The following is a 54,416-nucleotide window of genomic DNA, read 5'->3' on the forward strand; positions in this document are numbered from 1 at the left end:
ACCGAGCAGCAGGGCAAAACCGTGGCGCCCATGGGAGCCCACGACGATCAAATCGACCCCGTGGTCGCCCGCGAAGCGGTGAATTTCCGTATCCGGCATACCCACGACCACGTGCTGGTCTTCCGGCTGGACGTGGGGCATCGCGATCTCGGCGAGGCGCTTTTTGGCGTGATCGTCCAGTTGATCCTGAATGCTGGTCAGATCCATGGGAATATCGCCGCCGTAGGCGAACCCCAACGGCTCCAGGGTGTGCATGATCGAGATTTTGGCGTGCTCGTTACGCTGAGATACGGCAATCGCGCGCTCGAGCACCTTGTGGGAATCCTTGGTCAAATCGACCGCGACCAGAATATGGTGATAGCTCATGGCCCATCTCCTTCGCAATAAGCAACAAAGGGCACCTTTGTTGGGTAATGTTTACTTTAAGCGCTGCGCCAAGGCTTAACAACGATCTGAATCAAGGTTTTTTAACGCACACAGCGACGCCGGGTTAAAGCGTTTGCAGGAGAATGGCCGAATGGCATGGTTAATCGTGGTGGCGGTTTTGATGTTTATTGTCTCGCCGGTCATGTGGCTAAAGCCCAGCCCGCGTCAAAAACGCCAGGTCAAGCTAAGGGCCTATGCCCGCCAGCAGAAAGTGGGCGTTAAAATGGCCTCCCCACCGCTGCACGGATTCAAAGGGACCATGCCCGCTTATCGCTGGGCTTACGCGCAAAACGCGCCGGGCCCGGATTTCGTGCTGCTGCGGGAAAGTCATGCAAGCGAAGCACTGGACGCGTTTCACGCCGGCTGGCGCTGGCGCATCGCACCTCTTAGGCCGCTACCCGAAGAGGCCGAGGCCGCGCTAAAAGCGTTGCTGGAGCGTCTGCCCAAGGACGCTTTGGTGATCGAGTCCAACGCGCAGACGCTCACGCTCTGGTGGTGGGAGTCTCAGGATGCCGCGCGTTTTGAAAGCTATCTGACGGCGTTCAGGGCGATCACTCACTCGCTTGGCGGCCAGGCCGACCATTTGGCTTTATCGAGCCACGGCCGCTAGGTCGTTAGCTCTGTCTTTAAGCTCTCTGTCTTTAAGCCCCGCCTCTACACCCCGGGGCCTTCCTGGTCCCGGGCCTGAATGGCCAGTGCGTTGGCCTCGATGATCGCCAGCCCCTCATTGAGCTTTTCGACTTCCTCGTCGCTCAACCCTTCGAAAATCTCTTCCCGCGCCTGTTTGGCAACGTTATCGATTTTTTCGAGTAGCGGCATCGCCTCTGGCGTCAGGTAGATGCGCTTGCTGCGGCGATCGTTATCGCAGGCGCGGCGCTCGATCAGCCCTTGGGATTCCAACTGTCCCAGGGTACGCACCAGCGATGGCGCCTCGACCCCGATGACCTTGGCCAGATCGCACTGGGGGTGGCCTTCGCCCAGGCGCCACAAGTGATAAAGGGTGACCCAGCGGGTCTGGGTCAGGCCAAGCGGCGCCAGTCTTCGATCCAGAATAGAGCGCCATAGGTGCGGTAAACGCGCAATTCGAAAACCAATTGATGAAGCCATAAGTCGCTGCCCATAAGTGTGTTAAGTAAATTGTCATAACCTGGAACGCTGAATGCAAGCACCTGGCGCAATACTACTTCGCCTCGTCCTCCGGGCCTTCGCTACGCCCGGGGATAAAACGCCCTAAATTCAACCGGCTTAGCCCGCTTGCACGTATTCGACCGTCGGCCAGACTCGCCTGGTCGGGCTCTTCGGCCACCACGAAACGGATCAATCCCAATCGCTGGCCGCCCGCGGTCATGATATCGATTCGCCAGTCGCCGGTGGGTTCGGCAGGGAAGTTGAGCTTGTGGCTCCAGGCCCGGTACCCTTGCTCGCGCCCGCCGCTGATATCGAGCTCGACGCTATCCATTCGTTGGCCGTTGTGATGCCAGACGTGGTGGATGGTTTCGCTCAACCCCCGAGGGGCGCGAATGGCGGTGTAAACGTAGAGCCCGTTACCGGCAAGGGCGTCGGGCGTTAGCGCCATCTCCCCTAAAGGGCTTCGCTGCTGGATATCGAAATCGGGCGAGAGCGCGCTGCTGGTCATCCAAAGCGTGGCCGGCGGCACCCACACCCGGCCCAGCCAGCCGGCAAAGGCCAGCGTCAGCAGCAGCGATAAAAACAGGCACCAGCGCAGAAGCGAGCGCTTTTTCACCAGATGCCAGAAGCTTGGCAGCGCGATCAGCACGGTCAACCCCAGGGCGAGCACCAGACTCTGCCCGGTGGTCAGGTGTAGCATGATCGGCAGTATCACCAGCACGACCAGAAAAACGCACTGGGCGTGGAATAGAAAGTAGAGACTTCGCGAGTGGCCGGCTAACTTGTAGTAGAGCGGGTCGACGATCGAGAGAACCGCCATCGCCACGACCAGCAGCGCAAACAGCAGTTGGCCGCTGTTCCACACCGTGGTAATCAAAATGAAGGGCAGGGTGAAAAAAAGCGTTTCCTGGTGAATCATCTGGGCAACGAAGGTGGTCACCATGCGCGGCAGTCCTTCCTGGCCGCGCTTTCTCAGTACGCGGGAAAGCACGCTTTCCGAGAGCATCAGTGCCCAGGCGAACAAAAGTCCAAGCGCCAGTGCCGCACCTAGCCACTGCTGGCGGTCCACCAGAAAGAAACTGCCAAGGCCCGCGGCAAAAGCAATCGGCGGCCAGAGAAACGTCCAGGGCTTGACGAGCACAACGATACGTTCAGCGCGCCTTTGTAAGGCGGCCACGCGGGAGGGGGTTAAAAAAGCGCCCATGGAGGTCAACTCAAATGGTAAACGTCTATAATCTCCGGGTTTGCAACGAAAGTCGATAGTGCTTCGCTGACCCTTGCGCTGCAAGGCCCGGACTCTTGAACATCGCTTTATATGCGCAGTCACAGCGTCATACCCGCCTTTGGAAGGCTTGACGTTACATGGCAAGTCAACCAAGCTTAAGCGATCAAACGACCGTATGAAATACGCGGCAGGCCGCCTGCGGGGTAGCCTGCCCGAATCTGTAGAGCCCGTACCTGTGGAGATAGCGCGGATGATCTATCAAGGCAACGCCATCACGGTGGAGCGTCGTGACACCCAAGGTGGCAATAGCATCGCAGTGCTCACTTTCGATTTGAAAGATGAGTCCATCAACAAGCTTTCGAGCGCCGTCATTGCACAACTGGGTGAGGCGGTCAGCGCGATCGAGTCCGAAACCGGCTTGAAAGGGTTGATGATCAAAAGCGCCAAGGACGTCTTCATCGTCGGGGCGGATATCACCGAGTTCCATTCGCTGTTCGACAAGGGCGAAGAGTATCTGGTCGAGATGAACCAGAAGGTTCACACGATTTTTAACGCCATCGAAGACCTGCCGTTTCCCACCGTGGCCGCGATCAACGGCTTGGCGCTGGGCGGCGGGTGCGAAGTGCTCCTGACCTGCGATTTTCGCGTCATGAGTGAGAAGGGCAAGATGGGGCTTCCCGAAACCAAACTGGGCATTTTGCCGGGTTGGGGTGGCTGTGTGCGCCTACCGCGCATCATCGGCGCGGATAACGCCATCGAGTGGATCGCCGGCGGCACCGAAAACCGCCCCGAGGCCGCCCTCAAAATGGGCGCCGTCGACGCCGTGGTCGCTCATGATCAGCTCGACGCCGCCGCTCTCGATATGCTCGATCGCGCCAGCACCGGCGAGCTCGATTACCAAAGCCGCCGCGACGAGAAAAAAGGCCCGCTTAAGCTCAACGCCATCGAGCAGATGATGGCGTTCGAGACTGCCAAGGGGTATGTGGCCGGCAAGGCGGGCCCGCACTATCCCGCGCCGATCGAGGCCATCAAGGTGATCCAGAAAGGCGCCGGTGAAGAGCGCGACCGTGCCCAGGCCATTGAAGCCAAGGCGTTTGGCAAGCTCGCCATGAGTCCGGTGGCGTTCAACCTGGTGGGGCTGTTCCTGAACGACCAGGTCGTCAAGAAAAAGGCCGGTCAGTACGAGAAGAAGGCCCAGCCGGTCAAGCAGACCGCGGTACTGGGGGCAGGCATTATGGGCGGCGGCATCGCCTACCAGAGCGCCTCCAAGGGCACGCCGATCATCATGAAAGACATCAAGCCGGAAGCGATCGAGCTTGGTTTGAAAGAGGCGCGCAAGCTTTTCGGCAAGCAGGTCGAGCGTAAAAAGTTCACCACTGAAGAGATGGCCGAGAAGCTCACCAACATTCGCCCCACGCTCTCCTATGGGGATTTCGAGAACGTCGATCTCGTCGTCGAGGCGGTGGTCGAGAACCCGAAGGTGAAAGAAGGCGTGCTCACCGAGGTCGAAAAGAACGTCGGTGAGAACACCATTTTGACCTCGAACACCTCGACGATCTCCATCAACCGCCTGGCGCAGAACCTGCAACGCCCGCAAAACTTCTGCGGCATGCACTTTTTCAACCCGGTGCATCGCATGCCCCTGGTCGAAGTCATTCGCGGTGAGAAAACCTCGGATGAAGCCGTCGCCGCTACCGTGGCCTATGCCCGCGCCATGGGCAAAACGCCGATCGTGGTCAACGATTGCCCCGGCTTTTTGGTCAACCGCGTGCTCTTTCCCTACTTCGGCGGTTTCAGCTTTTTGGTCGAGCAGGGCGCGGACTTCCAGCACGTCGACAAGGTCATGGAGAAGTTCGGCTGGCCGATGGGGCCTGCGTACCTGCTGGACGTGGTCGGCATGGACACCGCGGTGCACGCCAACGACGTCATGGCGGAAGGCTTCCCGGACCGTATGGCCCGCGAAAGCAAGACCGCGATTCAGGTGATGTATGAAAACGACCGCTTGGGCCAGAAAAACGACAAGGGCTTCTACGCCTACGAGGAAGACAAAAAGGGCAAGCCCAAGAAGGTCAGCGACGATCAGGCCTACGCCCTGATCAAGGAAGTAGCCGGCGAGCAAAAAGAGTTCTCCGATGACGATATCATCGCGCGCATGATGACGCCGCTTTGCCTTGAAACCGTGCGCTGCCTGGAAGACGGCATCGTCGACTCGCCCGCCGAGGCGGACATGGCGCTGATCTACGGCATCGGCTTCCCTCCCTTCCGCGGTGGGGCACTGCGCTACATCGACGCCATGGGCGTGGACAAATTCGTCGCCCAGGCCGAAGAGCTCGCAGCCGAGCTCGGCCCGCTTTACGCGCCGACCGAAAAGCTCAAGCAGATGGCGCAAAACGGCGAGTTTTTCTATCAGGGCAAGGCCTAAGTCACCGCGTACAGGAGCATTGTAATGAGTTTGAATCCGAGAGATATCGTGGTGGTCGACGGTGTTCGTACTGCCATGGCCAAGGCCAAGAACGGCGCTTTTCGTAACGTCCGCGCCGAGAACCTTTCTGCGGCGGTGATGCAGGCGCTGTTCGAGCGACACCCCAACATGGATCCTTCTGAGGTCGACGACGTGATCTGGGGCTGCGTCAACCAGACCCTCGAGCAGTCGATGAACATTGCGCGTAACGCGGCGATCATGACCGGAATCCCGCGTACCGTGCCGGCGCAAACTGTCAATCGCCTTTGCGGCTCGTCGATGACCGCGCTGCATATCGCCGCGGCCAACATCAAGGCCAACATGGGCGACATGTACATCATCGGTGGCGTGGAGCACATGGAGCACGTACCCATGGCCCACGGCGTCGACGTCAACCCGGCGGCCAGCAAGTACGCCGCCAAAGCCGCCATGATGATGGGCCTGACCGCCGAGCTTTTGGGCAAGATGCACGGCGTCACCCGCGAAGAGCAGGACGCCTTCGGCGTGCGCTCGCACCAACGCGCCAAGGCCGCCAACGAGAACGGCTATTTCGATAACGAGATCATCGGCGTCGAAGGCCACGACAGCGAAGGGCGCCTGGTTAACTTCAAACACGACGAAGTCGTGCGTGGCGACGCGAGCATGGAGTCGATGGCCGGGCTCAAACCGGTGTTCGATCCGCGCAACGGCACCGTCACCGCCGGTACCTCCTCGGCGCTGTCGGTGGGGGCTTCCGCCATGGCGGTAATGAGCTACGAGCGCGCTCAGGCGCTGGGCCTCGAGCCGATCGCCCGGGTGCTTTCCACCGGTGTGGCGGGCTGCGATGCGTCCATCATGGGCTACGGCCCGGTACCGGCGTCCAAAAAGGCGCTGAAAGCGGCAGGGCTTTCCGCAAGCGACATCGAAACCGTGGAGCTCAATGAAGCATTTGCCGCCCAGGGCATTCCAGTGTTGAAGGATCTGGGCTTTTTGGACGACCTGGACAAGAAGGTCAACCTGAACGGCGGCGCGATCGCCCTGGGCCACCCGCTGGGCTGCTCCGGCTCGCGCATCTGCACCACGCTTTTGAACGTGATGCGCCAGCAAGACACGACGCTGGGCCTGGCCACCATGTGTATCGGCATGGGCCAGGGCGTGGCAACGGTGTTCGAGCGACTTAAGTAGCACTGCGCTTATCAAAACGGCACCTTCGGGTGCCGTTTTGCGTTGTACGCTAGAAAAGTCCGTTGTCGAGACTCGCCGCCATATAAAGACCAAGCTCCCGGGTTTGCTCGATAAACGCCTCTTGCCATTCGCCCTTCAGGATCAGCGGGTCCTGAACAAAACGCCATCCCAGCCCCTTGCAGATACTTTCGACCGCTCGGCGGGTGCCGGTGCCGTCCAGCCCGGCACGCACGTAGAGTGCGCAGGGCAGGCCGCGTTTGTCATCGCTTATGCCATAGTAGCTGCGGTCGAAAAAATCCTTTAACGCGCCGCTCATGTAGCCCAGGTTTTCCGGGGTGCCCAGAAGGATGGCGTCGCAGGCGTTGACGTCGTCGGCGCCGGCCTCGAAGGGCGATTTCACTACGCACTCCACCGCGTCGATGGCGCTATCGCGGGCGCCTTTAGCCGCCGCATCGCGAAGGGCCTGGGTATTGGGGGAGGGCGTGTGGGCGACGATCAGTAAACGCTTCATCGGCATGGACCTTTCATATTGCGTGTGCCGGGGGACGTGCCACACTGAGGGGCAGTCACTCAAGAGAGCCTATATGTCCTCTGCCCGCAAGATCAACGTCTATTACGACGGCCAATGCCCCCTTTGCCGCCGGGAGCGGCGCCGGTTCGAGCGCCTCGCCGGGAAGCGCGGGCGTGATGTCGTCTGGTGTGACGTCGCCGAATACGAGCAGACGCTCGCAAAGCACGGCATCGCCCGGGAGACCGCGCTTCGCTCGCTGCATATCGAACTCGAGGATGGGCGCATCATCGAAGGCATCGACGCTTACCGGCTGCTCATGAAACGTATTCCCTGGCTCTCGCCCGGGGCGTATATTATCGGCCTGCCCGGCATCAAGCAGGGCCTGCGCCGCTACTACGACCATTGGGTCGAGAAGCGGTTGAAGCGTCAGGGGCGCTGGTCTTAGCCGCCGGCGTACGGCAAGTGAAGGCGGCCGATTTCGAGCGGTCGCCCAACGGATAACGGCATAGGGAATCGTGATGAACAAGGGAAACTGTTGGGCTTTACCGGGCGTAGTGGCACTAACGTTACTCATCGCTGGCTGCGCGGGGCGAACCCCGCCGCCCGCCGCGCCACCACAAAGCGAGCCCCAACCCACGCCGGTAACACCGGCCTACGTTGCCACGCCCCGCTATGGCACGACGGATGTCTACTGGACGCCCCCACTGATCACAAGCCCCGAAGAGAAAGCCGCCTATTACGTTAGCCGCCTTGCCGATCAGCGGTTTGTCGCACCCGGCGCCAGCGGTGTACGCTACGTCGCCGCCGAGCAGCTTGGCGAGATCGGCCTGCCCGCCGTACCGCTGCTGTTTGCTCGGCTGGATACAAACGATGCGTTCGAGCTGATGCTGGCGCTTTACGCTCTCGAGTTGGCCACCCAGGACCCGCTGATAACGAGCCGGACCCAGGGCGATTATATCGAGCTTACCGGCGCGTTGAATCCGCAAACCAACGCCGAGAACGTAGTCAAGGCCCGCCAGTGGCATCAGCGCCATCCCGGCGCGCTCGAACCCTATTAACCCGGTAGCCGGCGAAGACGTTTGCCGCCGGGCTGTCATTCTCAGTCATAGTTGCAACGAAGGAGCCGATCATGGCGTTTGCACTCTCTTCGATGAAAGTAACCAGTTCCGCATTTACCGACCATCAGCCGGTTCCCGCGCAGTATACCGGTGAAGGCGATGACCTCTCGCCGCCGCTCGCCTGGCAGGATGCACCGGAAGGCACCCGCGGGTACGCGGTGGTCTGTCACGACCCGGACGCGCCGCTGGTCAAAAACGGTGCCTACGGCTTCGTACACTGGCTGGTCTACAACCTGCCCGACGATATCACCGAGCTCTCGGAAGATGCCACGGTGGGAACGTTCGGTAATAACGACTTCGACAAGCCCGGCTACGCGGGCCCCATGCCCCCGGAAAATCACGGTAAGCACCTTTATTATTTCTGGGTGCTGGCGCTGGATCGTCAAACGTCGCTGCCGGAAGGCCTGACACTGGGTGAGCTTCTTAAGGAAGTCGAGCCGCACCTTCTGGGCATGAACCGCCTGGTGGGTACCTATCAGCGCTAAGCCTGCTTAAGGCTGGTGAAAAACGCCTAATCGGTGTAGGCTCCATCGCTTTATTTGTCCGCGATGGAGCCTTCGATGAGCGATCTGCCCAGCTGTCCCGCCTGTAATTCCGCTTTCACCTACGATGATGGCCTACAGTTCGTCTGCCCCGAGTGCGGCAACGAGTGGTCAAAAGAGGGCGAGGTAGCCGCGGAGGCCAAAAACGTCATTCGCGATGCCAACGGCAACCCGCTGGTCGATGGCGACACCGTCACGGTCATCAAGGACCTGAAGGTCAAGGGTAGCTCGACGGTGGTCAAGGTCGGTACCCGAGTGAAAAACATCCGTTTGGTCGACGGCGACCACGATATCGATTGCAAGGTCGACGGTATCGGCCCCATGAAGCTGAAGTCGCAGTTCGTCAAAAAAGCCTGATTGCATCTTGAAGCCCGCCGCTAACCCGGCGGGCTTTTTCGTGGCCGTCCAATAGTATCTATAAATGAGAATGATTGGCTTTTATGATTCAAAAAGCGTCGATCATGCAAAGAAATAGCGCTTTTTGCTCAATCATGGTGTCCGGGGCTTCACATCATTTTCATACAGGACTAAAATGGTCCTCAATTGAAAGCGACACCCACCGGGAGTCCCCATGCTCAAGCTTTCTAGGCTAACCGACTACGCGGCGGTGGTCATGGCGCAAATTGCCCGCTATCCCGAAGTGTCCCACGCGGGCGCGGATCTGGCTCAGGTCGTCAATTTGCCCCACCCAACGGTCAGCAAGACGCTCAAGATGCTGGTCAAGGCGGGTCTTTTGACCTCGCAGCGTGGCGCCCAGGGCGGCTACCAGCTGGCGCGGCCCGCATCGAAAATCACCGTGGCGGATATCATCACCGCGATCGAAGGGCCGGTGGCGATGACCGAGTGCAGCCACGCCGAAGGTGAGTGTGAGCTGGCCGCCACCTGCGGCGTCGCGGACAACTGGCAGCGCGTTTCCATGGCGCTGCGCACCCTATTGGAAAGCGTCACGCTTTCGCACCTGGCGGACACCACGCCGATCAAGCTGCCTATACAGCTACCGATTCAAACGATCAGCCTGTCGGCGGCGTCTGCTTAGCAGGCTCGCAAAGGCGCTAACTTTATGGACGGCGAGCAGGCTCGCCACCCAATTGCCTGGAGGGTACGACCATGGCTACCGAAGAAATGGAACAGTTGGTTCGTCGTGAATACAAGGACGGCTTTGTCACCGACATCGAAAGCGATACGCTGCCACCTGGCCTGGACGAAAACACCATCGCCTTTATCTCCAAGAAGAAGGGCGAGCCGGAGTGGATGCTCGAGTGGCGTTTGGACGCCTATCGCCAGTGGCTGAAAATGGAAGAGCCCTCCTGGGCGCATCTGGACTACCCGCCGATCGACTACCAGGAGATTTCCTACTTCAGCGCACCCAAGCGCCCGGAAGACATGCCGCAGAGCCTTGACGAAGTCGACCCCAAGCTTCTGGAAACCTACGAGAAGCTCGGCATTCCGCTCCACGAGCGCGCCGCCCTTGCCGGTGTCGCCGTCGATGCGGTGTTCGACTCGGTGTCGGTGGCCACGACCTTCAAAAAGGAGCTGGCCGAGGCGGGCGTGATTTTCTGCTCGATTTCCGAGGCGATTCGCGACTACCCGGAACTGATCAAACAGTACCTGGGCACCGTGGTGCCGAAGGCGGACAACTACTTCGCCGCGCTCAACTCGGCGGTGTTTACCGACGGCTCCTTCGTGTTCGTACCGGAAGGCGTGACCTGCCCGATGGAGCTCTCCACCTATTTCCGCATCAACGCGGCCAATACCGGCCAGTTCGAGCGTACGCTGATCATCTGCGAAAGCCGCGCCGAGGTTTCTTATCTCGAAGGCTGCACCGCGCCGATGCGCGACGAGAACCAGCTCCACGCCGCGGTGGTCGAGCTGGTGGCACTCGATGACGCCTACATCAAATACTCGACGGTGCAGAACTGGTACCCGGGCGACGAGAACGGTAAGGGCGGTATCTATAACTTCGTCACCAAGCGCGGCGAGTGCCGCGGCGACCGTGCGCGCATCAGCTGGACCCAGGTCGAAACCGGCTCGGCGATCACCTGGAAGTACCCCTCCTGTGTGCTGCGCGGCAAGGACAGTATCGGTGAGTTCTACTCCGTGGCCGTGACCAACGGGCGCCAGCAGGCGGACACCGGCACCAAGATGATCCACGTCGGCGAGGGCACACGCTCTTATATCGTCGCCAAGGGTATCTCCGCCGGGCGCAGCGATCAGTCCTACCGCGGCCTTGTGAAGATTGGCCCGCGGGCGAAGGGCGCGCGTAACTTTACCCAGTGCGATTCGCTTCTTATCGGCGATACCTGCGGCGCGCATACCTTCCCGTACCAGGAAATCGGCAACAGCACCGCCAAGATCGAGCACGAGGCGACGACCTCCAAGATCGGCGAAGACCAGCTGTTCTACTGCCAGAGCCGGGGTATCAGCGAAGAAGATGCGGTCAGCATGATCGTCAACGGTTTCTGCAAGGACGTTTTCCAGGAGCTCCCCATGGAGTTCGCCGTCGAAGCCGAAGCGCTTTTGAACGTGACCCTGGAAGGCGCGGTCGGCTAAGCGCCTGCGCCACCATTTACTGTCAAGCGTCGCCGCGGCGACCCGCAAGATTTTGAAGGGCTAATACTATGTTGGAAGTTAACGATTTACACGTCACCGTCGAAGGCAACGAAATCCTCAAGGGCCTGACGCTGACCATCAACGCCGGCGAAGTCCACGCCATCATGGGCCCCAACGGCGCGGGCAAATCGACCCTTTCCGCTGTCATCGCGGGCAAGGACGGCTACGAAGTCACCCAGGGCAGTATCACGTTCGAAGGCAAGGACGTGCTCGAGATGGAGATCGAAGAGCGCGCCCAGGCGGGTCTGCTGCTCGGCTTCCAATACCCGGTCGAGATTCCGGGGGTGAAGAACATCTACCTTTTGAAATCGGCGCTCAACGCCCAGCGTGCGGCCCGCGGTGAAGGCGAAATGCCGGCCCCGGAATTCATGAAGCTAATCAAAGAGAAGCTTGGTTTCATGAAAATGGACGCAAGCTTTTTGCAGCGCGCGGTCAACGAAGGCTTTTCCGGCGGCGAGAAAAAGCGCAACGAGATCCTGCAGATGCTCGTGCTGCAGCCCAAGCTTGCCATGCTCGACGAAATCGACTCAGGGCTCGATATCGACGCCATGAAGGTCGTGGCCGACGGCGTGAACAGTCTGCGCGCTCAGGAGCGCGCCATTTTGCTGGTGACGCACTACCAGCGCCTGCTCGACTACATCGTGCCGGATAAAGTGCACGTACTGGTCGATGGCCGCATCGTTAAAACCGGCGATGCCGAACTTGCTAAAGAGCTCGAGGCGAACGGGTACGAAGGTATCGAGGAGTCCGTGGCATGAGCGACACCCAAACGTTTTTGGACACCCTGAAAACGCGCAGCACGCACTACAGCGGCGAGCCGAGCTGGATCGCCGCGCGCCGCCAGGCGGGTGCCGCGCGCTTCGAGGCGGTGGGCTTTCCCACCCGCCGTGACGAAGAGTGGAAATACACCGACGTGCGCGCCATCGCTCAAAGCAACTTCGCTTTGGCCGACAGCGCCGAGTTCTCCCAGGCCCAGGCGGCGGCGCTGACGTTACCAATCGAAGCGTATCGGTTGAGCTTCGTCGACGGTGTTTTTTCCAAAGCGCTTTCTGACGCCGACTCGCTGCCGGAAGGCGTGCAGGTAATCACGCTCTCCAAAGCGCTCGAAGAGAATCACGAAGCGGTCGGCGGCCCCCTGGGTCGGCTGACCAGCGTCGACTTTTCCGCCTTTGCCGCGCTCAACACCGCCTTTATGGAAGAGGGCGCTGTGGTGCGCATCGCACCTAATACCGTGGTGGAAAAGCCGATTATCCTGCAGTTTCTCTCCCGCGAGGGCGAGGCGGTAATGAGCCACCCGCGCATTCTGGTCGAGGCCGGTGGGCGTAGTGAGGCGACCGTCATCGAGCATTACGCTGGTGAGACGAATGCCACCAACTTCACCAACGTGGTCGCCGAGCTGATGCTCGACCGTGGCGCCATCCTGAACCACTACAAGCTTCAGGAAGCGCCGCTGGGGGATTTCCACGTCGCCAGCATTCACGTCGAGCAGAGCCGCGACAGCGTCTACACCTCGTATAATCTGAACCTGGGCGGGGCGCTGGCGCGTAACGACATCATCGCTGATCTCAACGGCGAAAACGCCTATACCAACCTGTACGGGCTGTTCTTCGGTCAGGGCCGCCAGCACGTGGATAACCACACCAAGGTGAACCACAACGCGCCGCTGACGTTCTCCAACGAGAACTACAAGGGCATCCTGGGCGACCGCGCCCACGGCGTGTTCAACGGCCGGGTTTATGTCAAGCGTGACAGCCAGAAGATCGAAGGCTTTCAGAGCAACCAGAACCTGCTGCTCTCGGACCGCGCGCACATCGACGCCAAGCCCGAACTCGAAATCTACGCCGATGACGTCAAGTGCTCCCACGGCACGACCACCGGCCAGCTCGACGAAGAGGCGGTCTACGCGCTGCGTACCCGGGGTATCGACGAAGCCACCGCGCGTGGACTTTTGACCCTGGCCTTCGCCGGCGAAGTGCTCGAGCAGGTCACCCTCGATGCGATTGCCGAGCGGGTCGAACTGGCCGTGGCCGGCAAGCTACCCGAGCGCTTCAACCTGGCGGGTCTGGTTGAAATTGCCGCCGCGCTTAACGAGTAAGCGTTTAACCAGTGAGAGGAGCGAGCCATGTTCGACACCGCGATTGAGACGCGCTCGGCGTTTGATGCGCTTTTTGATGTGAAGGCGCTGCGCGAACAGTTCCCGGTACTGCACCGGGAAGTTCACGGCAAGCCCCTGGTGTATCTGGATAACGCCGCGACGAGCCAGACGCCTCAACGAGTGATCGACGTGTTCGACGATTACTATTCGCGGTTCAATGCCAACATTCACCGTGGCCTGCATACGCTGGCCGATGAAGCGACCGCGGCCTTCGAGGGCACCCGCGCCAGGGTCAAGGCGTTTTTGAACGCCGAAGACACGCGCCAGATCATCTTCACCCGAGGCACCACCGAGGCGATCAACCTGGTGGCGCAGAGCTGGGGCCGCCAAAACCTCGCCAAGGGTGACGAAGTGTTGATCTCGATGCTGGAGCACCACTCCAACATCGTGCCTTGGCAGATGCTGGCCGCCGAGCGAGGGTTTACCCTGAAGGTGATTCCGGTAGACGCGGATGGGGCGCTCGATATGGACGCCTACCAGGCGCTTTTGAGCGAGCGCACGAAACTGGTCGCGGTGAACCACGTCTCCAACGCCTTGGGTACCATCAACCCGGTGAAGGAGCTGGCGCGCCTGGCCCACCAGCACGGCGCCTTGATACTGGTCGATGGCGCCCAGGCCGCCCCCCACCAGAAGATCGATGTTCAGGATCTGGACGCGGATTTCTACGCGTTCTCCGGCCATAAAGTGTACGGGCCCACCGGGGCCGGCGCGCTTTACGGCAAGAAGGCGCTATTGGATGCCATGCCGCCCTGGCAGGGGGGCGGCGAGATGATCAAGACCGTCTCTTTCGACGCGGGTACCGTGTTTGCCGAGACCCCGCACAAGTTCGAGGCGGGCACCCCGGCGATTGCCGAGGTCATCGCCATGGGGCAGGCGCTCGAGTGGGTCGAGGGCGTCGGCGTGAGCAAGATCGGCCAGTGGGAAGCCACGCTTTTGGATCACGCCACCCAGGGCGTTAGCGAGATCGACGGGCTCAGGATCATCGGTACCGCGCCGCACAAGGCCGGGGTATTGTCCTTCGTGGTCGACGGCGCCCACTCCCAGGATATCGGGCTTTTGATCGACCAGTTGGGTGTGGCCATTCGTACCGGCCACCACTGCGCCCAGCCGCTTTTACACCATTTTGGTGTCGAAGCCACGTGTCGCGCGTCGTTTGCCGCGTATAATACGCTGGAAGAGATCGACATTTTCGTCGCCGCGCTTAAACGGGTCATTGGAATGGTGAGATAGCGTTTATGGATATCGAGCAGGTGGCAAGTCTCACCCGCGGCCAGCAACTGCCGCTTCAGCGCGACGTCGAGGCGATCGCGATTCCGTTTGGTAGCACAGAAACGCTGGCCGAGGACAGCGTGGTCAGCATCATGCAGGCCAAGGGCAGTACCGTTAGCGTGGGCTTCGAGGGGCGCCTTTATCTGATCGAAGGCCGTCACCTGGACGCGCTGGGGCTCGAGTCGCTACCTACCCCGACGCTTCCCGAGTCCGCCAGCGAAGCGGACATCGAGGCCTTCGTGTGGGAGCAGCTCAGGACCTGTTTTGATCCGGAAATCCCGGTCAACATCGTCGATTTGGGCCTGGTGTACGGCTGTCGAATCGACCAGCTGATCAGCGGCGAGCGCATGGTGACGATTCGCATGACATTGACCGCACCTGGCTGCGGTATGGGCGATGTGATCGCCGCCGACGCGCGCAACAAGATTCTAGGCGCGCCGCAGATCGGCAAGGTACATACGGAAATCGTGTTTAGCCCGCCCTGGAGTCGGGACATGATGAGTGACGAGGCCAAGCTTGAGCTCGGCATGTTCTAACCCGGCCGAGGCGCTGGATGTTTAGTATTTTGATTCGGGCGATTCGATGGGTGTTGGTGTCGCTGGTGGCCTTTGCGCTGCTGGCGGCATTGGTGTTTTTAGCCGGTAACGTTTGGGTGCTGGCAAGCACCGCCCGCTTTATCGACCGGCCTTTGGAGCAGTGCCGGCCCGATGAGGTCGCCATCGTATTCGGCACCTCCCACTGGACCCGCAGCGGGCTGCGAAACCCGCACTTCCACGCGCGCATGCGGACCTCCGCCGAGCTAATCGAGCGGGCGACGGTGAACCATCTGCTGCTCTCCGGCGATAACCGCACCCAGGCGTATAACGAGCCCCGCGCCATGTGGCGCGAGCTGCACCGCCGCGGCGTAGCCTCTACCCGCATGACGCTGGACTTTGCCGGTTTCAGCACCTACGACACCCTGGTGCGCGCCCGCGATGTGTTCGAGCTCGACCAGGCGCTGCTGGTGACCCAGAGCTGGCACCTTCCGCGCGCCATTTATATCGGCCGCTCCCTGGGGATGGACGTGACCGGTTGCGTGGCCGAGCAGCAGCCGGCGGCGGGCGAGTGGCGCTTGCACCTGCGTGAAGTGGCGGCGCGGGTGGCAACGCTTGGGGATCTCTATCTCTGGGGGCGCGAGCCCTATTTTCTCGGGCCGACCGAGCCGATCGAGACCCAACGGGATGCGCCTGCCTCAAATGCCGTCTTACCGCTCATTTACCATCTTCCCGCCGAGCTCACGCCGGTCTCGCCGTCGCCACTTGGCGAGGGCAGCGAATAGCGGCGGCGCTTAGCGCTTGGCGCGCTGTTTTTGCAGGTTATAGAGTTCGCGGATCAGCTGACGGCATGCCTTCATGGCCTCATCGATCACTGGTTCGATTGCTTCGGGCAGCGGATGAGTAAACAGCGTCGAGAGCGCCTGCATCAGCACGCGCTCCTGCTCCAGAAGCTCGTTGATCAGCACCTGGCTGTCGTTACCCACAAAGCTTTTCAAGCGGCTCCAGAGCCACAGGAAATCGTCGCGCTCGACATCGGCGTCCCGGGGGAGCATTTTAAGCTGGCTACGCGCCAAAGACTGCAAAGAACGCATCTGCTTGAGTCGGGCGGCGTAGTAGGGCTTCAAAGCGTCGCGCAGCGAGGGGCGCAGGCGCTCAAGGTTATCCTGGAAATAGTCAATACTGTCGGCCAGCGCTTCGAGCACGCTGTCCATCGCCACCTGGCGATTATCAAGAAACATGAGCGTCTACCTCCTTCGGTGACGCAAATTGTGGCGGGGGCGGCCGGGTTTTGCCACCCCTCAAACGGATTATTTTTAGCGCGGGGCCCAGGGCCTCGACCCCTAGCCTTTAGGCTTGGGGGGCGCTTTGCGCGGCGGCGTCGCGTTTTTCTCGATGTGCTCGATGATCATGCCGGCAATGTCCTTGCCCGTGGCGGTTTCGATCCCCTGAAGGCCGGGGGATGAGTTGACTTCCATGATCACCGGGCCGTGGTTGGCGCGCAGAAGGTCTACGCCGGCCACGTGAAGGCCCATCGCCTTGGCGGCGCGAATCGCCGTCGAGCGCTCTTCCGGGGTGATACGAATGACGCTGGCCGTACCGCCCCGGTGTAGATTGGAGCGAAACTCGCCTTCGGCGGCCTGGCGCTTCATGGTGGCCACGACCTTATCGCCGATGACAAAGCAGCGGATATCCGCGCCCCTGGCCTCTTTGATGTACTCCTGAACCATGATATTGGCTTTCATGCCCATGAAGGCCTGAATCACCGACTCCGCGGCCTGGTTGGTCTCGGCCAGTACCACGCCGATGCCCTGGGTGCCCTCGAGCAGTTTGATCACCAGCGGCGCGCCTTTGACCATGGTGATCAAATCGGGGATGTCGTCCGGCGAGTGGGCGAAGCCGGTGATCGGCAGGCCCAGCCCCTTGCGCGAGAGCAGCTGCAGCGAGCGCAGCTTGTCGCGGGAGCGGGTGATCGCCACCGAGTCGTTGATCACGTAGGTGCCCATCATCTCGAACTGGCGCAGTACCGCACAGCCGTAGAAGGTGACCGACGCACCGATACGCGGAATGACCGCGTCGAAGCGCTCGATCTCGGCGCCCTTGTAGTGAATCGACGGGTGGTGGGCGGCGATGCTCATGTAGCAGCGCAGCGTGTCGACGACGCGAGCGGAGTGGCCGCGCGCTTCGGCGGCTTCGACCAGGCGGCGGGTCGAGTAGAGATTGCGATTACGCGAAAGCAGAGCAATATGCATAGGGTACTCCGGATCAGGATAGGTACGTTTGCAGGTTCAGGGTTCGCCGTGCAAAAAGGCAGCGCCTGGGGCGACCAGCAGGCGCCGCATGGCCCGACGGCCCAGCAGCATGGGGTGGCGCATATTGCTTCGGTCGGTCAGCGTGAGCTCGACGGTAAAGTCGAGATCGCCAAGCAAAACGGGGGTGCGAATCACGTAGCGCCATTCGCTGTGCCCGTTGGAGCTGGTCACGCGCCGCCGGTCGTGCAGGTGAAGCTTATAGCGGTGCCCCGGGGTGTTGGGGCCGCTACTATGGGTAATGAAGCTGATCCAGAGTTGGCCTTCGGCGTCCTCTTCGGTGGCGATCTCTTCGGCATGAAGCGCCGAGGTGCGCGCGCCGGTATCGGCTTTACAGCAAAGATGAAGCCCAAGCTCAGGAAGCGTCACCATTTCCCGACGCCCGATGACGGCTTTGGCCTGATAGGGTAGTTCCTTCACGGCTGCTCCTTAACACGCGCCCGAGGGCCGCGATCCAAGCCGGGCGTTGAGCGACCCAACGCCTCGGTATCTATACGAAAATCTCTGTCTGTTCTTAACGTTAGTGGCGAGAGGTGATATTCGCCAGCCGCGATTGAATGGCGCTGTCTGCCGGGGCGTCGCGCAGCGTCATCACGACCAAAAGTCTTAGCCTGGGGATCAGCGCGATATCGCGCACCGCAGCGGTAAAATTAGTATTGGGGTGCTCGGCCAGGCGCTCTAGAAAGAGCGGCAAGCGCTCGGCGTCTTCAAGCCATGCCCAGCCGCGCCCGGCGATGGCGGCCAGTAGATCCGGCCCGCAGGCGGCGCTATCTTCGAGCAGCGCCTTGTACCATTCGCCCACGGCTTGGCTTTCGCTACCGCCCACGGCTCGCACGCAGGCGCACAGGGTTTCGACGTCGCCTGCGTTGGCCGCCTGCTCGCCTTTAGCGGCCAGCGCCTTGACCAGTGCGTCGTCGGGCGCGCAGTGCTCGAGGCAAAGACACAGCGCACGAATGACTTCGTCTTCCAGGCGCTGCTCGCCGATGGCCCGTGCCAGAAGGTGGCGGGCTTCGCTGTCGCTTCGCACAGTGTAGTCGGCAATGCCCTGTAGACCTAACGCTTGCCAATCAATTGTTTGCTGACCGCTCAAGTAGGCTTCTACGGGCTCCAGGTGCTGGCTCGCGGCAAACCCCAGTGCACAGCGTGCCTGGGCGTTGAGCACCGCCTGAAAGGGCAGGCTCGGGGTGAACGCGAGCGGGTTATCCTTCATGAAATGCTCGCCGCTCGGGTCCTCTTGGCCGAGGGTGCTTACGTTGCGCCCCAGCGTTTCTACGAGCCGGTTCAAAAAGCCATCGCGAGAGGCGGGAGAGAGCAAGCCTTGTTCGTCGAGCGGTAGTGCCAAAAACCAGATCGCGGGTTCGACCATATCGCCGATGCGAAACACGACGCCAATGCGCGCCTGGCCTTGCCAGGGCTCCGGCCAGGGCGTTTCGCCGCGTTCGAAGCTCGCCAGTGTTTGCCTGGCGCAGGGCACTACGCGCCGGCCCATATGGTAAAACGATACGTCGGCACCGCTTCGCTCAAAGAACTCGTCGAGTGTATGGAGTGCTTGCATTTATTCCTTCCCTTGTGCAGGCCTGCACTCTACCTCGACCGGCGCGCAGTGTCAGCCCGAGTTTACCGGTTAAAAATTAAGCAACATTGCCAGAGGCCCATGGGGGGTGGCTCTGCGTCACCTTTCCATAGTTTATCCACAGTCTCTTGCAGGTTTTCTGTGAATCTGTGAGTAACTCGATTGGTGCGGCGCAGGGCGCTCGGGTCATGGCAAGTTGTCCCCATAAAAGGGATAATGCGCTATCCATGCACCGACTCCCCAGGAGCTTATGAGCGTTCATCAGTCGCTACACCAGGCGCTGCGTGAGCTCGAAGCCGCGATGAAAGCGGCCGAGCTTTGGCGTATGCCCACCCCCGATGCGAAGGCCTTTGAAAGCCAACAGCCTTTTTGCGTCGATACCATGTCGCTGGCCCAGTGGCTGCGCTTCGTGTTTATTCCCAAGCTCGATACGATGATCGAGGCCAAGGCGGCGATGCCTGCCAAGTGCGAGGTTGCCCCGGCGGTCGCCGCTTATTTGCAGCAGGAAAAAACCCGCGCCAGCGACCAGTTGCTGGTGGTTCGAGCCGTCGAACGTGTGGATAAACTGGTCACCGAAGGCTGATCTTGAAGATGCGGCATGTAAAAGGCCCGGGCTCGCAAGAGCACCGGGCCTTTTTATGCATACATGTTATATGCACCAAGCGGCGGTTTAGAAACGGTAGCCAATACCGGCCATGACCACCACCGGGTCGATCTCGACGCTGCCCGCGGAACTGCCGGCCACGGTCGCGTCGCTGTCGATATCCAGGTACCAGACCGCGGCATTCAGCGACCAGTGGTCGTCGACCAGCAGGTCGATGCCTGCCTGACCTGCCGCGCCCCAGGTGTTGTCCAGGTCCAGGCTAACGCCGTCGATATCGACCTGCTCACTGGAGAAGCGGGTGTAGTTGACGCCGGCGCCTACGTAGGGCTGAACCGGTGACTCCGTGCCGCCCAGCGGGTAGTACTGAAGCGTCAGCGTCGGGGGCAGGTGCTTGGTAGAGGCGATGTTGTCGCCGTTCAAGCGGATATCATGCTTGAAGGGCAGCGCGGCGAGTAGCTCCACGCCAAACTTGTCGTGAAAGCGATACCCCAGGGTGAAAGCGAAATCTGACTTGTCTTCGACATCGACCTTGAGATCGCCAAGGGCGGTGTCAAGCGTACCGTTGCCGCTTTTGGGCGATACTTTGGCGATACCGGCGCGGGTGAAGAAGTCACCCTGGCCATAAGCGAAAGCCTGACCGCTGGCGGCGAAAGTGGCCGCCGCGAGGCCAGCGGTGACGAGAGTAGTAAAAGTGAGACGACCCATGGCGCTGCTCCTTGTGGATAACGTGACGCTCGGCTTTGAGAAAGTAACCTTGAAACCGTTAGCAGAGCGTATCGCGTTGGCGCGGGCGGGTTTTTGACTCAGCGCAAGAGTATTGAAAACGCGCATAAAAAAGGCCACCCGAAGGTGGCCTTGGAACGATCAGGCAACGCTTACCGGTCGATATGACGGTATTCACCGGCATCCGCGGTCATGCTGCTCACCACCATGATGGCGATGAACGAGGCAATGAAGCCGGGAATGATCTCGTAAATGCCGGGACCACCCAAAAATTCGCCGTTAAAGCCCAGGCTGATCCAGAGCATGACGGTGAGCGCACCGACCACCATACCGGCAATGGCACCGGCGCCGTTGGTGCGCGACCACATCAGCGAAAGCAAAATCAACGGGCCGAACGCCGCGCCGAAACCGGCCCAGGCATTACTGACGAGCCCCAGCACCTGGGATTCCGGATTGGAGGCGATGATGGCGGCCACGATCCCCACCAGGGCCACGCTTATACGGCCCACGGTGACGGTCTGCTTCTCCGAGGCGTTGCGGTTCAGGAACAGCCGGTAGAAGTCCTCGGTCAGCGACGACGAGGCGACCAGCAGCTGGCTGGAGATGGTACTCATCACCGCCGCCAATAGCGCGGCATACAAAAAGCCGGTAATCAGCGGGTGGAACAAAAGCTCCGAGAGGATGATGAAGATCGTCTCGGGGTTTTCGACCTCCAGGCCATTACGGATCGCGAAGGCGCGGCCGAAAATACCCAGTGAAACGGCCCCGATCATGGAGACCAGCATCCAGCTCATGCCGATATTGCGCGCGATGGGCACGTCCTTGAGGCTGCGAATCGCCATGAAGCGTACGATGATGTGCGGCTGACCGAAGTAGCCAAGCCCCCAGGTCACCGCCGAAAGCCAACCAATGAAGGTCAACCCGTCGGTCCAGGAGAGCAAAGTGGGGTCCACCTCGTTCAGGGTTTGCGAGGCCTGGGTGAAGCCGCCGCCGCCTTCGCCGAAAAGTACCACCGCCGGCATGATGATCAGTGCCAGCATCATGATGCAGCCCTGAACGAAATCGGTCAGGCTGACCGCCAAAAAGCCGCCGACCACGGTATAGACCAGCACCACGCCGAGGGTGATGATGATGCCGGTGCCGTAGTCGCTGAACCCGCCAAACTCGATGACCCCGGCGAAAGCGCTTTCGAAAAGCCGCCCGCCCGCGACCAAACCGGACGCTGTGTACACCGCAAAGAAGATCACGATGACGATGGCCGACACGGTTCTTAGCGACAATGCCCGGGTGGGAAAGCGGTTGGCCAGAAAGGCCGGAATGGTAATGGCGTTGCCGTAATGCACCGTCTGTTCACGCAGGCGCGGGGCGACCAGCAGCCAGTTGAAAAAGGCCCCCACTAGAAGGCCGATACCGATCCAGGCCGACGCCAACCCGGACACGAACATGGCCCCGGGCAGGCCCAGTAGCAGCCAGCCGCTCATGTCCGAGGCGCCGGCGGAAAGGGCGGCCACCTTGGGGCTCAAGGTTCGCCCGCCCAGTACGTAATCCTCCGAGGTGGAGGTCGAGGTGCGCATGGCATAGACCCCTATGCCGACCATCAGCGCAAAGTACGCGAAAAGACTGATCCAAACGCCAGTATCCATAGAATTTCCCCTGTTGATCCAATCGGAAGGCTCCGACACTGCTCGTTATTGTTGGTGGTACGTGAGCTTGAGTTTACTTCACCCCCAAAAGGGGGTGAGCGTCAAGGTTACCCGGCCCTTGTAAAAAAGCCGTAGTGGGTTTCAAAGAAGCCGAGCTTCAGTCGTCCCCTAGTGCCAGCAGCGAGGCGTTACCGCCCAGAGCCGCGGTGTTGTTGGTGACGGTTTTTTCGGTGACGAAGCGTTGCAGGTAGTGCGGTCCACCGGCCTTGGGGCCGGTACCGGAGAACCCCTGTCCGCCAAAGGGCTGCACGCCGACCACGGCGCCAATGATATTACGGTTGATGTACACATTGCCCACCCGAATTTTCTGCGCGATGTCCGTGGCGAAGGATTCGTTACGGCTGTGCACGCCAAAGGTGAGCCCGTAGCCCCGCGCGTTGATCGTCTCGATCACCTTGTCGATGTCCCGGGCCTTGTAGCGCACGATGTGTAGCACCGGGCCGAACTGCTCGCGGGTGAGCGCATCGATGCTGTCGATGACGAAGGCGACCGGCGCCACGAAGGTGCCGTGTTGCGTGTGCTCGGCGGCCATGGGCGTCTCGGCGACCAGGCGATTTTCGTCTTTGAGCGTCTGGATATGCGCCATTAGGCCACTACGCGCATCCTCATCGATCACCGGGCCCACATCGGTGCCCAGTTCCCGCGGGTCGCCTATCCTTAGCTCGCTCATCGCACCCTTGAGAATCTCGATCACCCGGTCGGCGACATCGTCTTGCAGGTAGAGCACTCTAAGCGCCGAACAGCGCTGGCCGGCGCTTTGAAAGGCCGACTGGATCACATCGACCACGACCTGCTCGGGCAGGGCGGTGGAATCCACGATCATCGCGTTCAGTCCGCCGGTTTCGGCAATCAGGGTCGGCAGCGGGGCGTTTTCCCGCGCGGCCAGAGAGCGGTTGATCGACTGCGCGGTGTCCGTGCCGCCGGTAAACACCACGCCGGTCACGCGCGGGTCCGAGGTCAGCACGCTGCCCACGGTAGGGCCGTCGCCGGGCAGCAGTTGGACCACGTCGCGAGGCATGCCGGCTTCATAAAGCAGCTCGATCACGCGGTGGGCGATAATCGAGGTCTGCTCGGCGGGCTTGGCCAATACCGTGTTGCCCGCAACCGCCGTCGCGACGATCTGGCCGCAGAAGATCGCCACCGGGAAGTTCCAGGGGCTGATAGCGGCGAATACGCCCTTGCCGCCCATGGTCAAACGGTTGGATTCGCCGGTCGGCCCGGGCAGTTCGATCACATCGCCAAACGACTCTTCGGCACGCATCGCGTAGTAGCGGCAGAAGTCCACCGCCTCCTTGATCTCGTCGACGCCGTCGGTCAGAAGCTTGCCGCCTTCACGGCAACAAAGCGTCATGAGCTCCGGCATGTGCGCTTCCATGAGATCCGCCAGGCGGCGCAGAATCGCGGCGCGCTCGGCCACCGGTGTGTCATCCCAGCGGGGGAAGGCCGCCCAGGCGGCGTCGAGCGCTTTCGTGGCCTGTTCGCTAGTGGTCCACTGAACCGTGCCCACGCTCAGGTTGTGATCGAACGGCGCGGCGACCTTGTGCGTATTGGCCGCGTCGTCTTCGATGTCGAAGGCCAGCAGCGGCTTGACCGGGTACTGGGTCTCCATGAAGGCGGCCATGTTCTCCATCAGCGGTTCGAAATGGCTGCGGATATTCAGGTTCACGCCCCGGGAGTTCTTGCGCTTGGGCCCGTAAATGTCCCGCGGCGCGGGAATACGCGTATTGGTCAGGGTGTTGTACTGCTTCAGCGTTTCGACCGGGTGCTGGCAAAGCCACTCCACCGGCACGTCCGGGTCGACCAATTGGTGAACGAAGGACGAGTTGGCGCCGTTTTCGAGCAGGCGGCGCACAAGGTAGGGGAGCAAGTCCTTGTGTGCGCCGACCGGCGCGTAGATGCGACAGTAAGTGCCCTCGGGGGCGCGCTTCAAGGCGGCCTCGTAAAGGGCCTCGCCCATGCCGTGCAGGCGCTGGAATTCGAAGGCTCGGCTGGCGCTGTTGGCAAGCTCGACGATGGTGGTCACGGTATGCGCGTTATGGGTGGCGAACTGCGGGAAAATGCGCCCGCGGGTGTCCTCGGAAAGCAGGAACTGCGCGCAGGCCAGATACGCCACGTCGGTACATGCCTTGCGGGTATACACCGGGTAGCCGTCTACGCCAAGCTGCTGGGACTCCTTGATTTCGCTGTCCCAATAGGCGCCCTTGACCAGGCGAAGCGGAATCTCGTCGCCTTGCTGTTCGGCCAGCCGGTTGATGTAGTAAAGCACCGGCAGCGCGCGCTTGGAGTAAGCCTGCACCACCAGGCCGAAGTGGCCCCAGCCCTTGGCGGCGCTGCTCTCGAATACGGCGCGGAAAACCTCGAGTGAAAGCTCGAGACGGTCGACCTCTTCGGCATCGATGGTCACCGCGACGTCCAGCTCCCGAGCCCGCGTGACAAGCGCGATGACGCTATCGACGAGCTCGGCGAGCACCTGCTCGCGGCGGCCGAATTCGTAGCGGGGGTGAAGGGCGGAAAGCTTGATCGAGACCGACGGCTTGGGCGTGCGCTCGTTCAAACGCTGCGACGTCTTGCCGACCTGCTCGATGGCTTTGGCGTAGTCGTCGAAGTAGCGCTTGGCGTCGTCACGGGTGCGCGCCGCCTCGCCCAGCATGTCGTAGGAGTAGGTGTAGCCCTTGTTGAAAAGCGGCTTCGAACGCTTGAGCGCCTCGTCGATATCCCGCCCTAACACGAACTGCTTGCCCATGATCTTCATCGCCTCGAACATGGCGCGGCGAATCACCGGCTCGCCCATCCGATTGACCATGCGGTTGATGAAGTTCGCGGGTTGGCCTTCGCGCGGCTCGTCGAGCTTGAGCACCCGGCCGGTCATCAAAAGGCCCCAGGTGGAGGCGTTGACCATCCAGGATTCGCTTTTGCCGACGTGGGACTGCCAGTCCGCCGGGCCCAGTTTGTCTTCGATCAGCGCGTCCGCCGTCGCTTTATCGGGGATGCGCAACATCGCCTCGGCCAGGCACATCAGCATCAGGCCTTCGTGGGTGTCCAGGCTGTACTGCTGCAAAAGCTCGTCGATGGTATCGACGGCGGTATCCATCTTGCGCACGTCGCGCACAAGCTCGGCGGTCTTTTCGCCAATGCGGTCGAAGTCCTCGCGCCCGGCGTCGAGCACCTTGATCAGTTCAGCCACGTAGGCGTCTTCATCGACGATATAGTGGTCGCTGACGGTTTTCAAAAGCGCATCGAGATCGGTTTGCCAGACGTTGGAGTCGCGCATTTTTTTGGCGTTGAGCATTGTGGCCCCCGTGTTCCAAGAGAACGAAAGATGGCACGGCGCGTGCCTGATAGCGCTCGAATGTAGAGCGCCTAACGAATGGGTGTATGTCGGTATCGCGGTAAAACGTGTCAATTTCGCGGTAAGCGCGGCTTTTTGTCACTTTCCAAACGTTACTTAAAGGCGAGCTCGCCCGGCGCCGCCTCGATCCCCCGCGGCGGTGTCGTACCCCAGCGCGTTTTCACGCACCTGCCTGAACGCGCGGGGTGATTGCCCGTAGCGGCGCCGGAAGGCGTGAGAGAGCGCGCTTTGGTTGGCAAAGCCGGTTTGCACGGCGATATCGGTTAGCGGCAGACGGCTTTGAGCGATCAGCTCGCGCGCCGCGCTCAGCCGCTTACGCCGCACGTACTGCCAAGGGGAAAGCCCGGTCTGGGCGCGAAAGCGCGCGGAGAAGTGCGCCTCGCTAAGGCAGGCCAGGCGGGCAAGATCCGCAACGCGCAGCTCGTCGGCCAGGCGGATGGCGATATAGCGGTCGATGGGTTCCAGGTCGAGCTGGCGCTTGGGCGAGGGCAGCGGCGAGGAGAGGCGTGCTTTCAAGGCGCCCAGCAGGGTGGCGGCCAGCCGGTCGGGCTGGTGGTCGGCGCCGCCGTGCTCGAAGCCCAGGCGCAGCTCGCTCTCGACGAAGCTTAGGTAGTGGCGCAGCGAGTCGTCGAGGGCGAAAAAGCGCGGCGCATCGAAAAGCGCGATCAGCTCGCGATGCTCGCCGGTCAACGCCGGGGCGTTCTCCGGTAGATCGAAAATGAGCTGGCGGTTGTAGCCGTGGCCGGAATAGTAGTGCTCGTGGTTAGCCGGGACGATACAGCCGGAGAACGCGTTGACCCGGCCCCCCAGCCCTTCGATTTCGAAGTCCGATGCGCCGCACAGCGTAATCACGATCTGGTGGAAGTCGTGGGCGTGATGCTTGACCGCGCTCTCCAGAGGAATCTGGCGGATGGTGCTCAGCATGGGCGGCTCCTCTTAAAAGGCGCTTTGAACGCCTTACTGCTGGCGAAGCGCCGTGTGCGCAGCCAAATGGTCGCGCAGCGCTTTTAGCTCTTGCTGGCCGGCCTGGTTGAGTAGCGGCTTGCCTTGGGCGATTTGCCAGCGACGCCCGTATTGATCCATCAGCTGTGACGCCCGGCGGCGTACGCCGTCCAGGTACTCGTCGTGGCGAATCGGGTAGCCGATCATGGCGTTCCACTCGGTCTCGCTGACCTTGCTTTCGAGCGCCTTGTCAAAAAGTGCCAGCAGGTGCTTGGGCTCGGTGCGATAGCGCGGTGTGCTCGTCGTCATCAAAATGACCAGCACCGAGCCGATCACCAGTAGACAAACACCAAGCACCAGTAAATACAGCGCCATGTTGTGCTCCTTGCCCGCTCTATGCGTTTGGCTATTACCTGCCTAAAAGCAGAAAAAATAGCGAAAACGTCGTTCGATTGAGAACTTTTTGCCAATTTAGTGTCAGAGAATGTACAGGCAACACGCGATAGCAGTCGCTAGAAGTGTTGCACTGGCTTCTTTTTCGATCCCTTGCTTCCGCTGCCTTCTGGCAGCGGTTTTTTTTGGCTTGCCTATACTACTGATATTTCTACCGGGCTGCACTGAACGCGCGGCCCGGTTTGACTCTTGGGTCAGTGCCCGCATGATAAAGGGCCTCACGTACCACTATAGCGTTTAAGCGTTCAGGGTAAACCTGGGCGTTTAAACTCGAGGAGCCGTTTATGGATGCCCGCGAATATTTGAACCGTAAAGGCGTTGGCGCGGAGCGCGAGCCGGACCGGCCCAATACGCTCGAAGAAAAAGCCTGGGCCCGTGCCCGGGGTTCCGGCGACGCGCGACCAAAATCCGGCACGCCCCACGACTGGGAAGACTGGGAGCGCTACCACGATGAGCTGGCTGACGACGCCGGTACCCTCGAGCAGAAAATCGATAAAGAGGCGCATCGCAAAGCACTCGAGCGCGAGCGCCGCCAGGCGCAGGAGCAAAACGACTCCGTCGAGCAGTTTAGCCCCGACACCGCTTCTCAACCGGCACCGGTCGAGCATTTTACTCCCGATACGCCCCAACCCGCTGCACAACCCGCGCCGGAGCAGCCGCCAAAGCCCAACAACCTGGCGGTCACCCCCCAGGCGGGCGAGCCCGCCGCGCTCAAGGCCGCTTACGCGGCGCTGGCGGTGTTGTTACCGCCGCTGGGCGTCGGGTTGACCGGGGCAGGGGGCAAGCGAGTATTCATTGCGCTGGTGCTGACGCTGTTGGGTTGGGTGCCTGGCGCCCTTTACGCGCTCGTGTGGGTGCTTCGCCGTTAACCTTGTTTTAGTTAAAGGTTTACCTTCGCGGGGATCTTCGTATAATCCAGTCAACTTTTAAATTAAAAGAGGTTGACCATGGGTTATCTGGTGGGGGTTACCGCGCTCTGGGCGTTTTCTTTTTCGCTGATCGGCGTTTATATCGCGGGGCAGGTGGATAACTACTTCGCGGTGCTGGTGCGCATTACGCTCGCGCTTTTAGTGTTCTTGCCGTTTTTACGCCCGGGGTTGTTGAAAAAGCGCGATATCGCCGCGCTCATGGCACTGGGGGCGGTTCAACTCGGTATCATGTACCTTTTCGTATACCACGCCTACCTGGTGCTGTCGGTGCCGGAGGTGGTGCTGTTCACCATCTTCACGCCGGTTTACATCGCGCTGCTCGACGATCTGATGTTCAAGCGTTTTACCCCAATCTATTTGGTCACCGCGGTACTCGCGGTCATCGGCGCGGCGGTGATCCGTTTCGACGGCGTGAACAGCGGCTTCTGGCTCGGCTTTCTGGTCGTGCAGGGGGCGAATCTCTGCTTCGCCATCGGTCAGGTGGGGTATCGTCGGCTGGCCGCGGGTTACGCCGAGGATTTGGCCTGGCACAACGTGTTCGGCTGGTTCTTCGTCGGCGCGCTGATCATCGCGCTGCCCGCGTTTTTGCTGATGGGCGATGCCCAAGCGCTGCCCACCACGTCCACCCAGTGGGGCGTACTGGCCCTGCTTGGGCTGCTCTCCTCGGGGGTGGGCTACTTCGCCTGGAACCAGGGCGCCACCCAGGTCGATGCGGGAACTCTGGCGGTAATGAACAACGTGCTGGTGCCTGCGGGGCTCTTGGTCAACGTGGTGATTTGGAACCGGGATGCGGACCTTGGCCGGCTGGCGCTCGGCGGATCGATCATCCTGGCCTCGCTTTGGCTCAACCAGTGGTGGCTCAAGCGCCGCCCGCGCAGCGTTTCCAGGCCTTTGCTGCACCGTTAAGCGGCGGGCGGATTTGCCCGCGTGCCAGGGGAGCTTCATAATGGGCGACTAACAACAGTGAGAGCCGCCCATGCCCGCTACGCCACCCTCTACGTCCGCCACGCCCAGCACCGCGAGTGACCGGCCGTTCAAAACGATCGGCTTGATCGGTCGGCTGGGTAGCGACAAGGTCATCGACTCGCTCACCCGGCTGGTCGAGTACCTGACTGGCCACGACTATCATGTGCTGGTCGAAGACCGCACCGCGACCATGATCCCCTATCATGGCCAGCCCGAAACCAGCCGCCGAATGCTCGGCGAGCTTTGCGATCTGGTGATCGTGGTGGGCGGCGACGGCAGTCTTCTTGGCGCGGCGCGTACGCTTTGCCAAAGCGGCACGCTTATCCTGGGCGTCAACCGCGGGCGGTTGGGGTTTTTGACCGATATCTCGCCGGATGAACTCGAGACTCGAGTGGGGGAAGTGCTGGCGGGGGAGTTCGAGGTCGAACAGCGCTTTTTACTCGACGCCGTGCTTTATCGCGACGGCGTAGCGGTAGGGCATGGCGATGCGCTCAACGAGGTGGTGGTGCATCCGGGTAAAGCGGTGCGCATGATCGAGTTCGAGCTTTTCGTCGACGGCCAGTTCGTCTATAGCCAGCGAAGCGATGGCTTGATCGTCGCCACACCCACCGGCTCGACCGCCTACGCGCTCTCCGGGGGGGGGCCGATCATGCATCCCAAGCTCGATGTCATCACCCTGGTGCCCATGTTTCCCCATACGCTTTCCAGCCGGCCGATCGTGATCGACGCGGCCAGTGAAATCCGTATTCATATCGGCGAAACCAACCACTCCTACCCGCACGTCAGCTGCGACGGCCAGACTCGCGCGGTGGCCAAGGCCGGCGACGTATTAGTGATTACCCGCAAGCCTGCTCGCGTCCAGCTGGTTCATCCGCTAGGGCACAACTACTACGACATTCTGCGCAGCAAGCTGGGCTGGAGCCACCGGCTGGGGGATTGATGAGTAACGGTTTTGATTTGATCGGCGACGTGCACGGCTGCGGCGCTACGCTGGCCGCGCTGCTCGAAAAGCTTGGCTATAAAAAGCGCGAGGGTGTTTATTGCCACCCCACGCGCAAGGTGATCTTTCTGGGCGACCTGATCGACCGGGGCCCGCGCATCCGCCTGGCCGTGCAAATCGCGCGGCGCATGGTCGACGAGGGCCAGGCGTACATCGTGATGGGCAATCACGAACATCACGCCCTGGCCTACACGCAACCGGCGCCGGAAGGCAGCGGCCGGCGCTGGCTCAGAGAGCACTCGCCGCGCCACAACCGCATCATCGCCGACACCCTGGATCAGTACCGCGACCATACCAATGAATGGGAAGATACGCTCGCCTGGTTCAAGACCCTGCCGCTGTTTTTGGAAATGGACGGCTTTCGCGTGGTTCACGCCTGCTGGGATGCGCCGTTGATCGAGGCGCTCAAGGCGCGCTCGCCCAATGCCTGCCTGGATGATCGAATGCTCGAGGAGTCCGCGGACCCCTCCACCGAGGCGTTTCAGATCGTCGACCGACTGACCCGCGGACCGAATATTTCCCTGCCCGAGGGGGTCGCCATTCACTCCGGCGACGGCTTCACGCGCAAGAATTTTCGCGCCCACTTCTGGGCGGCCGACCCTAAACAGTGGGGCGACGTCGTGTTCCAGCCGGACAACCTGCCGGACCACCTCGAGACCCGCCCGCTCAGCGAGCAAGAGCACGCGGGGCTGAGCTATTACGGCCCGGACGAGCCGGTGCTGTTTATCGGCCACTACTGGTGCGAGGGCATTCCGGCGCTACCGGCGCGCAATATCGCCTGCCTGGACTACAGCGCCGTAAAGTACGGGCGGCTGGTGGCCTACAGGTTCGATGGCGAGCGGGAATTAAGCGCCGACCGCTTCGTATGGGTGGACGTCGACCGGGAAGAGAACCGCCCCGTTTTAATGCGTTAGGCGCCGCTTTTTAATTCACGTTATTCACGGATACATAGAGAAACATCTTTTTTTGAAAAAATTGCTGAACTAACCCCGCTGCCGGCTATCAGAGTAAGTGTTCCCTTGAATGATCCCTTGCTTTAAGCCGGCGGCCCCCTCCGCCGGTTTTTTTATGCCTGTATAAAAGTCACCGCGCAGAGCAGACAGCCCCAATCGACCGTTTCACCCCGAGGGAGGTGTTATGCACCCTGTTATGCTGTTACCCGCTGGCACCGATACCCGCGAGCTGCGCAAAGCGCTTTGGCACTACCGCATTGGCCACCGGATCACCGAAGAGGCCGACGGCCTGGCGCTTTGGGTGGCCGACCCCCGCCAAAAAGACGAGCTGACCGCGCTTGTGCGCCGCTGGCAGCAGGGCGAACCCCTGGTGGTCGGCCCACGCCCCCAAAGTGGCCAGGCCACCCAGGGCTTGAACCTTTTGCGCCGGCTGCCCGTTACCGCCCTCATTATCGGGCTAAGCCTGCTGGTGTTTCTACTGATGAACACCCTGGGTGACGGGGTACTGACCGGGCTCACCATCGTGCCCGTGGGCGTGGTCAATAACGCCCTGGTGGCCTCGGGGCTTGGCGAGACGTTGGCCGCCGGCCAGTTATGGCGGCTTTTGACCCCGGTGTTTTTGCACTTCAGCCTGATGCATCTGATTTTCAACTTGATGTGGGTATGGTACTTCGGCCGTCAGGTCGAGCTTTTACAGGGCAGTAAAACCATGCTGGTGCTGCTTTTAGTGGCGGGTGTCGGCTCGAACCTGGCTCAGTACGCCACCGGCACGGCGCTTTTTGGCGGCATGTCCGGCGTGGTGTACGCGCTGCTGGGCCACGTCTGGCTACTCTCGCGCAAACGCCCGCAAAGCGGTTTTTTCGTGCCCCACATGCTGGTCGTGTTCATGCTCGGCTGGATGGTGTTCACCATGACCTCGTTTGCCGGCTATTTGGGCTTTGGCAACGTGGCCAATGAAGCGCACCTGGGCGGGCTACTCGTGGGGCTGGCGACAGGCTGGTACTATTGCGCCAAACGCCCCAAATCGATGCGTTAACGTTTACCAAGACTGGAGCCCTTTATGAGTGATATGAGCTTTGAGCGCATGATCGGTCAGATGACCCCGAGCATTTATGAAAGCCTGAAGCAGGCGGTGGCGCTGCGTAAATGGCCGGACGGGCGCTTTCTAACTGCTGAGCAGACCGAGCTCTGTCTGGAGGCGGTGATTCGCTTCGAGATCGAGAACAACGTACCGGAAGAGAATCGGGTGGGCTATCTGGAGCGGCGCACCTGCGGGGCCGGGGCAACCGGCGCCGGCGTTTCACCGGAAATGGCGGGCCTTGGCCGGGACGTTTCGAGTGACTGATCTGCTGGCCACCGAAGTACCCGGTATGGGCGGCAACCTCGTTAAAATGGCCGCCACGCTGTCGCCGGAACACCGCGTGGAATACCAGCTGCGCGCCGGCGGCCAGCATCTAGCGCTCAACGCGTATATCGGTAAGCACTTGCGCCTCACCTGGCAGGGCCAAATCGACTGCACCCACTGCGGGCGCAAAACCAACAAGAGCTTCGCCCAGGGCTACTGCTATCCGTGCTTCAAACGCCTGGCGCAGTGCGATACCTGCATCATGAAGCCGGAGACCTGCCACTACTTCCAGGGCACCTGCCGGGAGCCCGAGTGGGGTGAGGCGCACTGCTTCACCCCGCATATCGTGTATTTGGCCAACTCCTCCGGGCTCAAGGTGGGGATCACCCGTAAAACCAATATGCCGACCCGCTGGATCGACCAGGGGGCGATTCAGGCGTTGCCCATTTTGGAAGTCGCCACCCGCCAGCAGTCCGGGCTGGTGGAAGTGCTTTTCAAGGAGCACGTCTCGGATCGCACCAACTGGCGCGCCATGCTCAAGGGCGAGGTCGCCGAACTCGATCTTTTGCATGAGCGCGACCGGCTTTTCGAGGCCGTCGAAGAGGGCTTGGCCGCGCTACGCGCGGAACATGGCGATGAGGCGATCAAGGCACTCGACGAAACCCCGCTAAATATTCACTACCCGGTCGACGTTTTTCCGCAAAAAATCGCCTCGCACAACCTCGACAAGACCCCGGTGGTCGAAGGCGTGCTTCACGGCGTCAAAGGTCAGTACCTGATACTCGACACCGGCGTAATTAATTTACGCAAATTCACGGGTTACCGCGTCAGCGTTGACTGGCCAGGCTAGCCAGCTCGCCAGGAGTTGGCTAAGGTAAGAGGAGTCTTCACGTGCCCGACCGGCCCTTGAGAGGCGGGGGGCGTGAACGCTGGTAGCGACGTCACCGTCAGAGTGAAGCGCTTTGCTGGCTTGGCCCTTTTGAGGGACCCGGTTCATTTCCAACGTTTGCGTGCTTTTGTATTCAAAAGCGCTTTTTTGCATTGCAAGGACGCCGTGATGCCCTGGTTAAAACTCTTACACATCGCTGCCCTGGTCATTTGGTGCGGCTCGCTTTTGTATCTTCCGGCGCTTCTCAACCAGGCACTGGTGCTGCGTAAAGATGCCGGGTTCGCCCAGGGCACGCCGCCAATGCCGCGCTTTTTCTATAACACCGTTGCCACCCCCGCGGCGCTTTTAGCGATCGGCTCGGGGACGCTGCTGTTTTTAGTGCACGGTTTGATGGGCGGCTGGCTGATCTTGAAGCTGGGCGCGGTGGTCATGATGGTTGCCGCCCACGGCGCCTTTGGCTGGCTGATTCTGCGCCTGGAGATGGGCGTTTACAGCGGCGTTAAAATGGCCACGCTGGCGGGGCTTTTGCTCAGCGTGCTGGGGATTTTGGGCGTACTGGGGTTCGTGCTGGCCAAGCCCCTGGCGTGGGGCTAGCTTCCCTGCGTGGCGGCCTGCATCCAGGGCCGCACGGTGGTTTACTCTTCGACATCGACGCCCACGGCGTGTTCGTAAACGAGTTGCCCACCGAGCCAGCCGGCAAGCGCAATCAAACCGCCCGTGACCAGCGACACCGCCAGCCCCCAGGGCAGAATGGCTTCCGGGGAGTTGAGGCGCAAAAGCCAGTTTAGCGAGGCAAGCGACAGCATCACGACCGCGACGATGGCGTGGCTCCAGCCGGTAATCAGGCGGCGGATACGCGCCACCGACACCAGGTCGATGATACCGGCAATCGAGGCGATCCAGCCGCCGAAGGCCCCCACACCGGCAAGCCAAAGGCCGGTACGCGCCCAGAAAGGATCGCCGGTATACCAGTAAGCCAGATCATTGGCGACCAGCGCCATCAAGGCCGCCACCGGAAAATGGATCATGACAGGATGGAGCGGATGCCCGGCTAACGAGGCGCGGCTTCTTATCGAACGTTGAGGGGTGGATGCCATGGACACTTCCTGTGGGCAGACAAAGGGAATGAGTATATGAGGGAACGTAACGGCGCGACGCCCCAAGGACGTATTCAACGCGTATCCCGGCGGTGGGTCAACCTGGCCCCGTTAACGCTAGCGTTGGTCGCGCTGTCATTATTGACGGGCTGCGCCGGGGATCACTCCATTTTGAATCCTGCGGGCCCGGCGGCGCGGGATATTCTTTTGATCTGGTGGGTCATGCTCGGGTTCGCTACCGTCGTACTGGTGGCCGTGACCGCACTTTGGCTCTACACCTTTACCGCGCGGGACGTGACCCGCACCCCGGCCCAGGAGCGGCGTATCGGCCGGCGCTGGATCATCGGCGGTGGCATCATCCTGCCGGTAGTGACGGTCATCGCGCTTTTGATGTTTGGCGTACCGACCGGCAAGCGGCTTTTGCCGCTGCCGCTGGACGAGCCGCCGGAAGTCATCGAAGTAGTGGGGCACCAGTGGTGGTGGGAAGTGCGCTACCCAGGCGCCGAGGGCGGCGAAGTCGTGACCTCCAATCAATTGGTCATGCCCGCCGGCGAGCCGGTGGATTTTCACGTGACCGCCGCGGATGTCATCCACGGCTTCTGGATTCCCAGACTTGGCGGCAAGATCGATATGCTCCCGGGCCGGGTCAACCGTATCCGCCTGGAGGCCGACGAGCCGGGCGTGTTCGGCGCGCAGTGCGCCGAGCTTTGCGGTGTGGGCCATGCTCATATGCATCTTCACGTCGAAGCGCTGCCCCGGGACGAGTACGAGGCCTGGCTTGCGGCGCGCCAGGAAGAAGCACTGGCCGAGCTTGCTGTCAGTGACGCCGCTTTCGCCGAGGCCCGGGAAAACTTCACTACTTTCTGCTCGAGCTGCCACCAGGTGGCGGGCATGAGCGTGAGCAATATCGGGCCCAACCTTTCTGACCTGGGCGGTCGAGCAATGCTCGGCGCCGGCGCCATGGCGATGGAAGAGGGCGCGGTCTATCAGTGGCTGAGAAATCATCAAACGTTAAAGCCTGGAAACAAGATGCCGCGACACGACGATCTGGATAACGACACGCTCGAAGACCTGGGTGCCTGGCTGGAGACTTTAACCCCATGACAACGATTAATCGCCAAGCGACGCCTCAGGACCCGCAAGACCCTCGCTCGCTGCACGAGGACCTGCACGAGATTTGGGGTAATCCTCGGGGCATCAAGGCGCTCACCATCGTCAACCACACCACCCTGGGTCTGCGTTTCATGATCACGGGCATGGCGTTTTTCCTGCTCGGCGGCATTTTGTCGATGCTGATACGCACGCAGCTCGCCACGCCCGACCAGAACTTCATGACGCCGGATATCTACAGCCAGGTCACCACCATGCACGGCACGGTGATGATGTTCCTGTTTGCGATTCCCGTGCTCGAGGGCCTGGCGATCTACATGATCCCCAAGATGATCGGCGCCCGGGACCTGGTATGCCCGCGGCTGACCTCGCTTGGCTATTTTTGCTATCTGTTCGGCGGCATCATCCTGGCCTCGAGCCTGGTGATCGAAATGGCCCCCGACGCCGGCTGGTTCATGTACACGCCGCTTTCGAGCAGCGAGTACTCCCCGGGGCTGGGGTCGGATTTCTGGCTTCTGGGCATTACGTTCGTCGAAATCTCGGCGCTTTCGGCCGGTGTCGAAATCGTCGTTTCGATTCTGCGCACCCGGACCCAAGGCATGGCGCTTCACAAGATGCCTTTGTTTGCCTGGTACATTCTGGCCATGGCGCTAATGATCGTGGTCGGTTTCCCGCCGCTGATTCTAGGCAGTATCCTGCTCGAGCTCGAACGCGCCGTGGGCATGCCGTTTTTCGAGGTGGCCGGCGGCGGCGACCCGCTTTTGTGGCAACACCTTTTCTGGCTTTTCGGCCATCCGGAGGTGTACATCATTTTCCTGCCCGCGGCCGGGATTATTTCGACCCTGATTCCGGTCTTTGCCGGCCGGCCGATCGTGGGCTACGGCTGGGTGGTGTTCGCGATCATCGTCACCGGCTTCATTAGTTTTGGCTTGTGGGTTCACCACATGTTCACGGTGGGAATACCCCAGCTCGCTCAGGCGTTTTTCTCGGCGGCGAGTATGCTGGTGGCGGTGCCCACCGCGATTCAGGTATTCGTCTGGTTGGCCACGCTGTGGCTGGGCAAACCCAAATTCAAGCTGCCCATGCTCTGGGTGCTGGGCTTTTTGATCATTTTCGTCTGCGGTGGTTTGACCGGGGTAATGCTCGCGCTGGTGCCGTTCAACTGGCAGGTGCACGATACCCACTTCGTGGTCGCGCACATGCACTACGTACTGGTCGGCGGCATGCTTTTCCCGCTGATGGCCGGGTTCTACTACTGGTTGCCGCTTTTCTCCGGGCGCATGCCGTCGGAAACCATCGGCCGCTGGGGCTTCTGGCTTACGTTCTTGGGTTTCAACGGCACCTTCCTGATCATGCACTGGACCGGGCTTTTGGGTATGCCGCGGCGTATCTATACCTACGAAGGGGGTAATGGCTGGGAGATCTTCAACCTGCTTTCTTCTGTGGCAAGCTTCGTGATGTCGGCGGGTATCGCCATGGTGCTGATCGATATCGCGCTGCACTTTCGTTTCGGCAAGCCTGCCAAGCACAACCCCTGGGGCGCCGATACGCTGGAGTGGGCCAATACGCTGCCGCCCAGCGCCTATAACTTCGTCAGCCTGCCCAACATCGAAACGCGCCACCCGCTTTGGGACAACCCGAACCTGCCGCAGACCATGGCGGAAGGCAAACACGGCCTGGCGATCGCCTCCCACGGGCGCCGCGAAATGTGGGGCAGCGATTCGATTACCGGCAAGGTGCGCGAAATCGTTCACCTGCCCGGTAACTCCTGGTGGCCGTTTCTCGCCGCATTGGCGCTGGCCGTCGTGTGTATCAGTCTGCTAACGCGGGTATACGCGCTCGCCGCGGTGTTCGTGATCGTTGCCAGCGTGTTTTTGCTGCGCTGGGCCTGGGAGAACGGTGCCCATCCCAAGGCCGCCCCGGACGCGGAGGTCAACGAAGGCGATCCGCCGCTTCACTCGCGCACCATGAGCGGCCCGGGCGTTTGGGCCATGGCAACGTTTTCGATCGCCAATGGCTCGTTTTTCCTCTCTTATCTGTTTGGCTGGTTCTATCTATGGACCGTTTCGCCGGAGTGGCGCATGCCGGAGGTTTCGCCGCTTTCGCTGGTGGTACTGGTGGGCGCTGGGCTGGCGCTCACTTTGGGGGCCGGGGTGATGGAGAAGCTGGTTCGCGGGCTTCGCCGCCAGCGCGATAAGGGCTTGATGAGCGGTTTCTATCTCAGCGCGCTGCTGGGCGCGGTTCAGGTAGGGCTGATCATATGGTCACTGTTCACCGCCGGGCTTGCCCCGACCGAAACGAGCCACGATGCGATAATGCTGGTCGGGCTCGTTTACGCGCTTTTCCACGGTGGCCTGGCGATGATCTTGTCCGCCATGCAAGGGCTTCGCGTCCACTATGGTTACGTGGGCCGTCATGCGCCCTTCGAGCCCGCGGTGGTGGTGCAGCTTTGGCGCTACAACGTGGTGACGTTCTGGGTATTGGTCGGCGCGCTTGGCGTGCTGCCCCGGGTCATTGGAGGCTAATTGAATGCAAACCGCTTTTCGACGACTTCATCTGACCCATCCCGCCCATCTGGTGGTTGGCTTGACGCTCTGGAGTATCTGGTTCGTCGCGGTGTATGGCGGCCTTTCGGTTGCCTGCGCCGTGGCGCCGCCGGCGCCGGACCAGGGGGCGATGACCGGGCTCAACCTGGGGCTGGGGCTTTTCAGCGTGCTGACCACACTTGCCCTGCTATGGCTGACCTGGGCGGGCTGGCAGGTGGGCAAAGAGCACACCGGGCGGCCGCGGTTTCACGCGCTGGTCTCCGCCGGGCTTTATCTTTTCTCCGCATTCGGGGTGATCTTTGCCGGCATGCCGATCATCGGCGTGCCGCCCTGCATGTAAACCTTTCTGGGTCATCGACGCCATGAGCCGCGACCTACCCGGCGCTGAAACCACCGCGCTCTATAGCCTTCACGGCATGTGGTGCACCAGCTGTGCGCTGGCCGTCGAGGGCGTGCTAAAGCGCGCTACCGGTATCTCGGCGGCCAGCGTTCACTACCCAACAGCCACGGTGTGGGTAAAAGGCGAGGCGGGCGCCGCGGCGCTCTCGACACTGGCCCCGAAAGTCGCGCGCATCGGCTATCGGCTAAGCGAACTCGAAGCGGTGCAGGACGCCGCCGAGCGTCTCGAAAAAGAGAGCCGCTATCTAAGCCTTCGCCTGATGGTGGCGGCGGTATTTGGCATGTGGACGATGCTCGCCTCTATCCTGATCTACGCAGGGGCGGTGCCGGTGGGGCGGGTCGAAACCGTCATGGCCTGGGTTTCCGGCGCCTTTGCGCTGCCGGTGGTGTTTTATTCGGGAATCCCTTTCTACCGCGCGGGCTTTCGTACGCTGCTTGCAAGGCGCCCAGGGATGGACGTACTGGTAAGCCTGGGCGTGCTGGGCGCGGTGGCCGTGTCGGGCTGGCTTCTTTGGCGCGGTTCGATCGAGGTGTACTTCGATACCGCCGTCATGCTGATTGCGCTTTTGCTGGTGGGGCGCCTTGCCGAAACCCTTTGCCGCCAGCGCGGGTTAAAGGCCTTCGACGCTCTGGCGCTTCCCGAAGGCGGCGTTACCCTTGACCGGGAAGGCGGCCCCCAAACCTTCGCGCTCAACGAGGCGCGCCCCGGCGACACCCTGCTTTTAGCGCGCGACGACACCCTGCTGTTGGACGCCACTTTAAAGGCGCCCGGTTGGTTCGATACCGCCACGCTCTCCGGGGAAAGCGTGCCGCGCTACTTTTACAGCGGCCAGCACGTGTACGCCGGCTACCGCTACCTGGCCGGTGGCGCTAAAGATCACACTATAGCGCTTTGTGTTACCGCCGCCGCCGGTGAGCGGCGCGTGGATCGTTTGTGCGAGCAAATGCGGCTTTTACAAACCCAAAAGGGCGAGCTTCATAAGCTCGCCGACCGTTTCGCCGCTTGGTTGAGCCCCGCGGCGCTGCTGCTTGCGCTGATGACCCTGCCAGCGGCGGCTATTCTGGGCGCCGGTTGGGAGGAGGCGGTGGTCCGCGCGCTTTCGGTGCTGGTCGTCGCCTGCCCCTGTGCGGTGGGGCTTGCCGTACCCCTGGCAACGCTTGCCGGCAGCGGCCAGGCCATGCAAAGCGGGGTCGCGATAAGAGACCCCGCCGCCTTCGAGGTGCTGGCTCAAGTGCGCGCTGTCGCTTTCGATAAAACCGGCACGCTCACGGCCAATAAGCATCGCGTGGTACACGTCGCGCTTCGCGAAGCCTCTTTTCCCCAGGATTTTTACTCAAAGCTGACCGCGAGCGCGCGCCAAAGCGAGCACCCGTTAAGCCTGGGGCTTTTACGCTGGGCAAGTGGGTTCGAACGAAAGGATACCGAGCAAGGCACCAGCGCGATTGCCCGTGTAGAAGAGTCCGCCGGCGCCGGGCGCACCGTCGAGTTCGAAAGCGGCGAGCACTGGCGGATGGGCAGCGCCGCCTGGCTTGGCGAACAAGGCGTGGCGCTGGCGGACAGCGCCGCCCACTCCGATTACGCCTTCGCCTCCCAGGTCGTACTGGCCGACCGCTCGGGCTGGTTGGCCACTTTTTACCTGGCCGACCCGGCGGTCGAAGACGCAAAAGAAAGCCTGGAGGAGTTGCATCGTCTGGGGTATCTGACCGCGCTGATCAGCGGCGACCGCCAAGGGGCGGTAGGCTGGCTGGGCAAGGAGGTCGGCTTCGCCCCGAACGCTTGCTACGCCCAGCGCTCGCCGGAGGCGAAAGCCCAGCTATTGGCCGGGCTCGCCTCACCGGTTCTTTACGTAGGCGACGGCGTTAACGATACGCTCAGCCTGGCCGCCGCCGGGGTAGGGGTCGCGCCCATGCAGGCAAGCGAGGCCGCCCGCGAGGGCGCCGCGGCCCAACTTTTGACGCCGGGCATCGGCGGGGTGGTGCGCCTGCTCGCCATTGCCAAACGCACTCGCCGGGTGATGATTCAAAATCTGGCGTTCTCGGCGCTTTATAACACCCTGGCGCTGGGGCTGGTGGTGGTCATGGCGATACCGCCGTTGGCGGCGGTGCTTGCCATGGCGGCAAGCTCTTTAAGCGTCACGCTCAATGCTGCCCGCCTGGCCTGGGCCGAGCCCGAAGAGGCGCCGCCACCGTCGTCAGGTGCTACTATAGGTAACCCAGCACTTGGCCCAGCCGCTCGGCATTCGCCTTGACCCAGCGCGCATCGATAGGGCCCCAGGTCTCGATCACGTAACGGCCGATATTGTGGCGCTCGCCCTCGAGGTTGTGAAACACGCAGCGAATATCCAGCTCGCCCAGGGATGCGATGGTGTCCTGAGCGGTACGCCGCGGCATGCCGGTGGCACTGATCAGTTCGGGCACGCTGCCCGCGCCTTCGCTGATCAGGTGGGCGGTATACAGGCGGCGGTAAAAACTGAGCTGGGTCTTGCTGGGCGTGTCGGTCATGAAGGTCTGCCAGTGGAAGTCGCTGAAAAGATAACGTGAATATACAGAGCATGCCTATAAAGCGCAGGAATATACAGCCCATGAGCATGGCTAGCCTATCAAGGGAGCGAACGTAACAGCATGATCCGTATTATATCTTTCGTTGAGGATCAGCTTCTTTGGTTGGTCGTGGTCGCCGCCGCCCTGGGGCTGATGGTGCCCGAAACCGGGCTTTTACTCGAACCCGCTATCGGGGTCTTGCTGGCGCTTTTGATGTTCATCATCAGCCTGACCTTCGATGCGCATGACGTGCGAAAGGTGATGCGCAAACCCTCGCGGCCTTTGTTGGCGCTAGGGCTCGTCTATGGGCCGATGTCGATTGTCGGATGGCTGACCGGGCGGCTCTTTTTCGGAAGCGGCCCCCTGGCGGCGGGGCAGATGCTGCTGGGCACCTTGCCAACGGATGTGTCATCGCCGTTATTGGTGCTCATGGCGCGGGGTAACGTGGCGCTGGCGGCCGTGTTCAACGCCATTAATACCGCGCTTTCGCCGTTCATCGTGCCCGTTTTGTTTTTGTGGCTAACGGGCATTCAGTTAGAGGTTCCTCTAGGGGCGATCATCGTCGAGCTGGTGTTGATCGTTTTACTACCCACGGTATTGGGAGTCACCTTGCGCACGATGTTCACGGGCTTTTTAGCGCGTTTCGATGCCACCTATGCAGGCCTTGGCTCCAGCGTCTACCTGTTGATACTGCTGGCCGTGGTCGGGCCCAACGCCGAGACCATCATCGGCTACGGCGCGTACGCTTTCGTGATCGCGGGCGCGGCGCTTTGTCTGAACCTTGCGGGCTACCTGGTCGGCATGGCCTCGCGGCTGGTCACGCGTGACCGCAAGGAGATCATCACCTACCTGTTCACCGTTAGCAAAAAGGAATTCAGCATTGCCGCGGCGTTCGTGGCGGCCTCCGGTTTGCCCTCGGAAGTCGCGATTCCCGCTGCCTTCTTTGCGGTGATTCAGATGATCACCTCACCCATCGCGGCCAAAATACTGGCGCGGGGCTGAAAACCTCTTCAAAAAGATGGGGAAATAATCAAATCAGAAGGACGCTGGTCACTTTATTGTCATTGGTTGTCGGTCATGCTGGGTAAAGCTTAGTCAGAGAGCGATGGCGCTTTACTTCCTACTGAGGGTAAGACGATGACCGAAGCGACGACAAGCGTAGCCGATCATACTACGCGCGACGATGAAGAAAGCAGTGCGCGAGGTGGGCGAGCCACGCATTGGCTAACGCTGCTTTTGCTGATTTATTGCCTTATTTGTGCGGTTTCGGTGATCGGCGACGGTTTCAGCACCGCTACCGGCGGCCAGGCCGAGCAGCTTTTCGAGTTCGCCACCAACCCCTTGGTCGGGCTCATGGTCGGTATCGTGGCCACCTCGCTTATTCAGTCCTCCTCGACGGTAACCTCTATTATTGTGGCCATGGTGGCCGGGGGCTTGCCGGTGGCGATCGCCGTGCCCATGGTCATGGGCGCCAATATCGGCACTACCATGACCAATACGTTGGTTAGCCTGGGGCATGTGCGCAATAAAGACGAGTTTCGCCGCGCTTTCGCCGCCGCTACGGTGCACGACTTTTTCAACTTTCTGGCGGTGGCGATTCTACTGCCGCTGGAAATACTCTTTAGCCCGTTGGAGCGTATAGCGCTGCAAGTAGCCGAGCTTTTCTACGGCGATGCGGATTTGTCGATCGAGAACGCGGACCTGTTGGGTTTTGCCACCGACCCCGTCACGGGCTCGGTAGAGAGCCTGGTCTCAGGGCTGCCTACCATACTCGGCGGCATCGTCATGATCGCGATCGGCATTACGGCCATCTTTTTATCCATTCGCTACATTGGCAAACTGCTCAAGAAACTGATGGTGGGTCGTGCCAAGCGCATCATGAATAATGCCATCGGCCGTGGCCCGGTGACCGGCGTCATCTCCGGCACGCTGGTGACCATTCTGGTACAGTCCTCGTCGACCACGACCAGCTTGATGGTCCCGCTGGCGGGCTCCGGCACCTTTACGTTAAGGCAGATCTACCCCTTCACCCTGGGCGGGAACGTCGGTACCACCTTTACCGCTTTGCTGGCTGCAACCGCCGTGAGTGGCGAGCACGCTATGCTGGCGTTGGAAATCGCCCTGGTTCACCTCTTCTTTAACCTCTTTGCCATCCTCATCATTGGCGGTCTGCCGTTTTTACGCCTGCTGCCCGTCAAGGGGGCCCGGCGGCTCGGCGACCTGGCCGCCGAGCGTAAAACATTGGCGGCCGCCTGGGTGCTGGGTGCTTTCGTTGCGCTGCCCGCAGCGCTCATTGCCATTACGACGATGCTAGGATAACGCCATGAGTTTTGAACAACGCCTCGAAAGCACATCAACCGCCGAGCTCAAGGCCATGTTGAACGACTCCGCCGAACTGATAGAGGAGATCAGAACCGAGCTCGCCGCCCGTGAGGACCAGCACCGCGAGATCGAGTCGGTGGATACGTTAATTCACGAGGCCCGGCCCAGGCTTCAGGAAATTCGCGGCTTTTTTGCACTGGTGCTCAGCGAGCTACGCGAACGCCGCGGCGAGCGCTGATATTCAGCGCATGCAAGGCCCTTCTGAAGTTTCGCCATCACCGAGATGATCTTCTTCTCGGGGGTGGCGACCCAAGGCGCGGGTGATCGCCCCCGGTTTTCGATGATGTAGCGGCAGACAAACTGGCAAAGACGACACGGCGTCCTTGTCACCAGTATGTCACGTTGATGGTGCAGGCTAAAGCGTTTAGGGTCTGTCTGAAAAGTCGACGAGCGAAGACAAGACAAGGCAAAAATTGGCGAAAAAACGGAGTTTACATGTGTAAATGAGTATTTTGAGCCAATTTTTAACGCCGTATTGTCGAGCGCAGGCACTTTTCAGACAGAGCCTAGCGCTTTGATGCGTATAAGCCGCTGGAGCGTCTCACCATGGTAGAGACGGCCAGGCGCCGGGCAGAGAGTAACGTCATGCACCATCAACAAAAAATACGACGCGGCCAGCTGGGGCAATGGCTGGCGCTTGCGCTGCTCGTTTATTTTCTGATTTGTGCGGTATCCATCGTCGGCGAGGGTTTCCAGCAAAGCCTGGGCGATCAAGCCGAACAGCTCTTCGCCTTTGCCACCAACCCCTTCGTGGGGCTGATGATCGGCATTATCACGACGGCGCTGATTCAATCCTCCTCCACGGTCACCTCGGTGATTGTCGGTATGGTCGCCGGCGGGCTGCCCGTGGCGCTGGCGGTGCCCATGATCATGGGCGCCAATGTGGGCACCACCTTAACCAGCACCCTGGTAAGCCTTGGCCATGTGAAAGACGATAACGCGTTTCGCCGCGCCTTTGCCGCCGCGACGATGCACGACTTTTTCAACCTGTTAGCGGTCGCCATCCTGCTGCCCATCGAGATTCTATTCAGCCCACTGGAGCGCCTGGCCGAACGCGTGGCGGTGCTCTTTTACGGGGATGCAGACCTTTCCCTCGAGCGCGTCAATTTCGTCGGTCAGGCGACCGACCCGGTCGCGGATTTTGTGGCGAGTGCGCTTTCGCGTCTTCCGGAGGTGGCGTTGGGCGCCGCCCTGATCCTCGTGGGGGTCGCGATGATCTTTCTCACCATTCGCTACATCGGCAAGCTGTTATCAAGGCTGATGGTCGGGCGCGCCCGGCAGATCATGCTCAGCGCCATCGGGCGCGGCTCGATCACCGGTGTTATGTCCGGCGCGCTGGTGACGCTACTGGTGCAGTCTTCGTCGACGACCACCAGCCTGACGGTGCCCATGGCCGGCTCCGGTGCGTTTACCCTACGCCAAATCTATCCCTTCACGATTGGCAGTAACCTGGGGACCACCATGACCGCACTGCTCGCGGCGACGGCCATCAGCGGCCCCACGGCGCTGCTGGCGTTGGAAATCGCTCTGGTGCATCTGCTGTTCAACGTGTTTGCCGTGTTGATTATCGGTGGAATACCGTTTTTACGCCTGCTGCCGGTCAAAGGTGCCCAGTGGTTGGGCCGGGCCAGCGTCGAGCGCAAAGAAGTCGCCGGTGTGTGGGTGCTGGGCGTGTTTATCGCGCTGCCCGCCTTGTTGATTGCCATTACCGTCATAGCCGGATAATGCCCTGAATAGCTCGACGAGCTGCGAACGCACCAACGTTAGCCGGGACCGGCCAAGTCGAATAGATCGCCCTGAGCGTGGGGTGCTCTGAAGTCCCGGGTATTGAGGCCCTGCTCGGCCCGGGGCTGCATACCCCACTGACGGCTGGCGCGCTTGAAACGCTGGTCGATCATATCGACGAACACCCCTTCGCCGCGAAAACGCTTGCCAAACGCCGCCTCGTTGGTTTTACCGCCACGGCACTGGCGAATCAGGCTCATCACCTTGTCGGCGCGCTCGGGGTAGTGGGTGACCAGCCACTCTTCGAACAGCGGCGCGACCTCACGGGGCAAGCGCAACAGCATCCAGTTTGCCGTGCGCGCGCCAGAGCGGCTCGCGGCCTCGACTAACCGCTCGATCTCGTGATCGGTAAGCCCGGGAATCACCGGCGAGACCAGCACACCCACCGGGATACCCGCCGTGTTGAGCTCGCGGATCACCTTCAGCCGCGCCTGGGGCGAGGCTGCGCGTGGCTCCAGCGTGCGCTTCAAATTTGCATCCAGGCTGGTCAGGCTGACCAGCACGCGCACCAGGCGGTGCTCGGCCATTTGCGCTAAAAGCTCGATATCGCGCAGAACGAGTGTGCCTTTGGTCACCAGCGTGACCGGATGGCGGCATTGGTATAAAAGCTCTAATAGGCGCCGGGTGGTTTGGTGTTTCGCCTCGATGGGCTGGTAGCAGTCGGTATTGCCCGACAGGTTGATAGGGCGGCAGATATAGCCCGGGTGGCTCAGCTCCTCTTTCAAATGCTCGACCAACCCGGTCCGGGCAATCAGTTTCGTCTCGAAATCGAGCCCTGGCGACATATCCCAATAGGCGTGAGAAGGGCGAGCAAAGCAGTAGATACAGCCATGCTCGCAGCCGCGGTACGGGTTCAAGGAGCGATCAAAGGAGAGATCCGGCGAGCTGTTCCAGGCAAGCGCGCTTTTACTCGGCTCTTCGCGTATTTCGGTGGCAAGCGAGGTGGGCGCCTCCTCCTGCCACCAGCCATCGGACTCGTATTCGCTTTTCGAGGGCGCGAAGCGGTTGTGCGGGTCGAAGGTGGCGCCTCGGCCTTTAAAAGGCGCCTTGCCTTGGGGCGTGAGAGGTTGCGCCATCGCTGCATCCTTATAGTGTATATAAATACAGTATATAACGATGCCTCTACAGCGCAAGTGCCATCCTTAACTGCGTAATTTTATAAAAGTAGTGCTTATATACACCAAACTGTCATTAGTGGCTTTTAGGTTAATTAGCGGGATCACAGCCAGTCGGGAAAGTTATAGGCAAACGTTCAAACGCAGTGCGTTGACCGTCGTCATTAGTGGTATATCGCCGGGGCGTTTTAGTATGTTTTAGAACACATCCAAGAACCGTATCATGGGAATTTTTTTAAGGAGCATTCGATGCACGCTTTCTCCGTTCTCCTGATACGTGTTCTTGCCATCTATCTGGTGGTTTCTCCGCTCTACACTTTAGCTTTCTCGCTTCAAAACATCTTTACGGCAGAGTTGGAGTCCCCGTGGCTCCCCGTGATGGTGACAAGCCTGGTGGTATCTCTTTTGATCGGTGCGGTACTCTGGCTGAAGGCGCCGACCATTGCGCAAAAAATACACCAAAGCGATACCCAGGCAGATGCATCCGTTGACGAAGCAGGGCTTGTTCGCGCGGGCAGCTTCTTGATCGGCGTCTATCTGTTCGTTCAGCAAGTCGGCAATGTAATATCGCGCTGGGAGTGGGGCGGAGGCGTCACCTATGCCTCTTTGGCCGTTTTAATACTTAGCCTGGCCCTGATGTTGGGCTCGAGCTTCTTGCAAAAGCTCTTTTACCGCTTCAAACACTTCTAGCGCTAAGCGAACTTGACATGCGAGGGCGGCGCTATTTCGGTAACATACCGTGTAACGTCTTTTCCGTGAAGGCGAAGGGCTCGCTGTATTGGATGTAACTGCCGTATCAAGTCAGGTCACCGCCGTATGAGCCCGCGGCGTCAAGTCACCGCTATCTGTTGAAGAGGTTTAAGATGAGAACACCGCACGACGTGCTGAATGAGTGGATGCAAGCGATCAACGACGCCGATGTAGAAGCGCTGCTCGCCCTCTACGATGACAACGCCGTACTAATCCCGACCTTTTCGAACCGAATCGCCAATAACAGCGAAAAACACCGCGACTATTTCGAGCGCCTCGGCGCCCGCCCGGGTTTGAGCATCACCCTGCACGAAAAAACCCTGATCATTCAGGAAATGTCCGAGACACTTTGCTCGCTGACCGGCCTTTACAACTGGCGCTTCGAGGTCGAAGGCGAGCTCTTGAACTTCGAGGCACGCTTTAGCTACGTGGTCGATCTTTCCAAGGAAGCCCCCATTCTGCATCACCACTCCTCGCAAATTCCCCGCATGCTGTAAGACGGGCTCACATCCTGCGGGGCGCCCGGCGCTTCGTAGGATCAAGCCAGGCCGGGCCCTCCGTTTAGCCGCTTTTGGCCCGGCCGCCAGGCTTAACAAGGAGCGCCACGCCATGCACGCCTTACCCGCTTTACTCATCATCGACATGCAGCGCGGCATGCAAGACCCCGCGGTGGGGGAGCGCAACAATCCCCAAGCGGAAGCCAATATCCAGCGCCTGCTGGGTGTTTGGCGCAAAGCCGGAGCGCCCATCGTGCATGTCCGCCATATCTCCCGCTCCCCGAGTTCACCGTTCTGGCCCGGCCAGCCCGGCGCCGAGTTTCAACCGACGCTCGAGCCCCTGGCCAGCGAGCACGTGGTCGAGAAGAACGTGCCGGACGCCTTTATCCACTCGGGGCTGGAACGCTGGCTGCGCGTTCGCGACATACAGCGGCTGGTGATCGTCGGCGTGAGTACCAGCAACTCGGTCGAAGCCACCGCCCGTACTGCGGGTAACCTGGGCTTTGCGGTGCAGGTGGTGGCAGATGCCACGTTCACCTTCGCCAAACGCGATTTTGCGGGCACCCAGCGCAGCGCCCATGACGTTCACTCCATGTCGCTTGCCAATCTCGAGGGTGAATATGCGACTATCAAAAGCGTCGAGGATATTTTGAACGAGGCTGAAAACGCAGGCGCTAACAAGCACGCGCCGCCGTTTTTCGAGTAGCCCGCGCTACACGTTTATATCAATGCTAAGGATTGCGGCGCTGCTCGCTTCGCTTGGCATGTTCTCGGTGTATAGAAGTGCTGATGACCTAGCGCCACCACGTTTGGGTATGAACAATAAAGCCTCGCGGTACGGACGCGAATTTTGGTTAGATAGCCGAAATTTGCTTTGCTTTCAGTAGAATCAATAGGGTAGGTTTTATCAAGACGGCTACATAACCTCGATGAACGCGCCGGCACGTTTATTGAGGTTATGCAGCCGACTATATAATCACTGTTATGCAGGTGAGGGTGAAATGAAGTGCTAACTTTCCAAGAAGCAATTGATTTTCTAGATGAAGATGAGTCTCCTTCCATCGTTATTGCTAATGGTTTTTCTCAGGCATGGGATGCCGAAATATTTAATTACGAGAACCTCTTGGATGCAGCAGACTTCGGAGACCGAGAAGATGTTATTCGCCCCCTATTTACATCTCTCGGCACTTATGACTTTGAGATCATATCTCGACAGCTAACTGCAGCTGAGACTATCCTCCGATCTTATGAGCCAGATAACGGGCTTATTGGTCGTTTTATCGAGGATAGAAACATTTTGAAGGATGCATTAATAGCTGCAATTTCAAACACTCATCCTGATTTGCCCAGTGAGATATCAGACGATCAGTATGTGGCGGTAAGAACCTTCTTGTCACAGTTTAAAAATATCTTCTCGCTAAACTACGACCTATTGTTCTACTGGGCAAGGAATAAGAATGGTCTAGATCCTCAAAATTATAGTACGGATGACGGATTTCGAAGGGAAAGGCGCTGGGAAGGCAATGGCACGAATCAAGAAATTCACTTTCTACACGGTGGGCTACACATATATGACACGGGCCAAGCGATCAAGAAGCATGCATGTACTGAATATGGTGATACTATAATTGAGCAAGTTCGGGAAAACTTGGAAGCTGGCAATTTTCCGCTATTCGTATCTGAGCCAACGTACCAGAAAAAGAAGAATAGGATAACGCATAACCCATAACCCATACCTAAATTATTGCTACAGGGAGCTTGGGAAGCAAAATAGATCATTGTTCATCCATGGTCATTCCATAGATGAAAATGACAAGCATATATTTGATCAAATAAAGTCTAGTCCCGTAGATAAAATATTTGTAAGTATATTTGGCGATGAGCATTCTGAAGCGAACACAAGAACTAAGGTCAACGCAAGAGCATACCTAGAAAGATTTGATAAAGAGGTCTATTTTTATGACGCTGAATCTGCCCCTGTTTGGGCATAACAATCGCAGTCACAGCGATAGCTTTTCCGTTGCGGCTTCGCCTTCACTACAAAGCCACGCGTGCTGCGGGCGTTATGTTTTGGATAGACCCCATGCCATTCAATGAGCTTCAATTAAAAGTACTTGAAAAATCATCGAAAACGACTGGATATGGCGGCTTTGCTTCAAAATCGTGCGTAAGGCACCTGAATCGAGCCTATGAACTTAAGTCGAGTATGCCTGAAGTGGCTGCATTTTTAGCAATCACAGCCGAGGAGGAGGCTGCGACAGCTATATTTGCCGCTTTGCGCAAAAGAAAATATAACCATGCATCAAGCTTTAAAGTTCGCGATCATAAACATAAAGCTGGGGTTTATCCCTTTCTGAAATTGCTTGGTGAAGTATTAGGGCCACTGAGACATGAGTTGCCGTTGATCCTTTTCTTTGACGAAAAAGATGACGCTTTGCGGGTCCGAATGCCAATTGGAATACAAGGCGATAGACAAATATGTGTTGTGCCCGATCCGCCATTAAACCTTGTCTCTGTTGATCCTGGTGGTAACCAAACTGACTATCTAAAGCAAGTGCGTAGCGCCGCATCAAGTCAAGGTATTAATTCAATATTCAAGTACGTGCAAGATATTGCAAACGAACGTAATACGATGCTATATGCCTCTGACTCAGGAATACCTGAGATACAAAATATAGATTCTACTCTAAAGCGTCATTTTGAGGCCGCACTTCTTAACTTAATTATTTATTTACTCATTGAGCCATATAAAGTACAAAATCTTGTTCAAGAGTCTGTTGATACATTTGTTAAAGTTCTTCACCGCATTGACGAAGATAAAAAGTAACAAGGCCAAGCACAGCGACGTCCTTTTCGTTACGACTTCGCCTCCACTACAAAACCGCGTGTGTTGGCGGCGTTAAGTTTTTAAAGGAGTCGAAATGGCAGAATTCATAAAGGAATATTGGGCGATTATTTCTGCGTATCCAGTTGCGTTCATGGTTTTTGGAATAGTGGTATTTCTGGCAGGTTTCGGCTTCTCACGGATTCTACTGGGTGGGGCTCTGAGCGCTTGCAAAGAACGTTTGGAAGCCTCCAAAGATGACGCTGCCAGACTTAAAGGAGAGAAGGATAACTTGGCGCAACAACTCACAGAACATGGCGAGAGCATCGATGACATAAAAGCAAAACTTGCGGATCAACCGAAAATTTACGTTTCCAGCGAGACACCTTCTCCCGATCAAGGAAAAGACGGCGACATCTGGTTTCAGCATGAAAAATAAACTTAACAAGGCGAACCAGTACGCGGCCTGCAGCCGCTGGACGCCACTGTCGTGGCACCGCTGTGCTCAGCGTTGTGCAACCAATATTTGAGAGAAAAATGGTAGATAGTACAAATTTTTACGAGGCGATTTCAGGGTTTGAGACTCTTCCCGGAACGATAGATGAAGTAACTATGGATGCGTTTCAGGCTGTCTACGGCTCGCCTGAAGCCTCTCGAACCAAGGGTATTGTATATGTATTCTTATCTGCACAGCCTATTCCTAGACTGATGGGAGAAAGCAGAGTCATATATATCGGGCAGACGAAGAGGAGCTTCAGAAAGCGATACTTGCAGCACTCGAAGCTTCATGCCTCCTCGAAAGCGAATAAGCTAAAATTCGAAGCTATTGTTAGTAACTACGGCCCTATAACGATAGCTATCAGCTCTTTTGAGAAGTTCGGAAGTTCTCTTTTAGAAGCCGAGGGCCAACTGCTTTGGTGGTACTTCCAGAATCATGCTGAGTATCCGCCGATCAACTATACAAAGACCAATGTCAGAAACGATGTCATATAAGAATAACAATCGCGTCAAAGGCAACGTCAGTACCTCACGCGCTTTACGCGGGTGTTATTCGTAAAATTAAGAGCAGAGGCCCTGTGAAAATAATCATTTTTGGCAATTCAGGTTCCGGGAAGTCCACGTTAGCTCAATATTTGCGTAAGCAAGGACTCGCCCACCTCGATTTAGATGTTTTAGCGTGGCTCCCCTCGACCCCGCCCGAACGGCGACCAGTAAATCAGGCGGATGAGCACATTCAGTCTTTCATTCGCGAACACGATGAGTGGGTGGTAGAAGGCTGTTACGCGGATTTGCTCGAACGGGTAGCGCCGTTCGCCAAAGAAGCGATTTTTATGAATCTGCCGGTTCACCTGTGTCAGGAAAATGCCAGATACAGACCCTGGGAGCCTCATAAATACGAATCCAAACAAGCGCAGGATGATAATTTACCGATGCTGCTCGATTGGATTGCCGGATACAGGGAAAGGGATGATGCTCTTTCATACGGTGCGCACAAGGCGCTTTTTGATGCCTTTCAAGGCAAAAAGAGTGAGCTAACCTGCAACGCGAAAAGATATAGCCCATCGTCCGAGAGCTAAGTTGAAAGCCCATGTTTAGGCTCTGTCTGAAAAGTGCCTGCGCTCGACAATACGGCGTTAAAAATTGGCTCCCGCGCGAGTCCGATCAAAATACTCATTTACACATGTAAACTCCTTTTTTTCGCCAATTTTTGCCTTGTCTTGTCTTCGCTCGTCGACTTTTCAGACAGACCCTAGCAGAGTGTTAAATGTCCAGGATTGATCACGATAAATTTCAGACTTTGGTCAAACAGCTTTATGCCACGGTCGAAGAATTGCAGGCCATGTTTCCGGGTAGGCATTTTACGCCGGACGGCCACATGGTGGGCAGTTTGGGTGAGTGCCTTGTGGCCGATGCCTACAACCTTGCGTTGCGGGCGGCCTCCAACAAAGGCCATGACGCGGTCACCGAAACCGGCCTGGAAGTGGAGATCAAGGCCACGCAATTCAACTCGGTTGGATTTCGGGGCCAGCCGCAGCATGCGATCATCATCAAGATTTTGCGGGATGGTACATTCGAGGAAGTCTACAACGGGCCAGGGCGGGTTGTTTGGGAGCAGTTTCAAGGTAAACGGCTACCGAGTAACGGTCAGTTTCAAGTCTCTCTCAACAAGCTCCGCCAACTCGATCAGTCCGTGGCTCCAGCCGATCGCGTGCTTCCAGCCATTTAATACCTCGGGTAGTACGCAGGCGAAAGCGGCAGGCAGATAGCTTACCGTTGGGTGAGAGGCTTCATCTTGAAGCATTAAACCTTAATATCGATACTGCCAGTAGCAGCGCTAGCGTCGACCGTTGGTGTTGGCAGCAGCTGGCCCAGGGTTGAGTAGAGCGCGTTGGTCTCTGCCTTGGCGAGGGAGCGGTCCATCTTGTCCATATCCTTTTCGGCTTGCTTTAACTCGCGGCGCGCTTCTTTATCTTCTTGGCGCAGGTAAATCTTCAGCTCGCTCATCGCTTCCTGAAACTCTTTTTTTGCATCGGTCAGGATAGAGCGCAGCGCGTGTTCGCTAGCGCTAATGCCTTGGCTGCGCTCAACGGGCTGGGTGGTCGAAGGCGCCAGGCCATCTTTTGCTAAAGCATCGCTAGGCGCCTGAGAGTGTTCGCTGCGCTCCTGCTCTTCAGCGGTTTCATCGCCATCAGGGTTCTCCTGAGCGAGATCCGCCTCGGCGCTTTCAAGCGTGGCGTTGGCGGATTTCATATCGCTTTCGGCGCTGGCCGCCTCACTTTCCACGTTTTCGGCGGATGGTGCAGGGGCAGCGCCGCCAGCCCCCTGGGCTGCGTTGACCGTGGGCGAGATCGACGGGCCTGCGGCGCTACCGCCACCGCCGCCACTACCTAATTGGCGCGCCGCCGCGCCAAGTTCCCGCGCGATGCTTTTAAGCTCGCTGGCCATGGATTTAAGCTGCTCGGGCGAGGCAAAGCGCATCATCGCCTTGAGCGTTTCCAGCCGCTGCTTTAAAAATCCCACCTTTTGCGAGGCGTTCTGCATCGCCGACTCTTTAGGGCTTGGCAGCGACGCCAGCGCCTCAAACGCCTCTTTCTGCTTTTTAAGGCGTTTGCTCTGCGCGTCGTCGGTCGTGGCGGCGGGGGCTATTAACGGCGCTTTATTGGCCACTTGTGGCTTTGGGCCGGTCGCCGGTTCACGACGGCTAGCCGTGGTGAAAAGGTTGGAGAATCCAATTTTCATGAGCGGTTCCTAATTGTTATTAGCCTAATTATCGGCCATTTCATAAAAAGCTTAAATTTGGGCGGGCGCCTTGTCGAACCAGCCTTTGCAGGCCACTATCGAGAAACGCTAAAGTAGCTTTTTCCAAAAATGAGTAAAGCGTATGGCTAAGCGCACTAAATCTCGAAAAATAGCGGCATTGAACATTGCTGGAAGCCTCGCTATCGCAGGCGCGACGACTTATATGTTGTTCGCTGGTTTTAACGTAGTGGGTCTGGCGATTGTAGGGGTAGCCCTCATAAGTGTTGCGATTCCCGTTGCCGCCAGTGGTGATAGCCTCCTCGAAATTTTACTGGGCCTTCTCGAAGCGTTATTTGAGGGGATAATGGCTGGGTTAGAGGGCATTTTTAATGCGATATGCGCATTGTTTAGCTGGTGACTCGCATGAATAAGTGGCAGCGAAGAGTAGGGGGCACTCTGGCGGTAGCGGGTGGGGGCATTGGTGCCGTCTCGGTTTTTTCACTATTGTTTAACGGCCTAAATATATTCAACTGGCTGTTTTTCTTTCTCTTTTTAGCGCTATATAGCGGTGGCATAGTGTGTGGTATCAAGCTAATCGAGGGCCATGCCAATGCCGAAAAAGCAAACTTCCTGTTTTGGCTGTGCCAGATTCCGCTGGTGTTCTCTCCCGTCGCCGGGTATTTCTTTGCCTCTGGCCTTTATTTCACCGTGTGGTTCACGCCGGGAACGCTCGATATGGGCACCGAGTTCTTCGTAGGCAGCGTTTTTAGATACTCCCTGTTTGAGTCGCATCAACCCCTCACGCTCGGCGTTAACCTGGTGGCGATCGCGATGAGCGTTTGGTTCTTCATTAAAATGCCCGGAAAAACCCGGCAGGCCAATGCACCTGAACAGTAAACATTTGGTTAAATGATTGATAAAAACGCCCAGACTATTGGCTGGGCGTTTTTATATAGGTTCTACAAATGGCGTTAACGAGAGCTAGCTTCTCTTGCTGCTCTCCGCTTTGTTGCTTTCAGCTCGCCCACTTTCCTCTGTACCACCCCCCGGAAAATGCCCCCGCACCAGCTCCAAAAGCCCCTGGGTCGAGGCATCAAAGTCCGCCGCATTGGTATCAATACGCTCGCTGATTTCGCCGGCGATGCGTTTACCCAGCTGCACCCCCCACTGATCAAACGAGTTGATGTTCCAGATCACGCCCTGGACGAACACCTTGTGCTCGTAAAGCGCGATGAGCGCGCCGAGGTTTT

Annotated in this window: 61 protein-coding genes (2 of these 61 running past the window's edge); 43 read left to right on the forward strand and 18 right to left on the reverse strand. The window is 59.4% G+C overall.

The genetic code is table 11. The features are described from left to right. Positions 1-366 carry the 5' portion of a universal stress protein gene (locus ACWHVV_RS06485; protein ID WP_447928603.1) on the reverse strand. The gene continues 87 nt to the left of window position 1, outside the view, so the window shows 366 of its 453 coding nt (coding positions 1-366); its start codon is at positions 364-366; its stop codon lies off the left edge, out of view. 151 nt (positions 367-517) lie between these two features. Here ACWHVV_RS06485 and ACWHVV_RS06490 point away from each other — a divergent pair, with 151 nt between their 5' ends. Then, a complete protein-coding gene (locus ACWHVV_RS06490) occupies positions 518-1,036 on the forward strand; it encodes a preprotein translocase subunit YajC (protein WP_447928604.1) in 519 nt (172 codons plus the stop codon). Positions 1,037-1,080: 44 nt separating this feature from the next. Here the strand turns inward: ACWHVV_RS06490 and slyA are convergent, their stop codons facing one another. Further along, positions 1,081-1,533, reverse strand: a complete 453-nt coding sequence (gene slyA, locus ACWHVV_RS06495; protein WP_447528341.1) for a transcriptional regulator SlyA — start codon at positions 1,531-1,533, stop codon at positions 1,081-1,083. A gap of 73 nt (positions 1,534-1,606) precedes the next feature. Next, positions 1,607-2,758 carry a DUF5924 family protein gene (locus tag ACWHVV_RS06500; protein WP_447928605.1) on the reverse strand — a complete coding sequence of 384 codons (1,152 nt, stop codon included), beginning with the start codon at positions 2,756-2,758 and terminating at the stop codon, positions 1,607-1,609. Between the two features lie 271 nt (positions 2,759-3,029). Between ACWHVV_RS06500 and fadB the strand changes: the two genes are divergently transcribed. Together fadB and fadA are read left to right on the forward strand one after the other, a co-directional pair. Continuing rightward, on the forward strand, positions 3,030-5,201 hold the full coding sequence (gene fadB / locus ACWHVV_RS06505; protein ID WP_447928606.1) for a fatty acid oxidation complex subunit alpha FadB: 2,172 nt from the start codon (positions 3,030-3,032) through the stop codon (positions 5,199-5,201). Between the two features lie 24 nt (positions 5,202-5,225). Continuing rightward, the gene (gene fadA, locus ACWHVV_RS06510) at positions 5,226-6,404 is read left to right on the forward strand and encodes an acetyl-CoA C-acyltransferase FadA (RefSeq protein ID WP_447928607.1); all 1,179 of its coding nucleotides are present in this window, start codon (positions 5,226-5,228) and stop codon (positions 6,402-6,404) included. Positions 6,405-6,453: 49 nt separating this feature from the next. Here the strand turns inward: fadA and ACWHVV_RS06515 are convergent, their stop codons facing one another. Continuing rightward, positions 6,454-6,915: a flavodoxin family protein gene (locus tag ACWHVV_RS06515; protein ID WP_447928608.1), complete on the reverse strand. Its 462-nt coding sequence runs from the start codon at positions 6,913-6,915 to the stop codon at positions 6,454-6,456. Positions 6,916-6,988: 73 nt separating this feature from the next. Here ACWHVV_RS06515 and ACWHVV_RS06520 point away from each other — a divergent pair, with 73 nt between their 5' ends. From ACWHVV_RS06520 to ACWHVV_RS06570, 11 genes are all read left to right on the forward strand, one after another. After that, positions 6,989-7,360: a thiol-disulfide oxidoreductase DCC family protein gene (locus ACWHVV_RS06520; protein WP_447895634.1), complete on the forward strand. Its 372-nt coding sequence runs from the start codon at positions 6,989-6,991 to the stop codon at positions 7,358-7,360. 73 nt (positions 7,361-7,433) lie between these two features. Continuing rightward, on the forward strand, positions 7,434-7,973 hold the full coding sequence (locus ACWHVV_RS06525) for a hypothetical protein (protein ID WP_447928609.1): 540 nt from the start codon (positions 7,434-7,436) through the stop codon (positions 7,971-7,973). A gap of 71 nt (positions 7,974-8,044) precedes the next feature. Continuing rightward, positions 8,045-8,518, forward strand: coding sequence for a YbhB/YbcL family Raf kinase inhibitor-like protein (locus ACWHVV_RS06530; RefSeq protein WP_447928610.1), 474 nt, complete (start codon positions 8,045-8,047; stop codon positions 8,516-8,518). Between the two features lie 75 nt (positions 8,519-8,593). Further along, the gene (locus ACWHVV_RS06535; protein WP_447928611.1) at positions 8,594-8,932 is read left to right on the forward strand and encodes a zinc ribbon domain-containing protein YjdM; all 339 of its coding nucleotides are present in this window, start codon (positions 8,594-8,596) and stop codon (positions 8,930-8,932) included. A 214-nt stretch (positions 8,933-9,146) separates the two neighbouring features. Then, entirely contained in the window at positions 9,147-9,611 is a 465-nt protein-coding gene (locus ACWHVV_RS06540) for an SUF system Fe-S cluster assembly regulator (RefSeq protein WP_447928612.1), read from the forward strand. A gap of 71 nt (positions 9,612-9,682) precedes the next feature. Next, entirely contained in the window at positions 9,683-11,125 is a 1,443-nt protein-coding gene (gene sufB, locus ACWHVV_RS06545; RefSeq protein WP_447928613.1) for a Fe-S cluster assembly protein SufB, read from the forward strand. A gap of 68 nt (positions 11,126-11,193) precedes the next feature. Beyond that, the gene (gene sufC, locus ACWHVV_RS06550; protein ID WP_447928614.1) at positions 11,194-11,943 is read left to right on the forward strand and encodes a Fe-S cluster assembly ATPase SufC; all 750 of its coding nucleotides are present in this window, start codon (positions 11,194-11,196) and stop codon (positions 11,941-11,943) included. Continuing rightward, positions 11,940-13,280, forward strand: a complete 1,341-nt coding sequence (gene sufD, locus ACWHVV_RS06555) for a Fe-S cluster assembly protein SufD (RefSeq protein WP_447928615.1) — start codon at positions 11,940-11,942, stop codon at positions 13,278-13,280. The genes sufC and sufD overlap by 4 nt, the downstream gene beginning before the upstream one ends. A gap of 27 nt (positions 13,281-13,307) precedes the next feature. Continuing rightward, positions 13,308-14,570 (forward strand): SufS family cysteine desulfurase, encoded by a 1,263-nt coding sequence (locus ACWHVV_RS06560; RefSeq protein WP_447928616.1) that lies wholly within the window; start codon positions 13,308-13,310, stop codon positions 14,568-14,570. A gap of 5 nt (positions 14,571-14,575) precedes the next feature. Beyond that, on the forward strand, positions 14,576-15,145 hold the full coding sequence (sufT, locus tag ACWHVV_RS06565) for a putative Fe-S cluster assembly protein SufT (RefSeq protein WP_447928617.1): 570 nt from the start codon (positions 14,576-14,578) through the stop codon (positions 15,143-15,145). Between the two features lie 17 nt (positions 15,146-15,162). Beyond that, on the forward strand, positions 15,163-15,927 hold the full coding sequence (locus tag ACWHVV_RS06570; protein WP_447928618.1) for a SanA/YdcF family protein: 765 nt from the start codon (positions 15,163-15,165) through the stop codon (positions 15,925-15,927). Between the two features lie 9 nt (positions 15,928-15,936). Here ACWHVV_RS06570 and ACWHVV_RS06575 read toward each other — a convergent pair whose 3' ends face one another. The 4 genes from ACWHVV_RS06575 to ACWHVV_RS06590 all read right to left on the reverse strand — a co-directional run bounded on the left by ACWHVV_RS06575 (position 15,937) and on the right by ACWHVV_RS06590 (position 19,006). Then, complete coding sequence (locus ACWHVV_RS06575; RefSeq protein ID WP_447528356.1) at positions 15,937-16,383, reverse strand: hypothetical protein; 447 nt, start codon at positions 16,381-16,383, stop codon at positions 15,937-15,939. Positions 16,384-16,485: 102 nt separating this feature from the next. After that, positions 16,486-17,394, reverse strand: a complete 909-nt coding sequence (gene rimK, locus ACWHVV_RS06580; RefSeq protein ID WP_447928619.1) for a 30S ribosomal protein S6--L-glutamate ligase — start codon at positions 17,392-17,394, stop codon at positions 16,486-16,488. A 36-nt stretch (positions 17,395-17,430) separates the two neighbouring features. Continuing rightward, positions 17,431-17,871: an ATP-dependent zinc protease family protein gene (locus ACWHVV_RS06585; protein ID WP_447928620.1), complete on the reverse strand. Its 441-nt coding sequence runs from the start codon at positions 17,869-17,871 to the stop codon at positions 17,431-17,433. Between the two features lie 100 nt (positions 17,872-17,971). Beyond that, positions 17,972-19,006, reverse strand: coding sequence for a DUF3549 family protein (locus tag ACWHVV_RS06590; RefSeq protein WP_447928621.1), 1,035 nt, complete (start codon positions 19,004-19,006; stop codon positions 17,972-17,974). Positions 19,007-19,274: 268 nt separating this feature from the next. Here ACWHVV_RS06590 and ACWHVV_RS06595 point away from each other — a divergent pair, with 268 nt between their 5' ends. After that, positions 19,275-19,607 (forward strand): YqcC family protein, encoded by a 333-nt coding sequence (locus tag ACWHVV_RS06595; protein ID WP_447928622.1) that lies wholly within the window; start codon positions 19,275-19,277, stop codon positions 19,605-19,607. An 87-nt stretch (positions 19,608-19,694) separates the two neighbouring features. On the opposite strand, the gene ACWHVV_RS06600 is transcribed toward ACWHVV_RS06595, so the two are convergent. The 5 genes from ACWHVV_RS06600 to ACWHVV_RS06620 form a co-directional block, all read right to left on the reverse strand. Continuing rightward, positions 19,695-20,333, reverse strand: coding sequence for an OmpW/AlkL family protein (locus tag ACWHVV_RS06600; RefSeq protein ID WP_447928623.1), 639 nt, complete (start codon positions 20,331-20,333; stop codon positions 19,695-19,697). A 170-nt stretch (positions 20,334-20,503) separates the two neighbouring features. Then, a complete protein-coding gene (gene putP / locus ACWHVV_RS06605) occupies positions 20,504-21,994 on the reverse strand; it encodes a sodium/proline symporter PutP (RefSeq protein ID WP_447928624.1) in 1,491 nt (496 codons plus the stop codon). A 157-nt stretch (positions 21,995-22,151) separates the two neighbouring features. Further along, positions 22,152-25,343, reverse strand: coding sequence for a bifunctional proline dehydrogenase/L-glutamate gamma-semialdehyde dehydrogenase PutA (gene putA / locus ACWHVV_RS06610; protein ID WP_447928625.1), 3,192 nt, complete (start codon positions 25,341-25,343; stop codon positions 22,152-22,154). 156 nt (positions 25,344-25,499) lie between these two features. Further along, a complete protein-coding gene (locus ACWHVV_RS06615) occupies positions 25,500-26,327 on the reverse strand; it encodes a helix-turn-helix domain-containing protein (RefSeq protein ID WP_447928626.1) in 828 nt (275 codons plus the stop codon). Between the two features lie 33 nt (positions 26,328-26,360). Next, positions 26,361-26,720, reverse strand: a complete 360-nt coding sequence (locus ACWHVV_RS06620) for a hypothetical protein (protein ID WP_447528365.1) — start codon at positions 26,718-26,720, stop codon at positions 26,361-26,363. Between the two features lie 362 nt (positions 26,721-27,082). Between ACWHVV_RS06620 and ACWHVV_RS06625 the strand changes: the two genes are divergently transcribed. From ACWHVV_RS06625 to ACWHVV_RS06660, 8 genes are all read left to right on the forward strand, one after another. Further along, complete coding sequence (locus ACWHVV_RS06625) at positions 27,083-27,667, forward strand: YqaE/Pmp3 family membrane protein (RefSeq protein WP_447928627.1); 585 nt, start codon at positions 27,083-27,085, stop codon at positions 27,665-27,667. Positions 27,668-27,745: 78 nt separating this feature from the next. Then, positions 27,746-28,633: a carboxylate/amino acid/amine transporter gene (locus tag ACWHVV_RS06630; RefSeq protein WP_447895645.1), complete on the forward strand. Its 888-nt coding sequence runs from the start codon at positions 27,746-27,748 to the stop codon at positions 28,631-28,633. Positions 28,634-28,703: 70 nt separating this feature from the next. Beyond that, a complete protein-coding gene (locus tag ACWHVV_RS06635; protein WP_447928628.1) occupies positions 28,704-29,633 on the forward strand; it encodes an NAD(+) kinase in 930 nt (309 codons plus the stop codon). After that, the gene (locus ACWHVV_RS06640) at positions 29,633-30,607 is read left to right on the forward strand and encodes a metallophosphoesterase (RefSeq protein ID WP_447928629.1); all 975 of its coding nucleotides are present in this window, start codon (positions 29,633-29,635) and stop codon (positions 30,605-30,607) included. Before ACWHVV_RS06635 ends, ACWHVV_RS06640 begins: the two co-directional genes overlap by 1 nt. A 223-nt stretch (positions 30,608-30,830) precedes the next feature. After that, positions 30,831-31,682: a rhomboid family intramembrane serine protease gene (locus ACWHVV_RS06645; protein ID WP_447928630.1), complete on the forward strand. Its 852-nt coding sequence runs from the start codon at positions 30,831-30,833 to the stop codon at positions 31,680-31,682. Between the two features lie 24 nt (positions 31,683-31,706). After that, entirely contained in the window at positions 31,707-31,991 is a 285-nt protein-coding gene (locus tag ACWHVV_RS06650; protein ID WP_447928631.1) for a YeaC family protein, read from the forward strand. A 46-nt stretch (positions 31,992-32,037) separates the two neighbouring features. After that, positions 32,038-32,841, forward strand: coding sequence for a DUF2797 domain-containing protein (locus tag ACWHVV_RS06655; RefSeq protein ID WP_447929123.1), 804 nt, complete (start codon positions 32,038-32,040; stop codon positions 32,839-32,841). 207 nt (positions 32,842-33,048) lie between these two features. Further along, on the forward strand, positions 33,049-33,474 hold the full coding sequence (locus ACWHVV_RS06660) for a CopD family protein (RefSeq protein ID WP_447528372.1): 426 nt from the start codon (positions 33,049-33,051) through the stop codon (positions 33,472-33,474). 41 nt (positions 33,475-33,515) lie between these two features. On the opposite strand, the gene ACWHVV_RS06665 is transcribed toward ACWHVV_RS06660, so the two are convergent. Beyond that, positions 33,516-33,977, reverse strand: a complete 462-nt coding sequence (locus ACWHVV_RS06665; protein WP_447528373.1) for a DUF2231 domain-containing protein — start codon at positions 33,975-33,977, stop codon at positions 33,516-33,518. A gap of 36 nt (positions 33,978-34,013) precedes the next feature. Here ACWHVV_RS06665 and coxB point away from each other — a divergent pair, with 36 nt between their 5' ends. Genes coxB through ACWHVV_RS06685 form a run of 4 tightly spaced genes read left to right on the forward strand, consistent with a single transcriptional unit; the run spans position 34,014 to position 40,281 of the window. Further along, positions 34,014-35,081, forward strand: a complete 1,068-nt coding sequence (coxB, locus tag ACWHVV_RS06670; protein ID WP_447528374.1) for a cytochrome c oxidase subunit II — start codon at positions 34,014-34,016, stop codon at positions 35,079-35,081. Continuing rightward, on the forward strand, positions 35,078-37,612 hold the full coding sequence (gene ctaD, locus ACWHVV_RS06675) for a cytochrome c oxidase subunit I (RefSeq protein WP_447928632.1): 2,535 nt from the start codon (positions 35,078-35,080) through the stop codon (positions 37,610-37,612). The genes coxB and ctaD overlap by 4 nt, the downstream gene beginning before the upstream one ends. 4 nt (positions 37,613-37,616) lie before the next feature. Beyond that, complete coding sequence (locus tag ACWHVV_RS06680) at positions 37,617-37,973, forward strand: hypothetical protein (RefSeq protein ID WP_447928633.1); 357 nt, start codon at positions 37,617-37,619, stop codon at positions 37,971-37,973. Positions 37,974-37,995: 22 nt separating this feature from the next. After that, positions 37,996-40,281: a heavy metal translocating P-type ATPase gene (locus tag ACWHVV_RS06685; protein WP_447928634.1), complete on the forward strand. Its 2,286-nt coding sequence runs from the start codon at positions 37,996-37,998 to the stop codon at positions 40,279-40,281. Here ACWHVV_RS06685 and ACWHVV_RS06690 read toward each other — a convergent pair. Then, positions 40,235-40,534: a helix-turn-helix domain-containing protein gene (locus ACWHVV_RS06690; protein ID WP_447895654.1), complete on the reverse strand. Its 300-nt coding sequence runs from the start codon at positions 40,532-40,534 to the stop codon at positions 40,235-40,237. The two genes, ACWHVV_RS06685 and ACWHVV_RS06690, sit on opposite strands and share 47 nt — an antisense overlap. 120 nt (positions 40,535-40,654) lie before the next feature. On the opposite strand from ACWHVV_RS06690, the gene ACWHVV_RS06695 reads away from it, so the two are divergent. From ACWHVV_RS06695 to ACWHVV_RS06710, 4 genes are all read left to right on the forward strand, one after another. Then, entirely contained in the window at positions 40,655-41,575 is a 921-nt protein-coding gene (locus ACWHVV_RS06695; RefSeq protein ID WP_447928635.1) for a bile acid:sodium symporter family protein, read from the forward strand. Positions 41,576-41,710: 135 nt separating this feature from the next. Further along, on the forward strand, positions 41,711-42,892 hold the full coding sequence (locus ACWHVV_RS06700) for a Na/Pi symporter (protein WP_447895656.1): 1,182 nt from the start codon (positions 41,711-41,713) through the stop codon (positions 42,890-42,892). 4 nt (positions 42,893-42,896) lie between these two features. Next, positions 42,897-43,133, forward strand: a complete 237-nt coding sequence (locus ACWHVV_RS06705; protein WP_447895657.1) for a hypothetical protein — start codon at positions 42,897-42,899, stop codon at positions 43,131-43,133. A gap of 407 nt (positions 43,134-43,540) precedes the next feature. Beyond that, entirely contained in the window at positions 43,541-44,680 is a 1,140-nt protein-coding gene (locus tag ACWHVV_RS06710; RefSeq protein WP_447928636.1) for a Na/Pi symporter, read from the forward strand. A gap of 38 nt (positions 44,681-44,718) precedes the next feature. Here ACWHVV_RS06710 and ACWHVV_RS06715 read toward each other — a convergent pair whose 3' ends face one another. Then, positions 44,719-45,816 (reverse strand): PA0069 family radical SAM protein, encoded by a 1,098-nt coding sequence (locus ACWHVV_RS06715; RefSeq protein ID WP_447928637.1) that lies wholly within the window; start codon positions 45,814-45,816, stop codon positions 44,719-44,721. Positions 45,817-46,104: 288 nt separating this feature from the next. On the opposite strand from ACWHVV_RS06715, the gene ACWHVV_RS06720 reads away from it, so the two are divergent. The 10 genes from ACWHVV_RS06720 to ACWHVV_RS06765 all read left to right on the forward strand — a co-directional run bounded on the left by ACWHVV_RS06720 (position 46,105) and on the right by ACWHVV_RS06765 (position 52,153). Further along, positions 46,105-46,545, forward strand: a complete 441-nt coding sequence (locus tag ACWHVV_RS06720; RefSeq protein ID WP_447928638.1) for a hypothetical protein — start codon at positions 46,105-46,107, stop codon at positions 46,543-46,545. 173 nt (positions 46,546-46,718) lie between these two features. Then, positions 46,719-47,102: a nuclear transport factor 2 family protein gene (locus ACWHVV_RS06725; RefSeq protein WP_447528386.1), complete on the forward strand. Its 384-nt coding sequence runs from the start codon at positions 46,719-46,721 to the stop codon at positions 47,100-47,102. 112 nt (positions 47,103-47,214) lie between these two features. Further along, on the forward strand, positions 47,215-47,808 hold the full coding sequence (locus tag ACWHVV_RS06730; protein WP_447928639.1) for a cysteine hydrolase family protein: 594 nt from the start codon (positions 47,215-47,217) through the stop codon (positions 47,806-47,808). Positions 47,809-48,108: 300 nt separating this feature from the next. Beyond that, positions 48,109-48,831 carry a DUF4917 family protein gene (locus tag ACWHVV_RS06735; protein WP_447928640.1) on the forward strand — a complete coding sequence of 241 codons (723 nt, stop codon included), beginning with the start codon at positions 48,109-48,111 and terminating at the stop codon, positions 48,829-48,831. Then, the gene (locus ACWHVV_RS06740) at positions 48,821-49,093 is read left to right on the forward strand and encodes a DUF4917 family protein (RefSeq protein ID WP_447929124.1); all 273 of its coding nucleotides are present in this window, start codon (positions 48,821-48,823) and stop codon (positions 49,091-49,093) included. The genes ACWHVV_RS06735 and ACWHVV_RS06740 overlap by 11 nt, the downstream gene beginning before the upstream one ends. A gap of 92 nt (positions 49,094-49,185) precedes the next feature. Then, complete coding sequence (locus ACWHVV_RS06745) at positions 49,186-49,929, forward strand: hypothetical protein (protein WP_447928641.1); 744 nt, start codon at positions 49,186-49,188, stop codon at positions 49,927-49,929. A 94-nt stretch (positions 49,930-50,023) separates the two neighbouring features. After that, entirely contained in the window at positions 50,024-50,365 is a 342-nt protein-coding gene (locus ACWHVV_RS06750; RefSeq protein ID WP_447895664.1) for a hypothetical protein, read from the forward strand. Positions 50,366-50,463: 98 nt separating this feature from the next. Then, positions 50,464-50,919 (forward strand): hypothetical protein, encoded by a 456-nt coding sequence (locus tag ACWHVV_RS06755; RefSeq protein WP_447928642.1) that lies wholly within the window; start codon positions 50,464-50,466, stop codon positions 50,917-50,919. Positions 50,920-51,002: 83 nt separating this feature from the next. Then, positions 51,003-51,503 carry an AAA family ATPase gene (locus ACWHVV_RS06760; protein WP_447928643.1) on the forward strand — a complete coding sequence of 167 codons (501 nt, stop codon included), beginning with the start codon at positions 51,003-51,005 and terminating at the stop codon, positions 51,501-51,503. 188 nt (positions 51,504-51,691) lie between these two features. Further along, positions 51,692-52,153: a DUF6998 domain-containing protein gene (locus tag ACWHVV_RS06765; protein ID WP_447928644.1), complete on the forward strand. Its 462-nt coding sequence runs from the start codon at positions 51,692-51,694 to the stop codon at positions 52,151-52,153. Positions 52,154-52,227: 74 nt separating this feature from the next. On the opposite strand, the gene ACWHVV_RS06770 is transcribed toward ACWHVV_RS06765, so the two are convergent. Continuing rightward, a complete protein-coding gene (locus ACWHVV_RS06770) occupies positions 52,228-53,166 on the reverse strand; it encodes a hypothetical protein (RefSeq protein WP_447928645.1) in 939 nt (312 codons plus the stop codon). A 142-nt stretch (positions 53,167-53,308) separates the two neighbouring features. On the opposite strand from ACWHVV_RS06770, the gene ACWHVV_RS06775 reads away from it, so the two are divergent. Then, positions 53,309-53,584, forward strand: a complete 276-nt coding sequence (locus ACWHVV_RS06775; protein WP_447928646.1) for a hypothetical protein — start codon at positions 53,309-53,311, stop codon at positions 53,582-53,584. A 5-nt stretch (positions 53,585-53,589) separates the two neighbouring features. Further along, on the forward strand, positions 53,590-54,063 hold the full coding sequence (locus tag ACWHVV_RS06780; protein WP_447928647.1) for a hypothetical protein: 474 nt from the start codon (positions 53,590-53,592) through the stop codon (positions 54,061-54,063). An 84-nt stretch (positions 54,064-54,147) separates the two neighbouring features. Here the strand turns inward: ACWHVV_RS06780 and pgi are convergent, their stop codons facing one another. Next, a protein-coding gene (gene pgi / locus ACWHVV_RS06785; protein WP_447928648.1) for a glucose-6-phosphate isomerase crosses the window boundary here: on the reverse strand, positions 54,148-54,416 show its end. The gene runs 1,390 nt beyond the window's last position; 269 of the gene's 1,659 nt are visible here — the last part of the coding sequence; the start codon falls outside the window, past its right edge; the stop codon is at positions 54,148-54,150.

Source organism: Vreelandella sp. EE27, from assembly GCF_968206495.1.

Excerpts from the sequence above, each read along its gene's own strand:
- ACWHVV_RS06490 (WP_447928604.1), top strand. The coding sequence starts at position 518 with ATGGCATGGTTAATCGTGGTGGCGGTTTTGATGTTTATTGTCTCGCCG.
- slyA (WP_447528341.1), bottom strand. The coding sequence starts at position 1,533 with ATGGCTTCATCAATTGGTTTTCGAATTGCGCGTTTACCGCACCTATGG.
- ACWHVV_RS06500 (WP_447928605.1), bottom strand. The coding sequence starts at position 2,758 with ATGGGCGCTTTTTTAACCCCCTCCCGCGTGGCCGCCTTACAAAGGCGC.
- fadB (WP_447928606.1), top strand. The coding sequence starts at position 3,030 with ATGATCTATCAAGGCAACGCCATCACGGTGGAGCGTCGTGACACCCAA.
- fadA (WP_447928607.1), top strand. The coding sequence starts at position 5,226 with ATGAGTTTGAATCCGAGAGATATCGTGGTGGTCGACGGTGTTCGTACT.
- ACWHVV_RS06515 (WP_447928608.1), bottom strand. The coding sequence starts at position 6,915 with ATGAAGCGTTTACTGATCGTCGCCCACACGCCCTCCCCCAATACCCAG.
- ACWHVV_RS06520 (WP_447895634.1), top strand. The coding sequence starts at position 6,989 with ATGTCCTCTGCCCGCAAGATCAACGTCTATTACGACGGCCAATGCCCC.
- ACWHVV_RS06525 (WP_447928609.1), top strand. The coding sequence starts at position 7,434 with ATGAACAAGGGAAACTGTTGGGCTTTACCGGGCGTAGTGGCACTAACG.
- ACWHVV_RS06530 (WP_447928610.1), top strand. The coding sequence starts at position 8,045 with ATGGCGTTTGCACTCTCTTCGATGAAAGTAACCAGTTCCGCATTTACC.
- ACWHVV_RS06535 (WP_447928611.1), top strand. The coding sequence starts at position 8,594 with ATGAGCGATCTGCCCAGCTGTCCCGCCTGTAATTCCGCTTTCACCTAC.
- ACWHVV_RS06540 (WP_447928612.1), top strand. The coding sequence starts at position 9,147 with ATGCTCAAGCTTTCTAGGCTAACCGACTACGCGGCGGTGGTCATGGCG.
- sufB (WP_447928613.1), top strand. The coding sequence starts at position 9,683 with ATGGCTACCGAAGAAATGGAACAGTTGGTTCGTCGTGAATACAAGGAC.
- sufC (WP_447928614.1), top strand. The coding sequence starts at position 11,194 with ATGTTGGAAGTTAACGATTTACACGTCACCGTCGAAGGCAACGAAATC.
- sufD (WP_447928615.1), top strand. The coding sequence starts at position 11,940 with ATGAGCGACACCCAAACGTTTTTGGACACCCTGAAAACGCGCAGCACG.
- ACWHVV_RS06560 (WP_447928616.1), top strand. The coding sequence starts at position 13,308 with ATGTTCGACACCGCGATTGAGACGCGCTCGGCGTTTGATGCGCTTTTT.
- sufT (WP_447928617.1), top strand. The coding sequence starts at position 14,576 with ATGGATATCGAGCAGGTGGCAAGTCTCACCCGCGGCCAGCAACTGCCG.
- ACWHVV_RS06570 (WP_447928618.1), top strand. The coding sequence starts at position 15,163 with ATGTTTAGTATTTTGATTCGGGCGATTCGATGGGTGTTGGTGTCGCTG.
- ACWHVV_RS06575 (WP_447528356.1), bottom strand. The coding sequence starts at position 16,383 with ATGTTTCTTGATAATCGCCAGGTGGCGATGGACAGCGTGCTCGAAGCG.
- rimK (WP_447928619.1), bottom strand. The coding sequence starts at position 17,394 with ATGCATATTGCTCTGCTTTCGCGTAATCGCAATCTCTACTCGACCCGC.
- ACWHVV_RS06590 (WP_447928621.1), bottom strand. The coding sequence starts at position 19,006 with ATGCAAGCACTCCATACACTCGACGAGTTCTTTGAGCGAAGCGGTGCC.
- ACWHVV_RS06595 (WP_447928622.1), top strand. The coding sequence starts at position 19,275 with ATGAGCGTTCATCAGTCGCTACACCAGGCGCTGCGTGAGCTCGAAGCC.
- ACWHVV_RS06600 (WP_447928623.1), bottom strand. The coding sequence starts at position 20,333 with ATGGGTCGTCTCACTTTTACTACTCTCGTCACCGCTGGCCTCGCGGCG.
- putP (WP_447928624.1), bottom strand. The coding sequence starts at position 21,994 with ATGGATACTGGCGTTTGGATCAGTCTTTTCGCGTACTTTGCGCTGATG.
- putA (WP_447928625.1), bottom strand. The coding sequence starts at position 25,343 with ATGCTCAACGCCAAAAAAATGCGCGACTCCAACGTCTGGCAAACCGAT.
- ACWHVV_RS06615 (WP_447928626.1), bottom strand. The coding sequence starts at position 26,327 with ATGCTGAGCACCATCCGCCAGATTCCTCTGGAGAGCGCGGTCAAGCAT.
- ACWHVV_RS06620 (WP_447528365.1), bottom strand. The coding sequence starts at position 26,720 with ATGGCGCTGTATTTACTGGTGCTTGGTGTTTGTCTACTGGTGATCGGC.
- ACWHVV_RS06625 (WP_447928627.1), top strand. The coding sequence starts at position 27,083 with ATGGATGCCCGCGAATATTTGAACCGTAAAGGCGTTGGCGCGGAGCGC.
- ACWHVV_RS06630 (WP_447895645.1), top strand. The coding sequence starts at position 27,746 with ATGGGTTATCTGGTGGGGGTTACCGCGCTCTGGGCGTTTTCTTTTTCG.
- ACWHVV_RS06635 (WP_447928628.1), top strand. The coding sequence starts at position 28,704 with ATGCCCGCTACGCCACCCTCTACGTCCGCCACGCCCAGCACCGCGAGT.
- ACWHVV_RS06640 (WP_447928629.1), top strand. The coding sequence starts at position 29,633 with ATGAGTAACGGTTTTGATTTGATCGGCGACGTGCACGGCTGCGGCGCT.
- ACWHVV_RS06645 (WP_447928630.1), top strand. The coding sequence starts at position 30,831 with ATGCACCCTGTTATGCTGTTACCCGCTGGCACCGATACCCGCGAGCTG.
- ACWHVV_RS06650 (WP_447928631.1), top strand. The coding sequence starts at position 31,707 with ATGAGTGATATGAGCTTTGAGCGCATGATCGGTCAGATGACCCCGAGC.
- ACWHVV_RS06655 (WP_447929123.1), top strand. The coding sequence starts at position 32,038 with ATGGCCGCCACGCTGTCGCCGGAACACCGCGTGGAATACCAGCTGCGC.
- ACWHVV_RS06660 (WP_447528372.1), top strand. The coding sequence starts at position 33,049 with ATGCCCTGGTTAAAACTCTTACACATCGCTGCCCTGGTCATTTGGTGC.
- ACWHVV_RS06665 (WP_447528373.1), bottom strand. The coding sequence starts at position 33,977 with ATGGCATCCACCCCTCAACGTTCGATAAGAAGCCGCGCCTCGTTAGCC.
- coxB (WP_447528374.1), top strand. The coding sequence starts at position 34,014 with ATGAGGGAACGTAACGGCGCGACGCCCCAAGGACGTATTCAACGCGTA.
- ctaD (WP_447928632.1), top strand. The coding sequence starts at position 35,078 with ATGACAACGATTAATCGCCAAGCGACGCCTCAGGACCCGCAAGACCCT.
- ACWHVV_RS06680 (WP_447928633.1), top strand. The coding sequence starts at position 37,617 with ATGCAAACCGCTTTTCGACGACTTCATCTGACCCATCCCGCCCATCTG.
- ACWHVV_RS06685 (WP_447928634.1), top strand. The coding sequence starts at position 37,996 with ATGAGCCGCGACCTACCCGGCGCTGAAACCACCGCGCTCTATAGCCTT.
- ACWHVV_RS06690 (WP_447895654.1), bottom strand. The coding sequence starts at position 40,534 with ATGACCGACACGCCCAGCAAGACCCAGCTCAGTTTTTACCGCCGCCTG.
- ACWHVV_RS06695 (WP_447928635.1), top strand. The coding sequence starts at position 40,655 with ATGATCCGTATTATATCTTTCGTTGAGGATCAGCTTCTTTGGTTGGTC.
- ACWHVV_RS06700 (WP_447895656.1), top strand. The coding sequence starts at position 41,711 with ATGACCGAAGCGACGACAAGCGTAGCCGATCATACTACGCGCGACGAT.
- ACWHVV_RS06705 (WP_447895657.1), top strand. The coding sequence starts at position 42,897 with ATGAGTTTTGAACAACGCCTCGAAAGCACATCAACCGCCGAGCTCAAG.
- ACWHVV_RS06710 (WP_447928636.1), top strand. The coding sequence starts at position 43,541 with ATGCACCATCAACAAAAAATACGACGCGGCCAGCTGGGGCAATGGCTG.
- ACWHVV_RS06715 (WP_447928637.1), bottom strand. The coding sequence starts at position 45,816 with ATGGCGCAACCTCTCACGCCCCAAGGCAAGGCGCCTTTTAAAGGCCGA.
- ACWHVV_RS06720 (WP_447928638.1), top strand. The coding sequence starts at position 46,105 with ATGCACGCTTTCTCCGTTCTCCTGATACGTGTTCTTGCCATCTATCTG.
- ACWHVV_RS06725 (WP_447528386.1), top strand. The coding sequence starts at position 46,719 with ATGAGAACACCGCACGACGTGCTGAATGAGTGGATGCAAGCGATCAAC.
- ACWHVV_RS06730 (WP_447928639.1), top strand. The coding sequence starts at position 47,215 with ATGCACGCCTTACCCGCTTTACTCATCATCGACATGCAGCGCGGCATG.
- ACWHVV_RS06745 (WP_447928641.1), top strand. The coding sequence starts at position 49,186 with ATGCCATTCAATGAGCTTCAATTAAAAGTACTTGAAAAATCATCGAAA.
- ACWHVV_RS06750 (WP_447895664.1), top strand. The coding sequence starts at position 50,024 with ATGGCAGAATTCATAAAGGAATATTGGGCGATTATTTCTGCGTATCCA.
- ACWHVV_RS06755 (WP_447928642.1), top strand. The coding sequence starts at position 50,464 with ATGGTAGATAGTACAAATTTTTACGAGGCGATTTCAGGGTTTGAGACT.
- ACWHVV_RS06765 (WP_447928644.1), top strand. The coding sequence starts at position 51,692 with ATGTCCAGGATTGATCACGATAAATTTCAGACTTTGGTCAAACAGCTT.
- ACWHVV_RS06770 (WP_447928645.1), bottom strand. The coding sequence starts at position 53,166 with ATGAAAATTGGATTCTCCAACCTTTTCACCACGGCTAGCCGTCGTGAA.
- ACWHVV_RS06775 (WP_447928646.1), top strand. The coding sequence starts at position 53,309 with ATGGCTAAGCGCACTAAATCTCGAAAAATAGCGGCATTGAACATTGCT.
- ACWHVV_RS06780 (WP_447928647.1), top strand. The coding sequence starts at position 53,590 with ATGAATAAGTGGCAGCGAAGAGTAGGGGGCACTCTGGCGGTAGCGGGT.